The organism is Streptomyces sp. NPDC001678 (genome assembly GCF_042892945.1).
Lineage (GTDB): Bacteria > Actinomycetota > Actinomycetes > Streptomycetales > Streptomycetaceae > Streptomyces.
Genome location: NZ_JBIAUP010000010.1, coordinates 1 through 57,671, shown reverse-complemented (window position 1 = coordinate 57,671; position 57,671 = coordinate 1). Strand labels below are relative to the sequence as shown.

Below are 57,671 nucleotides of genomic sequence, written 5' to 3'. Positions count from 1 at the left end.
CGGGACGAGAACGGTCACCTTCTGCCGATCCTGCGCAGGGACAACAAGAACAGCCCCTGGTTCAGCGAATACCCACCGGCCGAGCCTCCGGACTACCTGCTCGCGAAGCCCATCGAGGGCGATCCGGCGACCGTGCACAACCCCGATCACGCCCGTGAGCTCGAGGAAGCGGCCGAGCGGCGACAGAAGTCGCTCGACGAGCTCACCAAGGCGGAAAATGCGTGGAAGGAAGCCGACGAGGCCTACAAGGCGAACAAGACGGATGAGCTGAAGGCGGAGCTCGACCAGGCGGCCGCGGATAAATCCGCGGCCCATGCCGAGAAGACCGATGCCACCGAAGACTTCGGTGAAAAGGCTGCCGAATATCACGCCATCCCGGATCACTACCAGGGTGCCAAGCGACTTGACGGAGGAGAGCGCGGAAACAACCGGTTCGACCAGATATGGCAGACCGAGGACGGTCGTTATGTCGTGGTCGAGGCCAAGTCGTCGCCGGATACCAAGCTCGGTGATCGATGGTCTTCCGGTCCGAAGAAGATCCGGGTAATGCAGGGAACCCGGGAGTATTTCCAGACCATTCTCGACCAGATGGAACGGCGGGGCGAGGACGAGCTGGCCGAGGCCCTGGAAAAAGCTCGCAAATCCGGAAATCTCGACTATGTATTGGTCAAGGGAAATCCCAATGGCAGTGAGTACGCCGGGTATATAATGAACCGCTTCGATATCTCGCCGAAGCCGGCGACATGACGAACCACTCCGATATCGGTCAGAGGAGCTGCACCAGATGACTGTCACCGTGCCTCGCCACGAGTTTCCGGCGGAAGAGGCGGCGCGTCGCGCGGAGCGGCTCGACAAGAGTGCCCAGCGCAAGATCGAGTCCCTGGAACAGTCGCCGGAGGACTTCGACAGGGCGTTCACCACGTCGCTCAACGCGGCCTTGACGCACTGCGGGGCCGACCCGCGCGCGGCCAAGCTCCCCACGTGGGAGGCGTTCGTCTCGGCGATGCAGGTGAGCTCCGCCCTGTTCGCCGCGGCGACCTCGAACGAGGAGACGATCGAGCGCCGCATCGGTCACGAGCCGCGGACGATTCGGGCCACCGGCCCCACGTCGGCCACCGACGCCGGAACCTGGATCGCGGCCTTCTTCCTTGCCGTCATCTGCCGTGAGCAGGACCGGATGACGGAGCTGGCCAAGGTGCCGATCTCCCTGATGCGTGCCTCCGGAGCCGAGTACGACGAGTACATCTACGCCTGGGTGGACACGCTCCAGACCTGGTGGCTCCAGGGTGGTGACATCGGTCCGAAGCTGCTTGCCGCGATGAACGGCACCGATCCGGAGGTCGCGCGGATCGCGGACCGCGAGGCGATGCTGAGGCTCATTTACCCTCCCATCAACCTCTTCTATCGCTATGTCCTGCGGGATCACGACTCCTTCAATGCCGAGCTCGCCAATGCGGTGAAGTGGCACAAGGACTACTGGACCAAGGATGAGGGCCGGGCCATCGACTGCGCGGGCTGGGTGGCATTCGAGCCGCTGGCCATCGCGTGCATGGCGTACGACGCGGGTTTCCCGATCGAGGTCGAGTCCGAATACCTGCCGAAGCACCTGCTGGTGCGCTCGAGAGTCGGAGAGCTGGATACATGAGACCAGGGCGTGCGTCGAGCGCGCCCGGTCCGTATGCGGTACTCGGTGAGCAGGGAAGCCAACGAGGGAGAGGCACGGTACGTGGGGGAGCGGCATCGGGAGGCTGTCACCGAATCTCGCCACGATTTTCCGGCCGGCGAGGCGGAGCGACGTGTCGAAGGGCTCGATGAATTCGTCGGCAGCATGATCGACTCCATCGAGATGTCGTCGAGCTCTTTCAATCTGGCTCTGGACACGTCGTTGACCGCCGCTTACACGCGATGCGCCGTGGACCCCAAGGCCGAGATGTTTCCGACGTGGGACGCCTTTGTCTCGGCCATGCAGGTCGGGTCCGCCCTGTTCGTCGCGGCCACGACGACGGAACAGACGGTGGAATGCCTCATCGCGCACAAGAAACGGACGGTCCAGGCCGTCGGCCCGACGTATTTCACCGACGCCGGCAACTGGATCACCGCCTTCTGGCTCGCTGTGATCTGCCGCGAACAGGACCGGATGACGGAGCTGGCCAAGGTGCCGCCTTCCCTGCTGAGGGAATCCGGTGAGTACGACGAGTACATCTATGCCTGGATCGACACGTTGCAGACGTGGTGGCTCCAGAGCGGTGACATCGGCGAGAAGCTGGTCGCCGCGATGGAGGGCACCGATCCGGCCGTCGTGCGGATCGCGGATCAGGAACTGATGCTCAAGGTCCTCTACCCACCGATCAATCTCTTCTACCGGTATGCCATCCGGGACCAGGAAGCCTTCAACGCCGAACTGCTCCAGGCGCTGCGCTGGCACAAGGAGTACTGGACCGCGAACCAGGACCGGACCGTCAGCGCCGAGGGTCTGGTGGCGCTCGGCCCGCTGGCCGTCGCGTGCCTCGCGTACGACGCGGGCTTCCCCATCCAGGTGGAGTCCGAGTACCTGCCCGAGGGCCTTCTCGACCGCGGCTGGCTCGGCGAGTTCGACACATGAGAGCCGGGGCGCGCGCCGAGCACGCCCCGGTCCGTACGCGGTACCCGGTGAGCCGGGAAGGGTGATGAGTTTCTCTGTTCAGGCAGGATGCCCGGCCGTCCGGAAGTGCGCGTCCGCTGCCGACATGGCGGACGCGGTTGGCGAGCTCTACCGCTCCGAGGCAGAGGATGCGATTCTGGTCTGGAATCTGGTGCCGGTCCGGCTGCCCTACGGGTACGACCTCGCCGCGATGGTCGACGACCTGGTGCCGCTGCTCGAGGAGGTCCAGCGGCCGGAATTCTCCGGCACCGAGGTCTTCTGGGGATCCGACACGTTCGCAGTGGAGTGGATCGTCTCGCGCGACGGCGATTCACTGAGGATTCAGGCGCGCTGGCACAGCACGCTCGGGAACTATGAATCCCTGCTGACCGAGCGAGGGGACGCCACCGTTACGACGGCAACGTTCGTCGACGAGTGGTCGAAGGTGCTGCGACGGATCGTGACCGACATCGAAGCGGAATCCGTGGAATTGGAGGACGATGACGTCTTCGTCCGCGCCAAGGCGCTGCTCGGAGACCGAGTCCCTCCCCTCGTGGAGTGCGCCCGGGTTTTCCCGGGCGCACATACGAAGGATGCTGATCGTGACCCGCTTCAGTGAACTGCTCGGCACGGATTTCGATGGCGCGCCGGCATCGGATATCGATGATGTGATCTTCGGGGCTTTCGACGAACCCGGACACCGAGAGCGTGTGCCCGGGCTCATCGAGCTGATGAACGACCCCGCTGAGCCGGAGATCGAGCGATTCCTCGCATGCGTGGCGCTGACGACCTGGGGCGAGGCGGCCGGGTACGAGGCCGTACGTCGGGCTGCCGCGGCCCCCGGGGACACGCCTTGGTACGACTTCTCGGTCGACCGCAAGTTCTCGGTGGACAGCACGTTCGCGCAGCTCGCGGACGCGGTGGCCGACCGGGACCTGGCGCAGGAGAAGGGAACCGAGGGGCTGCGCTTGGAAGCGGCGCGTGCTCTGGTGCGGATCGCCGACAGCGAGTACTTCGAGGACAAGCTGGGCGAGTTGTTCGACGACGCCACGCTGCGGGCGCTGCTGGTCGACATCAGGGACGTCATCGGCCGGGGCGTACGCTCCCTGGCCGCAGGGGAGAAGGCTCGGTTCGACCTCCCCACGCAGCTGGTGGACCTGGCCAGTGCGGTGTCGGCCCTCGATGGGCCCCTGGGCGTGGAACTGGCCATGAGTGTGCTCGATGTCAGTTCCTCCCCCCGCACACTGAACCACGCCCTCCCCGTAGTCCACCGCGCCAAGGGTCCGGAGGCCCGGCAGTTCGGCGAATATCTGATGTCGGTCGGCGACGAGGGCGTACGGCCTTTCCTTGTCCAACTGAGGCAACAGCGCACACACGTGCAATCGAAGGACAGAACGCCCATGACGCCCGGGCGCGTTGCGTGCCTATGGCAACGTTGATAGACATGTTCGCCAGCGCATGCCGGGCGGCGGAATGGGCGGCACGTATCGGGGGAGAGGCGTAGTTCGTGCTGGAGCCGGGGGAGATACCGACGTTCACCGGGAATCTCGGTGAACTGGAGAAGGACGCCGCGGGCCTGAAGAAGGACGCGTCGGCGATCCGGAGCACGGGTGGCGACATCCACTCCAAATTCCAGGGTTTGTCCGCTTTTTATCATGCTCCTGAGGCCGAGGCGCTTTTTGCGACGACGGTTCCGGTGCGGGACAAGGCGAAGGGTTTTGGCGACAAGCTGGAGAAGGTGTCGTCGGCTCTGACGGAGTACGCGGCCGAGGTGCGTCCGCTTGCGGACAAGCTGGATGCGTTGAAGCGTGAGGCCGAGAGCTTCGTGTCGTCCGTGAAGGGTGACAAGGACTGGGCTTACGACAAGAAGAAGACGGATCACCAGAAGCGCATCCGTAGTGACATCGACGAGACGGTCGGTGCGTTCTACGAGGCCGAGCGCCGGGCGGCGAACAAGATCACCGCGTTGGTGAATGGTACGACGTTTGTCGCGGACGACGGTTCGCACAAGGACAACATGTATGGCTTCAAGGCTGATGACTTGAAGCATGCGAAGGTGCCGTGGGGTGAGCCGGAGGAGCAGCGGCATCATGCGTATGAGATCGGCTATTGGGTCAAGTCGTTCGTGTGGGACGGCCTGATCGTCGACGGCGTGTGGGGGACCATTAAGGGTCTGGGTACTCTGGTCGGTTTTGGTGGTTGGGACGCGTTCAAGAACGCGTGGAAGGGCCTCGGCATGTTGGCCGTGGGCGTGGCTGTGTACAGCAGTCCGATCGGTCGGGCGATTCCGGATTCGATGCTGCCGAAGTTCGTGCAGGATTCGAAGAAGGTGGCTCGTGAGGCGGGCAAGGCCATGCTGGCCTGGGACGAGTGGAAGAAGAACCCGGGGCGTGCCGCCGGTGCCGTCACCTTCAATGTCCTGACCTCCATCACGGGCGCGGGTAACGTCGCCAAGGCGGGCACGGTCGGCAAGGTCGTGAATGTCGCGGGCAAGGTCGGCAAGGTCATCGACCCGATGACCTACATCGGCAAGGGTGTGGGCAAGGGCCTCGGTGCCCTCAATATCTCGGTGCCGAAGGTCAGCGATCTGATGGCCGGGCTGAAGAACAGCCTCGGCGGCAACAAGATCGCCCCCGCCGACTTCGCTCTCCCGCACGACTTGTCCGTGAAGGTCCCGGAAGGGCCCGGCGTCGTACCCGCCACGTTCCACGACGGGTCCGTCAAGCTCACCGACGGAACGATCCTGCACGAGAACGGCACCATGGTGTCGCCCGCGGGCGCTCCCCATCAGAACCCCATCCCGGTGGAGGCATCGGCCGCCGACCGCGCAGCCCACCAGCGGCTGGCGGACTCCGCCACCACGTCGCCCGCCCACGCGCCGTCGGTGCACGCGGGGGAGCAGGCCCTCGTCCACGCGGGTGGTGGTTCGGCGGACAACGCGGCCGCTCACGCCGGCGGGCGCGTCGACGCCGACGCGAGCGTAGGCGCAGGCGCTCGTACAGGCGGTCACGGAGCCGCTGACGCGGGTGCTCACTCGGGTGCTCACACGGGCACTGACGCGGGTGCTCACGCCGTGGCGCGTGCCGACGCTCACGCGAGCGGTCACGCAGCCGCTGATGCGGGTGGTCGCGCAGGCGCCGGCGGCGCGGAGAACGCTGCCCACGGCGCGGAGAACGCTGCCCACACGGAGCCGCACCCCACGCACGACACCCCGCAGGCCAGCCCGGACCGTGGCGCCGACCACGGCACGGGGCCCGCGCACGACGCGCCGCACGACGGCCGTGACTCCGCACCCCACCACGGCGGAGACGCAACCCCCGCGCGCGACGGCGACCACACCGCTCACGGCACCGACCGCGGCGGACACGACGGCCCCGCCGACCACTCCCGCCAGGCCGACCACGACGCCCACGGCACGGGGCATCACGACGGCACGGAGCGGCACGACGGCTCGCACCACGACGGTACGGGGCACCACGACGGCACGGGGCATCACGACGGCACGGAGCAGCACGACGGCTCGCACCACGACGGCACGGAACACCACGACGGCACGGAACACCACGACGGCTCGCACCACGACCCGTCCGACCCGGCTCGGCCCGACGAGCTCGGTGGCTGGCGCAAGCGCCACGACCCCGGTCCGGTCTACACCCCGCGCGACGCCGTCCCTCCGCACCCCACCGCCACCGCGACCCACCTCGACATCCGCAACGAGCTCCGGAGCGGTCCGGCAGGGCTCAAGGAGCCGTACGCCGTCGACCAGGTCCTTCTGGAGGAGGCGGTTCCACGCGACGCGGCCGGGAATTTCGAGCGGTTCCCGGACCCCACCCAGCGCTGGGCGCAGCTTCAGAACGACGGCGGTCTGAAGATGCCGGGCCGGGGCAACAACTGCGCCGACTGCACCAGGTCGTTCCTCGAGACCTGGTACGGCAACCCCCAGGTCTCGGCACCGCGCGCCTGGGACCAGCTGCCCGACGGCACGCTGGACCGCATGGGGGCCGAGCGAGGGTCGACCAAGAACATCGAGCGCTGGGCGGGCGCGTCGTACCACTACGACGGCCAGGGCCCGGCCTACAACGCCCTGGCTCAGCGACTTCTCTCGGCGGGGCACGGCTCCTCGGCGGCCATCGCGGTCGCCTGGCCGTCCGCGCCGGGCACCACGGGGGTCGGGCACGCCTTCAACGCGGTGAACCACAACGGCCGGATCTTCTTCGTGGACACCCAGGCGGGCGTCGTGAGCCCGTACCCCATCCACACGAACGCGACGGGTGTCTGGTCCATCGTCCTGGACGCCCAGCGCAGGCCGGTGCCCCCGATGCCCAAGCACGCTCCGGCAGTGCCCACCACGCCCGTCGTGCCCGTCACCCCCACTGTGAAGTAGGAATGGACCATGTCCTCCAACGTCCCTGAGTCCGCACCCGAACCCGCGCGCCGCGTGCCGTCGAGCCCCGAGGAGGCCGTGGCCGTCGCCCGTGCCTACTCCCCGCCGACCTGGCCCGACGGCACCCCCATGGGCCTGGCGGTCCATGAGTTCGACGCCGGCTACCTCGTCTACGCCACGGGCGCGCCGGAGCCCGACCCGACGCGGCCGCCCGAGCACCTGGGCGGTTCGCACATCATCATCGCCAAGGACGACGGTGAGGTCAGTTTCGTCCCCAACTTCCCGTTCGAGGACGCGATCCGGCTGTACCGCGAGCGCTACCGTCCCGGCACAGGTCGGTAACCGACGCCGCCAGGGACGGATGGTGTCACTGGGGCCTGAGATACTCGAGCCCCACCCCTTGACGGACCGAGAACCGGAACGAGAAAGCGTCGGGAATCATCAGTGACCATCTCTTCGTCAGCCGTCACCGACACCCTGCGCGCCCGGATACGCGGGTGTCTGCTGGGTGGCGCGATCGGTGACGCCCTCGGCAATCCGGTCGAGTCCCGCTCCCTCGCGGCGATCCGCGCCGCCCACGGCCCCGCCGGCGTCACCGGGCCCGTCCCGGACGGCGAGGCGGTGACCGGCCGGGTCACCGACGACACGCAGATGACGCTCTTCACGGCGGAGGGCCTCATCCGCGCCCATGCCCGGGCCCGTTCCAAGGGCATCGGCGGCGCGGAGACCGCCGTCGTCCGGCACGCCTACCTCCGCTGGCTGGACACCCAGAACCACCCGGCGCCGCCGCCTCCGTCCGGCCCCGACGACCTGGTCCGCTCCGGCAGCCTGCGGCTGCAGCCCTGGCTGTACGCGCGCCGGGCGCCCGGCAACGCCTGTCTCTCCGGCCTCGGCCGGAAGTACGTGCCCGATCCGTACGCGGCGCCGACCGGCCGGCCGGGGCCGGTCAACTCCGGCTCCAAGGGCTGCGGAACCGTGACGCGCTCGGCGCCCTTCGGGCTGACCGGGGCGCCGGCCGAGGACGCCTTCCGGCTCGCCGCCCAGTGCGCGCAGATCACCCACGGCCACCCCACCGGCTACTACGCCGCCGGTGCCTTCGCCGCGATCGTCCGTCACCTCCTCGACGGGGACTCGCTCGAGGGAGCCGTGCCGCGCGTCCTGGGGCTCCTCGCCCGGCACCCCGGGCACCAGGAGACGACCGCCGCCCTGCGCCGGGCCCTGGACCTCGCCGCCGACGGCGCGCCGGGCCCCGAGAAGCTGGAGACCCTGGGCGGCGGCCGGGTCGCCGAGGAGGCCCTGGCCATCGCCGTCTACGCGGCTCTGGCCCGGCCCCGCTCGATCGAGGACGCCCTGTTGCTCTCCGTCAATCACTCCGGGGACAGCGACTCCACCGGCGCCGTGTGCGGGAATCTGCTCGGCGCACAGCACGGGGATTCCGCGCTGCCGGCGTCGTGGCTGGCCCTGACCGAGGGCCGCGCGGTCGTCGCGGAGCTCGCCGACGATCTCGCGTACGCCTTCCACGGCCCGGCCCCCGCGTATGACGAGCCGCTCTTCCCTTATGAGCGATATCCGCACCACTGAACCTCGGCGGCCCATTCGGGCGCCGCACCATAGGATTTTGCAGAAGCCGGGCGCCCGGCAAATCGGGGAATGATGGCGAAGGATTACGACAGTCAACTGCTGGAGTCGGTGTCGGTACGGCGCCGGCGGATGCGCGATGCCCTGCTCTACGGAGCCCAGCGGGCCCGCCGCACGGCGGACGAGAAGCTCGGGAAGGTATTCGCGGGCATCGCCGTGGCCGCGGTGCTGTGCGCGGGGTGCGTGGGGTGGTCGTTCATTCAGCACACCCTCGCCAAGCAGAAGGAACAGCAGAAGCAGCAACAGCAGCGGTACGCACCGGCGGTGACCCCTTCACCCTCGCCGAGTACGTCGGCGTCCGCGGCCGACGATGCCCCTGCTCCTTCTCCCTCGCATTCGAAAACGCCCAATAAGCCGAAAGGAACGCACAAAGTGACGGAGCCTGCCCAGTGATAGGCCCAGTGATAGGTTCTGCCGCGTGGTGAACGTGGGGGCGAAACAGCGTACGGAATTGAGCAGGGTCACCCTCGTCGGCGACCGTCGGCGGGTGGATCTCGTGCTGCCCGCCGACGAGCCGATCGGGCGGCTTCTCCCGGATGTCCTGCGGCTGCTGGACGACAAGGTCGGGGAGCGCCCTGCCGCGCGGCATCTGATGACTGCTGAAGGAACGGTTCTTCCGCAGGACGGCACCCTCGCCGACGCCGGCGTCCCCGACGGCGCGCTCCTGCGGCTGGTGCGGGTCAACGACGCGCCCTCCGCGCCCGTCGTGCACGACGTCACCGACGAGGTGGCCGAGGACCTGGACGTACGGCGCTGGCGCTGGCGGCCCGAGGCGCGGCAGTGGACGGCGAGCCTGGCCACCGTCGTGCTGGCCGTGACCGCCGGTGTGCTCGCGCGCGGCAGCCTCGGCCCGGCCTCCGTGGCCGTGGCCATCGCCGGGGCGGCCGCTCTCGTGGCGGCCGTCGGCGCCGTCGCCGCCCGCATGGGCGCCCGGCATCTGGGCACCCCGCTGATGTTGTCCGGCGGCGCACTGGGCACGCTCGCCGCGTGGACCGCCGCCGACGCGCACGCCTGGCCGGGGCCCGGCCGGCTCGCCGCCGTGGCGGCCGCACTCGCGGTCGCCCTCGCGCTGCTCGGGCTGTTCTCGCCGCTCGGCAAGGGCGGGCTGATCGGCGCGGGCGCGGTCGTCGCGACCACCGGCGTGTGGGAGGCCGTCGCGCTCGTCCAGCACGACCCGGCACGCGTCGGATCCGTCATGGCCGTCGTCTCCGTCGTCGTCCTGGGCCTGCTGCCCCGGCTCGCCCTCATGGCGGCCGGCCTCACCGGACTGGACGACAAGCGCTCCGGCGGAGCCTCCGTCAGCCGCCACGAGGTCGAGACCGCGCTGGCCGCCACCCACCGGGGCCTGGCCCTGGCCACCGTGGCCGTCGCCGTGTCCGCGGCCGCCGGCGGACTGCTGGCCGTCACCACGGCCACCCCGTGGACCGTGGCGCTCGCCGCCGTGCTCGCCGTCGTCCTGCTCTCCCGCTCACGGGCCTTCCCGCTGGTGGCCGAGGTCGTGGTGCTGCTCGCCGCCGCCCTCGTCCTGCTGGTGCGCCTCGCGGTGCTGTGGATCGACCACGGCCACGGCACGCCGTACGGACCGCTGGCCGCGCTGTGCCTGGCCGCCGCCGTCCCGCTGGCCGTGCTCGCGATCCGGCCGCCCGAGCATGTCCACGTCCGGCTGCGCCGCGCCGTGGACCTGATCGAGACCATCGGCGTGGTCGCCCTGTTCCCGCTCGCGGTCGGCGTGTTCGGCGTCTACGTACGCCTGCTCCACCAGTTCTAGTCGCAGGAGAGACGGATGTCCCAGGACGACTGGCAGGGCGACGTGCTGCGCAACCTGCGGAACCTGACGAACGAGCTCAACGAGCTCGCCGAGGGCCGGGAGGCGGCAGCCAACGGCACGAAGGCCGCCGCCGCGGAGCCCGGGGAACCCGAGGACGCCCGCCCGCGGGCCGCGGGCGCGGGGCCCGCGGCGCCCGCGCCCCGCCCCCTGCCCACGCCCGTCACCATGGAGCTTCCCCTCCCCGAGGAGCTGATCAAGGGCAAGCCGTTGAGCGGGGACTCCGCCGCCAAGCGGACCTCCCGCTCGCTGCGCCGCCTCGTCGGCTCCTCCGCCACGCGCGAGGTGGAGGAGGCGACCAGGGTCGCCCAGGCGCTGCAGCAGCCGCTGACCACCGGGCGGCAGATCGTCGTCACCGGTATCCGGGGCGGCGCGGGCAAGACCACCGTCGCCGCGCTGCTGGGCCGCACCTACGCGCACTACCGCCAGGACCCGGTGCTGACGCTGGAGGCCGACCCGGCCCTCGGTACCCTCCCGGCCCGGCTCGGAGCCACCAAGGTGCGCTGGACCACCAGCGATCTCGCCCAGATCATCGACCCCTCGATGCAGCTCAACGACGTCGTCGGCTATCTGGTCCAGCTGCCCGACCGGGGCTGGCTGCTGCCCGGCAGCCAGGGCCGCGTGGGCGCCGGACTGGAACTGTCCGAGTACCGCGCGGTAATGGTCGCGCTGCGCCGCTACTTCGGCATCACCGTCGTCGACTGCGACTCGCTGCCGAGCGAGCTCTCCCGCACCGCCCTCTCGGCCGCCCAGGCGCGGGTGCTCGTCACGCCGGCCACGGTCGAGGGCGTCACCAGCACCCGCGCGGTCCTGGACTGGATGGTGTCGCTGGGGAGACCCAGGATGCTGGAGGGAACCGTGGTGGTCGTCTCCGCGTCGTCCCCCCATATGACGCTGGATCTGACAGCGGCGAAAGAACACCTGGGGGCCGAGGGCGTACGGGTACTGATGCTGCCCTACGACCGCCACCTGGCCACCGGCGGCGCCATCCGCAACGACCTGCTCGGCCAGGTCACCCGCGAGGCCGTCACCGAACTCGCGGCCGAAGCCCTCACCCGGGCCATGGGCAGACGCGGCCCACGATGACGCAGGCCCCTGCCCAGACCCGGCGCCCCCTTTGACCACGAGCAGGCGAAGCCCCCGATGACCACGCGAATAGTCCACCGCCCCGCCCGCACCACCCGGCCGCTGCCGACTCCCGAGGCGCGCACGATCGAGCCGCCGCCCAACCTGCCCGAGGGCAAGACCGGCGGCGCCCTCCACACCCTCATGCCCATCGCGGGCGTGATGAGCTCCGTCGTGATGATGACGGTCGTGCGCAACAGCCAGTTCGCCGGACTCGGGGCGATCGTGCTGGTCGTCACCGTGATCGGCTCGGTGGGCATGCTGCTGTCGCAGCGCGGCAAGGCCCAGCGCACCCGTCGGCAGCAGCGCGAGCGCTACCTCGAGTACCTCGAGGAGCTCCGTGAGGAGCTCGGCGCCGAGGAGCGCGAGCGCCGCGAGACCGCCCGGGTCCTGGACCCGCCGCCCGAGGCGCTCTACGACATCGTGCGCGACCCGGCCCGGCTGTGGGAGCGCCGCCGGCTCGACGCCGACTTCCTGCGCGTACGCGTGGGCACCGGCCGGATGCCCGTACGGCCCCTGAAGGTCGGCCAGCAGGGCGGCAGCGTCCTCACCCCGCCCGACCGCTTTATGCTCAACGAGGCCGGAGCGCTGAAGAATCGCTTCTCCACAGCGGCCGACCTGCCCCTCACCGTCCCCCTCGACCGCGTCGGCAACGTCAGCGTCGTCGGCGACCGCGAAGGCGTCCTGCGCGTCGTCCGCGCCCTGCTCACCCAGGCCGCCGTCACCCACGCCCCCGACGACGTCGCCTTCGCGCTCGCCTGCCCCGGCGACCGCATGGACGACTGGGGCTGGTTCAAGTGGCTGCCCCACACCCTCGACCCCGAGGAGCACGACGGCCCCGTCGCGGCCCGCCGCATCGCCCCCGGACTCGGGCAGCTCGCCCGGCTGATGGGCGCCGACCTGCGAACCCGCGCCTCCTACGCCGCCGAGGTGCGGCGCGGCCTGTCCGGCCGGGACGCCCTGGAGATGGCGGGCCGGCTCCTCGTCGTCAGCGACGAGTACGGCGAGGACGCGTGCGAACTGCCGCGCCCCGACGAGGCCGTGCCCCTCCACGACATGGGCGTCACCGTGCTCCACCTGGTCGCCGAGCGCGTCCAGGAACCCGGCCAGGTGTCCTTGCGCATCACCGTCGACGGCGACCAGGTCCACATCGAGGACCTGCGCGCGGCCGAACCGGTCACCGCCCAGGGCACCGCCGACAAGGCCACCGCCGCCGGCGCCGAAGGACTGGCCCGGCTGCTCGCCCCCCTGCGGCTGTCCGCCGAGTCCCTCGTCGACGCCCCCCTGTCCGGCCCCGTCGACTTCGCCGAGATGCTGGGCGTCGACGACCCGGCGAACCTGGACGTCAAGTCCCTGTGGCAGCCGCGTGGCGAACGCGCCTTCCTGCGCGTACCCATCGGCATCAGCGACAGCCGCGAACCCGTCCTGCTCGACCTCAAGGAGTCCTCCGAGCTCGGCATGGGCCCGCACGGCCTGTGCGTCGGCGCCACCGGCTCCGGCAAGAGCGAACTCCTGCGCACCCTCGTCCTCGCGCTGGTGGCCGGCCACCCGCCGGAGGACCTGGCCATGGTCCTCGTCGACTACAAGGGCGGCGCCACCTTCGCGCCCTTCGCCGACCTGCCGCACGTCGCCGGCGTCATCACCAACCTGGAGAACCAGGCCGGCCTCGTCGAGCGCGTCCACTCCTCCCTCGCCGGCGAGGTCCAGCGCCGCCAGCAGGTCCTCAAGGACGCGGGCAACGTCGCCGACATCGGCCACTACGCCGCCCTGCGCGAGACCCGCCCCGACCTCGACCCGCTGCCCCACCTGTTCGTCGTCATCGACGAGTTCGGCGAACTCCTCACCGCCAAGCCCGACTTCATCGACCTCTTCCTGTCCATCGGCCGCATCGGCCGCTCCATCGGCGTGCACCTGCTGCTCTCCAGCCAGCGCATCGAGGGCGGCAAGCTCAAGGGCCTGGACACCTACCTCTCCTACCGGCTCGGCCTGCGCACCTTCTCCGCCGACGAGTCCCGCACCGTCCTCGACACCACCGACGCCTTCCACCTGCCGCCCATCCCCGGCTTCGGCTATCTGAAGGTCGACACCAGCGCCTACGAGCGGTTCAAGGCCAGCTTCGTCTCCGGCCCCTACCGCGGCCCCGTGACACACGACACCGAGGACGACGGCCCCACCGTCCTCCCCTACCCGGACTTCAACACCCTCGGCGAGCCCGAGGACGCCCCGGGCGACGGCGAACAGCCCGCCATGCGCCACCGCAACCCCGGCCCCACCACCATGTCCGTCGTCGTCGACCAGCTCCGCGACGCCGCCGCCCCCACCCGCGCCATCTGGCTGCCGCCACTGCCCCGGGCCATCGCCCTGGACACCTCGGCCGGCCCCCTCGAGGCCGGCGCGCGCGGCATGCAGCTGGCCGTCCGCCCCGGACCGCTGCGCGTGCCGCTCGGCCTCCTCGACGACCCGGCCAAGCAGTGGCAGGGCCAGTGGATCCTCGACCTCACCGTCGCCGGCGGCCACGCCGCCGTCATCGGCGGCCCCCAGTCCGGCAAGACGACTCTGCTGCGCACCCTCGCCCTGTCCCTGGCGCTGACCCACACCCCGCGCGAGGTCGGCATCTACGGGCTCGACCTGGTCGGCGGCGGCCTCGCCGCCCTCTCCGGGCTGCCCCACGTCGGCGGCATCGCCGGCCGCGCCGACCGCGAGCGCGCCAGCCGCACGGTGGAGGAAGTACGCGGCATGCTCGCCGCCCGCGAGGAGCTCTTCCGCGAGCACGGCATCGACTCCGTCGAGCGGCTGCGCGAACTGCGCGCCGAGGGACGGCTGCCCGAGCTGTCCTCCACCGAGATCGTGCTGCTCGTCGACGGCTTCGGCGCCCTGCGCGACGACTTCGAGCAGATCGAGGACGCGGTCACCGACCTCCTCAAGCGCGGCGGCGGCTACGGCATCCACATCGTCGCCGCCATGCACCGCTGGAACGACGTCCGCATCGCCACCCAGTCGATGTTCGGCACCCGCGTCGAACTCCGCCTGAACGACCCCGGCGACTCCAGCATCGACCGCAAGCTCGCCGAGACCCTGGGCGCCGACGAGAAGGGCCGCGTCCTGACCGACGGCAAGCTCTTCGCCCAGACCGCGCTGCCCCGCATCGACTCCCTCGCCAGTACCTCCGAGCTGGGCCCGGCCGTCGAACAGGCCGCCATGGTCATCCGCTCGTCCTGGTCCGGCGACGGCGCCCAGCGGGTACGCGTCCTGCCCGCCCGCATCCCGGCGGCCTCGCTGCCGTCCGTCGCCGCCGAACCCAACCGGGTGCCGATCGCCCTCGACCAGACGGCGCTCGCGCCCGTCCTGCTCGACCTGTTCAAGCGCGACCAGCACCTGATGATCCTCGGCGACAGCGAGTGCGGAAAGACCAATCTGCTGCGCCTGGTCACCCAGGGGCTCATGGAGCGCTACTCGGACGAGGAGATCGTCTTCGCCGTCATGGACCCGCGCCGGGGCCTGCGCAAGCTGGTGCCCGAGGAGTACCGCGGCGGCTACGCCCACAACTCCAGGCTCTGCGGCGCCCTGGCCACCGGCATCGCCGCCGAGCTCGAGAAGCGCATGCCCGACGACCTCGCCGCCCAGGACGCGCTGGCGTCCGGCACCTGGTACTCGGGACCGCGCATCGTCATCCTCATCGACGACTACGACATCCTCACCACCGCCGGCCAGCAACCGCTCGCGCCCTTCCTGCCGTTCATCCCCTCCGCCCAGGACATCGGCCTCCACTTCGTCGTCACCCGCCGCGTGGCGGGCGCCTCGCGGGCGCTGTACGAGCCGTTCCTGATGACCCTGCGCGAGAGCGGCACCACAGCGGTCGTCATGACCGGCGACCGGCAGGAGGGCCAGCTCTTCCCCGGTGTCTACGCCGGGGCGCAGCCGCCCGGCCGGGGCACCCTCGTCCGCCGCGGCGAGCCCGTCCGGCTCATCCAGACGGCGATGGCGGAGCAGGCCGACGAGAACGACGAGAACGCGGCCACCACAGCCGGCAACGCCGGTACCACGGGGAACACGGGGGACAACGGAAACATGGGGAACCACGCATGACCAAGGACGTGATCGCGCTCACCGAGCGCATGCCGGACTCCTGGAGCGTCCTGGCGGGCCTGCTCGCGGGCGGCCCGGACCTGAGGGTCCAGACCACCGCCGACGGGGCCGTGGTCCAGCTCTGCGACGAGCAGGGACGGCCGCTGGTCTCGATCGAGGCGCCGATGCTGCTGCAGGTGCCCGGAGAGCAGGCCAGGCTGCTCGGCACGGCCCCCGCCGACGTCCCCGACGGCCCCGTCTGGTGGATCGAGGCCCGCGCCTCCTCGGCCGTGCCCGAGGCCGAGAAGCTCGCCGGCGTCGTCGCGGCCCGCCTCGCCACCCTGCTGGGCGGCCGGGTCTGGCCGCCCGGCGCCCCCGGCACCGAGGACCCCGGCACGCCCGTCGACACCTCTGGTGTCACGGCCGTCCCCGCGCCCGCCGCGGCCCAGCCCGCCGTGGACGTCCTCACCGAACAAGTCGCCGTCGTCCTGCAGGACCGTCCCGTCGTCGCCATGACGGCCTGGCTGTCGGAGGCCCTGCGAGCGGCCGTCGAGAGCGACCGCGGCCTGCAGATCGTCACCCCAGGCCACTGCCGCCTCTCTCTCGCCACCCGCACCCTGATCACCGCCCAGCCCTCCCGCTGGGTGGTCCAGGACGAGCGCGACGGCTACTACGACGGGCTCTCCGGCGCGGTGCTCCGCTGGCAGGACGGCCTCTTCGCCCCGGCCCGCGACTCGGCCGGCGAGACGCCCGTGGCCGCCGCCTTCACCGAGGTCGAGCGCGACGGCGAGCGCCAGCTCCTCCTCTCCTTCCGTACCCGCCACCAGCCCGACGCCCACCTTGTCCTCGGTGGTGCTCTGGAGACGGCCTGGCAGAAGCTCACCGGCGCCCTCCCGGTCGGCTGGGGCACCGCCGAGCCCGCGAACCTCCCCTGGTCGCGACGGCGGCTGACCGACCTCGCCTACGAGCGCGCCCCCAAGCCCACCTGGACCGTGGTCGTCGGCGGCGAGGGCCGCCCCGCGCAGGCCACGCTCCGGGTGCTGCGCACGCGCAAGGGCGTCGAGGAGGACATCACCCTCGCCGTCGGCTACGGCCCCGACGAGCGGCCGTCCCTGGACGAGCTGCGCGAGCTCGCCAACGAGCTGGTGGCCCGGCACGGCCTGGAGAGCATGCTGATCCAGCTCCGTGAGGCCCGCCGTGACCTCAGCACCCCGCCCCGCCTGGAGCGCCCGCCGGTGCCGTACGCGTTCGTGCTGGGCGCGGAGGAGGTACGGGAGCTGGGCCGCGGCCACGCGGGCCGCCCGCCTCTCCCGGGCCGCCCGGCCCAGCTGGGCTCCAACGCCCGCCCGGGCTTCTTCTACGTCCTGGGCGACGGCGAGTCGGGGGAGGGCTGGGAGGCGCTGGAGACCTTGACGCGGCACCTGAAGAAGGTCACGGTCTGACATCCGGCAGGAACCCGTAGAGCGTGCCTTCACCCAAAGGGTGAAGGCACGCTCTACGGAAAAGCACCCGTCCTCGTACCGCGTTCATCGGACTTTTGCTCCGAACGCATGATTCCGGTTATGGCTCCATCCCGAGAACCCCTGGTAACGCCCCGATGAAACGTCACGCCATCGCAACCGGAGGCGAGTTGGTGGCACGATGGTCGGGTGGGGGGTGTGCGGGACGGCTTTGGCTCCCGGGCCCGGCGAGGTGCTTCCGACCGAAGGTGTGATCAGTTGTGGCCATTTCACTGTCCGCGGTGCTGCTCTTGGCGATCATCCTGGTGGTGATGATCCGCAGTAAGAACATCAAGGCGGGGCCGGCGATCGTGGCGATCCTCTTCGGCTTCTTCCTCGCCTCCACGGGCATGGCGCCTTCGATCAATCGTTTCCTCAGCTCGCTCGCCCAGACCATAAACGGCATCAAGTTCTGAGCCCGTTCTGAGCTCGAGCGAAACAAAAACGCCTCCGGCGGGGCCGGAGGCGTCATGGCGTACTGCTTGAGTACTGCCTGTGGAGCGGGCGACGGGAATCGAACCCGCGTAGCCAGTTTGGAAGACTGGGGCTCTACCATTGAGCTACGCCCGCACGCGCCGTACGCACCCTGATGGCGGTGCGGCACGGTGTGCATCGTAGCGGGTCGGGGCGGTCCGCCGCACGCCGCCCCCGGATGCGCCCCTCACGCGCCCCCCTCGTGCGCCTCGTCCCCGTCCTGTCCAGCGGGAAAGCGGCGGCCGGCGCCTCTGTGGGCATGTACCCTACGTGTCGCACCGACGGGGTGTGGCGCAGCTTGGTAGCGCGTCCGCTTTGGGAGCGGAAGGTCGTCGGTTCGAATCCGGCCACCCCGACCAGCAAGATCACATTGTGGGGCCCCTCATGCGTGCGGTTACTATGCAAGCTGCGCGTCTGTGTGTCTCTGTACCGGGCGCGGTCCGCTGATCAGCAACATCCGCCGATCAGCAGAATCCCAGAAGTCAGCCCCAAGGAGACCGAACCGTGAAGAGCGCCGTGGAGACCCTGAACCCGACTCGGGTTCGGCTCACTGTCGAGGTGCCCTTCGAGGAGCTCAAGGCCAGCCTCGACGCGGCGTACAAGAAGATCAACCAGCAGGTCACGGTGAAGGGCTTCCGCCAGGGCAAGATCCCGGCCCGTGTCATCGACCAGCGCTTCGGCCGTGGCGCCGTGCTGGAGGAGGCCGTCAACGACGCGCTTCCGAAGTTCTACACGGAGGCCGTCAACGAGGCCGAGCTGAACCCGCTGGGTCAGCCCGAGGTCGACATCACCGAGCTGAAGGACGGCGAGCTGCTCTCCTTCACCGCCGAGGTCGACATCCGCCCGGCGCTGGAGATCCCGGACTACTCCGGCATCGAGGTCACCGTCGACGCCGTCGAGGTCACCGACGAGGACATCGAGAAGTCCGTCGAGCAGCTGCGTGAGCGCTTCGCCACCACCTCCCCGGTCGAGCGCGCCGCCGCCGAGGGCGACATCGTCACCGTCGACCTGGAGGCCAAGGTCGACGGCGAGGTGCTGGAGGACGGCGTCGCCTCCGACGTCGACTACACCATCGGCTCCGGCCAGCTGCTGGACGGCATCGACGACGCCGTGAAGGGCCTGGAGGCCGGTGGCTCCGCCACCTTCACCTCCGAGCTCAAGGGCGGCTCCGCCGAGGGCAAGGAGGCCGAGATCTCGGTCACCGTCAAGTCCGTCAAGGCCCGTGAACTGCCCGAGCTGGACGACGAGTTCGCCCAGATGGCGAGCGAGTTCGACACCCTGGACGAGCTCAAGGCCGACAGCCGCAAGCGCCTCGAGCGCATGAAGAAGTTCGACCAGGCCACCCAGGCCCAGGAGAAGGTCCTGGACGAGCTGCTCAAGCTCGTCGAGGTCCCGATGCCCGAGAAGCTGCTCGCGGACGAGGTCAACACCCGCAAGCACAACCTCGAGCACCACCAGCTCGGCCAGATCGGCATGAACCTCGAGAAGTACCTCGAGATGCAGGGCAAGACGGCCGAGGAGTTCGACGCCGAGCTCAAGGAGCAGTCCGAGAAGGGCATCAAGACCCAGTTCGTGCTCGACGAGATCGTCAACAAGGAGAAGGTCTCGGTCGGTCAGGACGAGCTCACCGAGCACCTGATGCGCCGCGCCCAGTCCTCCGGCATGGCCCCCGACCAGTTCGCGCAGGCCGTCGTCGAGCAGGGCCAGGTCCCGATGCTCGTCGGTGAGGTCGCCCGCGGCAAGGCCCTCGCGACGGTCGTCGAGGCCGCCACGGTCAAGGACTCCAACGGCGAGGTCGTGAACCTCGACGACGAGGACGAGACCGAGGCCGCCGTCGAGACGGTCGAGGCCGCCGAGGGCACCGAGGCCTGAGCCTCGCCCCTCCCCGGCCGGGTTTCCCGGCCTTCCCCCTGACGGACCCGTACGGCCCCCGTATGGAGTCGGCGGGGGGAGCTCGCAGGAGCGCTTGACGACGGGCCCGGACGTGCCGGTCCCCGCCATTCGGCGGGGCCGCGCGACCGGGCCCGTCGTGCACCCTCCGGCGGCCTGTGCGCGGCCTGTGCGCGCGGGGGGAACCTGCGCTCAGAGCGAACAGTTCCTGATGCGGGATGGCGCCTGCCGACCAGCGCGTTAGGGTCCGTAGATACGAGGGCAGGGGAGACATGGCAGCGCGCCGGCGCGTACCGGCCACGCCACCCCGGTCCCCAGAGAAGACGCGGAGACGGCCCGTTGCCGTCAGAGACGAGCAGGTGGATACGTGACGAATCTGATGCCTTCCGCCGCCGGTGAGATCGCCATCGGTGGTGGCCTCGGCGACCAGGTCTACAACCGGCTGCTCGGGGAGCGGATCATCTTCCTGGGCCAGCAGGTCGACGACGACATCGCCAACAAGATCACCGCGCAGATGCTCCTCCTGGCCGCGGACCCGACCAAGGACATCTACCTCTACATCAACAGCCCCGGTGGCTCGGTGACGGCGGGCATGGCGGTCTACGACACCATGCAGTACATCCCGAACGACGTGGTCACCATCGGCATGGGCCTCGCGGCCTCCATGGGCCAGTTCCTGCTGACCGGCGGCACCCCGGGCAAGCGCTTCGCGCTGCCCAACACCGACATCCTGATGCACCAGGGCTCCGCGGGCCTCGGCGGCACCGCCTCGGACATCAAGATCCAGGCCGAGCAGCTGCTGCGCACCAAGAAGCGCATGGCCGAGATCACCGCCCAGCACACTGGCCAGACGGTCGAGGCGATCATCCGCGACGGCGACCGCGACCGCTGGTTCACCGCGGCGGAGGCCAAGGAGTACGGGATCATCGACGAGATCATCACGCACGCCTCCGGCGTTCCGGGCGGCGGCGGCACCGGGGCCTGACCGCTCCGGCAGGACCGTACGCCAGCCGTAACCCAGCCCACAGACCGCCACCAGGAGTGACACCCGCATGAACATCTCGTCCGCCAGCGGCCTCTACACCGGCCCCCAGGCCGAGGCCCGTTACGTCGTTCCGCGCTTCGTCGAGCGCACCTCGCAGGGCGTGCGCGAGTACGACCCGTACGCGAAGCTCTTCGAGGAGCGCGTGATCTTCCTCGGCGTCCAGATCGACGACGCCTCGGCCAACGACGTCATGGCGCAGCTGCTGTGCCTGGAGTCGATGGACCCCGACCGCGACATCTCGATCTACATCAACAGCCCGGGTGGCTCGTTCACGGCCCTCACGGCCATCTACGACACGATGCAGTTCGTGAAGCCGGACATCCAGACGGTCTGCATGGGCCAGGCCGCGTCCGCCGCCGCGATTCTCCTCGCCGCCGGCACCCCCGGCAAGCGCATGGCGCTGCCCAACGCCCGCGTGCTGATCCACCAGCCGTCCAGCCAGACGGGCCGTGAGCAGCTCTCCGACCTGGAGATCGCCGCCAAGGAGATCATGCGCATGCGCACCCAGCTGGAGGAGATGCTGGCCAAGCACTCCACCCAGCCCATCGAGAAGATCCGCGACGACATCGAGCGCGACAAGATCCTCACCGCTGAGGACGCGCTCGCGTACGGTCTGATCGACCAGATCGTCTCGACGCGCAAGTCGTCCGTGACCGTCTGACCACAACACTCGGTCCGACCGGTCCCGGCCACCACCGCGCCGACGACGACGGGCTCTCCCTTGGCCGAGTAGGGCCAAGGGGGGCCCGCGCGGGGGGCCCGGCAAGGTACCGTCGATAGGCAAGCACTCGGGTTCGCAGAGCAAGGCGGATCCCAGGCGAAGGGGAAGCACCTCGTGGCACGCATCGGTGACGGCGGCGATCTGCTCAAGTGCTCGTTCTGCGGCAAGAGCCAGAAGCAGGTGAAGAAGCTCATCGCGGGTCCTGGTGTGTACATCTGCGACGAGTGCATCGACCTCTGCAACGAGATCATCGAGGAAGAGCTCGCGGAGACCAGCGAGGTGCGCTGGGAGGAGCTTCCCAAGCCCCGTGAGATCTACGAGTTCCTCGAGGGCTATGTCGTCGGCCAGGAGGCCGCGAAGAAGGCCCTCTCCGTCGCCGTCTACAACCACTACAAGCGGGTGCAGGCCGGCGAGACCGGTGCGCACAACCGCGACGACGGCATCGAACTGGCCAAGTCCAACATCCTGCTGCTCGGCCCGACGGGCTCCGGCAAGACGCTGCTCGCCCAGACCCTGGCCCGCATGCTCAACGTCCCCTTCGCCATCGCCGACGCCACGGCCCTGACGGAGGCCGGCTATGTCGGCGAGGACGTCGAGAACATCCTGCTGAAGCTGATCCAGGCCGCCGACTACGACGTCAAGAAGGCCGAGACCGGCATCATCTACATCGACGAGATCGACAAGGTCGCCCGAAAGAGCGAAAATCCGTCGATCACACGGGATGTCTCGGGCGAGGGCGTCCAGCAGGCCCTCCTCAAGATCCTTGAGGGCACGACGGCCTCGGTCCCGCCCCAGGGCGGCCGCAAGCACCCGCACCAGGAATTCATCCAGATCGACACGACGAACGTCCTGTTCATCGTGGGCGGCGCCTTCTCCGGCCTGGAGAAGATCATCGAGTCCCGCGCGGGTGCCAAGGGCATCGGCTTCGGCGCCACGATCCGCTCCAAGCGCGAGATCGAGGCCAGCGACCAGTTCCAGGAGGTCATGCCCGAGGACCTGGTGAAGTTCGGCATGATCCCGGAGTTCATCGGCCGTCTCCCGGTCATCACCTCCGTCCACAACCTCGACCGCGAGGCCCTCCTCAAGATCCTCGTCGAGCCGCGCAACGCGCTGGTGAAGCAGTACCAGCGCCTCTTCGAACTCGACGGCGTCGAGCTCGACTTCGACCGCCCGGCCCTGGAGGCCATCGCCGACCAGGCGATCCTGCGGGGGACGGGGGCGCGCGGTCTGCGCGCCATCATGGAAGAGGTCCTGATGTCGGTGATGTACGAGGTCCCGTCGCGCAAGGACGTCGCACGGGTCGTCATCACGGCGGACGTCGTCCAGTCGAACGTGAACCCGACGCTGGTGCCGCGCACGCGCGGCAACGAGCCGGGGGAGCGGCACGAGAAGAGCGCGTAGGTTTTCGCGGTGTACGCACTGAGGGGACGCCCGGCCGGCTGGCGGGGCGCCCCCTCAGTACTGCGTGGGCCGTCAGCTCTCGTCGACGAAGAGTTCGTCCACCTCGGAGACGATGAAGGCGCGGTCCACCCAACGCGCCAAGGCATGCAGATCGGCGCAGCTCGCGATGCGCTCCTGGGTCACAGGCGGCACAGCGATTCCGCGCTTCTCCAGCACACGTAGCACCTGCTGCGCCCGTTCTTCCGCCCGTCCCTCGGCCTTGCCCTCCAGGAATGTCTCCTCGATGAGGGTGCCCCGGCCGGGAAAGTAGCTACGTGGCATCAGTTTCCTCCAGTCGTCTCTCGCCGGGGCGTTCCCCAGGCCGATCTCCAACAGCTCCGAGTAGTACGCGATGGACTCCGGGTCGGCCATTGCCAGGGCACGTGCCAGCGCTTCCAGTATGGCTGGGGCTTCTTGCTCGCGCCCGTGAGTGATGGCGGAGAACGTCGCCAGGGCCAAATTTTGGGCAGCCCGGTCCGGGTCGGTGATCACTGGGACGTTCCCGGGGCTGAGGACCAGCGGGTGCACCGACAGCGCGGTCCAGCCCTCAGGGCCGAGCCGGAAAGGCCCTGACGCCCAATTGGCCGTTGCTTTGTCCTGGCAGACCACGAGCAGGAGCGCCGGACACGTGTACTTCGCCTTCAGGTACGACAGGTAGTACGCCCAGCTGACCGCCTTGTCCGGGTCGCGGCGGCCTTGGGCTTCGATGGCGAGGATGAAGCCCCCGCTGCCGTCCGGTGGCTCGATGCGCAGCACGCTGTCCACTCGCCGCTCCAGCGGTCGGATCTCCGTGACGTCCGCTGTGAGCACCTCGACGGATGACTTCTCCGGCAGCGGAACGCCCAGGATCCGGAACACGGGGTCGAGCAGCTCCGGACGGTCCTGGAATATCCGGTGAGCCGCCTCGTGGTGTGAAGTAACCATGGCCCGAAGCTAGGACCGGGAACGTCTGTGCTTCCGACTATTGGCGAACGATCACTCGTTCGGGCGGTCTTATGTGGTGATTTCCGCTGGCACAACGGCAACGGCCGCCGGGTGGACGGGCGTGGTGTACGCCGGACCGCGCGGCGTGGCCTGAAGGAGAGCACAGCGGACGTGGTCCGTTTGTGAGGAGCTCAGCTCACGTCGGTGAAGATTTCCTCCGCAGTGGAGATGACGAGGGCGCGGTCCAGCCAGAACCCCAAGGTATCCAAAGAGGCGCAGGTCAGGATGCGCTCGCAGACCTCAGGCGACACAGGGACTCCCCTGACTTTCAGCACTCGCAGCACTCCCTGCGCACGCGCTTTCCTGCGCCCCTCAGCCTTGCCCGCCAGGAATGTCTCCTCGATCAGGGTGCCACGGCCGGGGAAGTGGCTGCGCGGACTCATCAGATCCCTCCAGATGCCTCTTACCGGGATGCCTCCAGGTCAGGTTTCCAACAGTTCCAGGTTTCGGGCTCTCCTACGCCCTGTTTCCTGTTCTCTCAACTGCCGCATCTTGACCCTCCGGCCACGGTCTCGGGAGCATCGGGGAGCAGGCCGCCGTGGGATGCAGAGCAGGGGAGGCAGCATGGCACTGACACGCCTTGTCGGCGAGTGCGAGAAGGGGACATGCCCGCAGGTGTTCGCCATCGACGGTACCGACGACGCGATAGTCCAAGGCTTCAGGGTGGAGGACCAGGCGCTGCTCGACGCCATGCGGCTGCCTGAAAACGAATCGGCTGTGCGTATCCCCATGTCGCTGCTCCGGAGGCTGGCCCGTGAACATCTCGCCTGACGAGTTCGAACAGCTCTTCGCCAACTTCCGGCGGGAGGCGTTCCGGCTGGAGACCTTGGACGACTACAGCGGTTCATCCGACCCGGAGAGCCAGCGGGCCTTCCAGGCTGGTGAGGCACAGCCTGCGGACTACAACCAGGAATGGGCCGACGAAGTACGTGCCAACGTCGACGTCGGCAAGCGCATGTATCGCGTGCACATCCTGTCCCGCCCCCTCACGGGATACCTCAGGTTCGAGTTGGGATGGGGCTACCGGAAGAACGCCCGGTCGGGGGAGGAGTTCTTCATCCTCGATATCACCGGACGGCCCAACCCGCTGGCGGGTGTCCCGGACTTCTGGATGTTCGACGAGTCGTCCGTGGTTTCCATGAGCTATGGGGATCATGGAAAGTTCCTCGGGGCCGTGCTGCACCCCGAAGCCTCCGAGTGGATTGAGCGCCGCGACATCGCCCTGGCTCATGCCGTGCCGTTCCATGAGTGGTGGGAGCGGTACGGGGCGGAGTGAATCCCACGGATCTGGGTAAAGCGCTGCGGGAACTGCGAGAGGCCGCCGGGAAGCAGGCCAAAGCGGTCGCCCGTGGCGCTGCCATGTCTCCGAGCAAGCTGAGCAAGATCGAGAACGGTGTCCTGGCGCCCAGTGTGATCGATGTCGAGCGTGTCCTGGTCGCCCTGGAGGTCTCTGATGAGGTCAAGGGCCGGCTGGCGGAAGTCGCTCGTCAAGTGGCCACGGAAGCCACGGCGTGGCGCATCTATCACCGCTCCGGGCTCCACAAGCATCAGGACGCCCTGGGGGCGGTGGAGGCTCGGACAAGCCTCACGCGTACGTTCCAGCCGTCGTGCGTTCCGGGTCTTCTCCAGACGCCGGAGTATGTGCGTGGTGTCCTTCGGAACCGAGAACTCACCGATGACGCTCTGGAGAAGATGATCGGAGCCCGGCTGAGGCGTCAGGAAGTCCTGTACGACCGAGAGCGAGCGTTCCGTTTCCTGGTCACGGAATCGGTGCTGAGGTGGAGGCTGATCCCGGCTCCGATGATGGCGGCGCAGCTCGACAAGCTCGTCACCATGTCGAGGATGCCCAACGTCACGGTCGGTGTAGTGCCGCTGGCTGCGGCGATGCCCGGTCTTCCCACGTGCTCGTTCGTGGTCTTCGATGCCCGCTTGGTCATCGTTGAAATTCCGCACGCAGAAATCACCACCAGCGAGCTGAGGGACATCGAGCTGTACGTATCCAAGTTCGAGAGCTTCGAGCGAGTTGCTGTGTACGGCGAAGACATGCACTCTCTTGCTGCCGCTATCCGCGACGACTTCTTGAGCGAACGGGAAACGCGCTAGAACCGCCTCGGCCATCGCTTCACCATGAGCAGGCGAGAAGGCAGTTCTTTCCGACTCTCAGGAAGGCTCACCATGAGCGACCTTTACGGCCTGCCCTTGAACGGAACCCGGTTCGCCAGGGCATGCGGTGGCAACACGCACCCGGACGGCGAATCCTGTGTCACTCTCGCGCGGATTGGCGATGACGCCTGGGCCATGGGCGACAGCAAGCGTCCGCATGCCGAGCCGCTGAGGTTCACCACGGCCGAGCTGGCTGCGGCCGGCATCGACCCGGCCCGGTTCGGCCTCTCGGCCTGACTCTGCACGCTGCGGCTCCCGCCCTCGGGACTTGTGGAGACGGGAGCCGCTCCCTCTGCGTGGAACAGGAATGCGCCTTGCACTTCCACGGCTATCTATGGGTCGGCGACAAAGCGGTCTTCGACAAGGAGAGCGTCCGTCGACCGCCTCCATCGGTGGAACCTGTGGCGACCAGCCCGCCCGACGTGGTGGAGAGGTATCGCGAAGCTGTGGCGGAGTGGCGCGTGACCGAGGTCCCGCCTCTTGAGACGGCCTATTGGCTGGTGAAGTCGGCCGGGCTGATCCGGGGGACCTGGGAGCACCCGAAGGAGGCGGCGGGGTGGTTGGGGGAGCGGTTGGGGGAGTACGCCCAGCGTTTCGCCTCGGACAGCGACAGGGAAACGCCCCGGCTTGCACAGAAGGTCTGCAACGCTGCCAACACACTGGGCTGGGGCGGGGACGTGGCTGTCGGGTTCTACCTGGGGCGTCCGCTGTTCCTCAGCCTTGCTGTGGTGCCGTGCTCCCCGAACCGGGGGGCTCCTGGGCGTGGGTGCCCGGCTGGGTAGGTGCGGAGCGGCCCCACTGAGAGAGGGGTGCCTGGCCGTCTGGCCAGGCACCCTTCTGGTGTCTCAGAGTGTCGTGTTGCCAGGATGAGCTCTGGCAGCTTTGGAACGCTTTACTTCGCCCAGCACGCGAAGTTGGCATGCTGCGGCTTAACGCCGAAGTTCACCAACATGCTCTCGCAGTGGCCAGCCCAGTTGTTGGTCCATTCGCCACCGGCATAAGCGCATGCGGCCTTAACGTTCGGTCCGACTTTGTACCCGTAGGTCTTCAGGTAAGACTCGCATTGAGCCGGGGAGGCACTCGCCGGAGTGGTCGTGGCGAGCTGAAGCGTTCCAGCAGCCAGGATTAGGCCAGCGGTTGTTGCTGCCCGTCGGGTCCACTTGCCCATACTCGGTTCTCGCTCCTGCTCGACTTCTTGGGTTCTGTTGCGTGATCAGGGCCGTCAGGTCCTTGATCATCTTGAAGTCCAAGATATCGTTCCCGTGTTCGAATCTCTACTCCTGATTCGGCCAGCGCGTAGAGGCTGAGTCTCAAGGTCCCGGGTGTCCGAGCGGGTCAGAGCGTCGCATGAGGACTGGTGTGGCGCGTGAGAGGTTGTCGCGCTGGTTGCGTGGGCTGGCGGGATCTTCCTATCTGGGTAAGCGTTCCGGGTGTGACCGAAAGGAGCGCTTGGGCGGCCTGCCCGTCGCGTGCGCGGAGGGTGGGGGTTGGCGCAACGGCAACGGCCGCCGCGATGCCGGGTGGCATGCGCAGCGGCCGTCGGGCGAGTGGGCCTGCTGGAGGGTTACTTCTCCTTGCGGACCTGGTTGCGGATCTTCGCGGTCGCGTCGGAGAGTTCCTGGATGGACATGACGCTGCCGGACGACGCGCTGGTGGCGCCGTAGGGGTTGTTGCTCTTCGTGGTCTGGTGCGTGACGGAGCCCACCGCGCTGGTGTCGCCCCAGACGCAGCTGTTGCTCTCGATCTCGGTCGAGAACTGGCCCATGGACGTGGTGATCTTCTGTGTCCGGCACTTCATCACCGCGCCGTCGAAGCCGCTCGGCGAGAAGTCCGTCCACGGGCCGTTGTCGACCTTCATGGAGCTGAGGAGCTTCTTCTGCTGCTCGTCGATCTGGGGGAGCAGAACGTCGATGGTCTTCTTCGGGTCGCTGATGGTGCCGTAGGTGCCGTTGACGGAGAGGCCCTGCTTCTCGGCGTTGGTGTACCGCTCGCTCACGGACGTGCCATTCTCGATGCCCGCCGCCTTGGCTTTCTCGTTGTCGGCAAGACTCTGCGGCTGGTTCTGCTGCGCGCCCGTCGGCAGAGGCGCCTTGATGAACCGTCCGTCCAGCAGCGACGCCGGCATCTCCATCGTGTACGGCTTCACATCGCCGTCACCGCCACCGCCGCCGTTCATGAAGAGCACGCCGCCCACGATCGCGCCCACGACGACCAGTACGCCCACCGTGATGCCGATCGCCTTGCCCGCGCCGCCGCCGCTCGGCTGGGCCGGGGGCGGGTAGCCGCCCGGCATGCCCGGCTGCTGGCCCCAGCCCTGGGGCTGGGGGGCCGGGGGCTGGCCCCAGCCGGCCTGCTGGGGCGGGGCGCCGTAGGGCGTGCCCGGCGGCGGGGGCGGGGGCGGCGGGGCGCCGTAGGGAGCCGGGGGCTGCTGGGGGTAGCCGTAGCCGGGCTGGCCGGGGGCGCCGCCCTGGCCGTACGGGTTGGGCGGCGGCTGCTGGCCGTACGGGCCCGGCTGGGGGTAGCTCATCAGTTCCTCTTCGACGCAGTTCTCTCACGCGACACGCGACAGCTCCGCGCCATCTTTCCCGATGGCTTATTCCGGCTTTACCTCGGGCCCGCAACGGTTTCGGAACAAGTCCCGTTTGTGCTACTGCGAGACGGCCGTGCGGGTGTCGTGGCGGAGGCCGGCGGTGAGTTCGGCCGCCCGGTCGAGGGGGATGTCACGCCCGTAACGGGCGAACGACGCGTCGGCCAGGGAGGCCGTACCGACCGTGTCGTGGTCGGCCCACGCGCACAACGTTCTGATGTGCGTCGGCTTGTCGTCGGTGCCCGCGAGGGTGAAGCGCGTGCCCTGGCACTTCAGCACCGTGTCCCGGTCGAGGCCGTCGGGCGTGAGCCTCTGCGGGCGGCCCGACCAGGTGAATGTGCTGAGGCGTTTGTCCTTCTTCGCCGCCGTCGCCGTGCTCAGGAACAGCATGTCGACCGAGCGTTCGGGGTCCTCGACGCGGCCCCAGATGCCGGTGAAGCTCATGTTCTTGCGGAGGTCGGTGGTGTACGCAGCGCTCACCCGCTGTCCGTTCGTCACCCCGAGGAGGAACATCGCCCGGCTTGCCTGGTCCCCGGCAATGTCTTTGTCGTCCTCGTCCCCGGGTGCCTTCTTGTAGCGGCCGTCCAGGATCGTGTCCGGTGTCGTCAGGCGGTAGTGCCGCGATGGGCTTGGCGACGTTGTGGCAGGCGGAATCGCCTTCGCGGGGCTTGCGGAGTTGTGGTCGGCGCTGTCGCAGCCTGCCAGGGCCGTCAGTGTCAGCAGGGCCGTCCCCGCCAGCGCCGTGGCCCGCACGCGACAGCGCGTCACTTCGTCAGCTCCACCCGCGTGTCCTTGCGCACCTTCGACGTCAGCTCCGCCGCGTCCTCCAGCGGGACCTTCCGGCCCGCCAGCACCGCCGCCGTGTCCAGGCTGAACACCGCCTCCGTCGTGCTGTGGTCGGCCCATACGCACATCTGCATCGTGATCGGCTTGCCGCCTGGGGCGGTGGTGCCCACCAGGTGGGTGTGCTGGCACTTCATCACCGCGCCGTCGTCCAGCCCGGAGGGGGAGACGCGCTCGGCGGTGCCCTCGAGCTCCATGCGGCCCTCGCCGTCGCCGTCGTCCTTCTTGAGCGCGGTGCCCAGCGACGCGAACATGCCGTCCACGACGCGCTCCGGGCTCTTGATGCGGCCCCAGGCGCCGGTGAAACGGACCTTCTTCTGCGTCGGGCCCGGGCTCCCCGTCTCGTACGCGCCCGAGATGGTCTCCGGGTCGGCGACGCCCATGTGGCGGAGGTCGGCCTTCTCGTCCGCGCCCAGCACCGGCAGGTCCGCGGCGGTCTCCTTCCGGTACTCGCCGGCCAGGATCGTGTCGGGGGTGACGAGCTTGTGGCGCGGGCCGGCGTTCGCTGCGGGGGTGCGGTCCTTCGTGTCCCCGTCGCCCTTACGGCCTCCCGACAGCAGCACGAAGCCACCCACGACGATCGCGCCGACCAGGATGACCGCGCCCAGCGCGATGCCGATGGCCTTGCCTTTGTTGTTGCCGTTGTGCGGCGGGAGGGGCGGGGGGTACGGCATCGGCATGCCGGGCTGTTGGCCGTACGGCTGTCCGGGCTGGCCATACGGTCCAGGCTGTCCGTACGGGGCGCTCTGCGGGTAGCCGTATGCGCCGTACGGGCCCGGTGCCTGAGCTGCGGGCTGCTGCGGATAGCCGTAGCCGGGCTGTCCGTAGCCGGGCTGGCCGTACGGGTTGGGCTGCGGCGGCTGGCCGTACGGGCCCGGCTGGGGGTGGCTCATCGGTGGCTCTCGGCTCTCTCGCGGGCGGGGGGCCTGGGTCAGGTGCACGTCATCTTTGTCGATCGCTTATTCGAGCCTTACGGCGGGGCGGCCGACGGGAGTCCCCCCGGGGCGGAAACGGGTTCGTGAGCTGTCGGCCCCTCCCCGTAGAATTCGGTCCGTGACCGAGAACACTCAGCAGAGCCCCGACCGCGGGCCGAACGACAGTGCCCCCGAACTGCCGACCCAGTACGCGCCGGCCGAGGTAGAGGGGCCGCTGTACGAGCGCTGGGTAGAGCGGGGCTACTTCACGGCCGACGCCAAGAGCGAGAAGCCGCCGTACACCATCGTCATCCCCCCGCCGAACGTCACCGGCTCGCTCCACCTGGGCCACGCCTTCCAGCACACCCTCATGGACGCCCTCACGCGCCGCAAGCGCATGCAGGGCTTCGAGTCGCTGTGGCTGCCCGGCATGGACCACGCCGGCATCGCCACGCAGAACAAGGTCGAGCAGCAGCTCGCCGAGGAGGGCCTGTCCCGTCACGACCTCGGCCGCGAGGCGTTCGTCGAGCGCGTGTGGCAGTGGAAGGAGGAGTACGGCGGCAAGATCCTCGGCCAGATGCGCCGCCTCGGCGACGGCGTCGACTGGAACCGTGAGCGCTTCACCATGGACGAGGGCCTGTCCCGCGCCGTCCAGACGATCTTCAAGCGGCTCTACGACGACGAGCTGATCTACCGCGCCGAGCGCATCATCAACTGGTGCCCGCGCTGCCTCACGGCCATCTCCGACATCGAGGTGGAGTACCAGGACGACGACGGCGAGCTCGTCTCCATCAAGTACGGCGAGGGCGATGACACCCTGGTCGTCGCCACGACCCGCGCCGAGACGATGCTGGGTGACACGGCCGTCGCCGTCCACCCGGACGACGAGCGCTACGCCCACCTCATCGGCAAGCAGATCAAGCTGCCGCTGACGGACCGCACGATCCCGGTCGTCGCCGACACCCACGTCGACCCCGAGTTCGGCACCGGCGCCGTCAAGGTGACCCCGGCCCACGACCCCAACGACTTCGCGATCGGCCAGCGCCACGGCCTGCCGTCGCTGACGGTCATGGACGAGCGCGGCAACATCACCGTCCACGGCCCCTTCCTCGGCCTGGACCGCTTCGAGGCCCGTTCCGCCATCGTCGGCGCCCTGCGCGAGCAGGGCCGGATCGTCGCGGAGAAGCGTCCGTACGTCCACGCCGTCGGCCACTGCTCGCGCTGCAAGACGACGGTCGAGCCGCGTCTGTCGATGCAGTGGTGGGTCAAGGTCGGCCCGCTGGCGCAGGCCGCCGGTGACGCCGTCCGCGACGGCCGGGTGAAGATCCACCCGGAGGACATGTCGAAGCGCTACTTCGACTGGGTCGACAACATGCACGACTGGTGCATCTCGCGCCAGCTGTGGTGGGGTCACCGCATCCCCGTCTGGTACGGCCCCGACGGCGAGATCGTCTGCGTCGGCCCGGACGAGCAGCCGCCGACGGGCGAGGGCTGGCGCCAGGACACCGACGTCCTCGACACCTGGTTCTCCTCCGGCCTGTGGCCGTTCTCCACGCTCGGCTGGCCGGAGAAGACCCCGGACCTGGAGAAGTTCTACGCCACCGACGTCCTGCTCACCGGCCACGACATCATCTTCTTCTGGGTCGCCCGGATGATGATGTTCGGCCTGTACGCGATGGACGGCGTCGCTCCCTTCCACACCATCGCCCTCACCGGCCTGGTGCGCGACGAGCGCGGCAAGAAGATGTCGAAGTCCTTCGGCAACGTCGTCGACCCGCTGGACTGGATGGACGCCTACGGCTCCGACGCCGTCCGCTTCACCCTGGCCAAGGGCGCGAACCCGGGCACCGACGTCCCGATCGGCGAGGACTGGGTCCAGGCGTCCCGCAACTTCGCCAACAAGATCTGGAACGCCACCCGTTTCGCCCTGATGAACGGCGCCACGGTCGAGGGCGAGCTGCCGCCCGCCGAGGAGCTGTCGGCCACCGACCGCTGGATCCTCTCCCGGCTCAACGCCACGATCGCCGAAGTCGACGCGTTCTACGACGACTTCCAGTTCGCCAAGCTCGCCGACACCCTCTACCACTTCGCGTGGGACGAGGTCTTCGACTGGTACGTCGAGCTGTCCAAGACCACCTTCATGGGCGGCGGCGAGGCGGCCAAGGCCTCCGCGCGCGTCCTCGGCGAGGTCCTGGACAAGACGCTGAAGCTGCTCCACCCGGTCATGCCGTTCGTGACCGAGACGCTGTGGACCACGCTCACGGGCAAGGAGTCCGTCGTCGTCGCCGACTGGCCGAAGGACAGTGGCTTCCGCGACGCCGTCGCCGAGTCCGAGATCGAGAACCTCCAGCAGGTGATCACCGAGGTCCGCCGCTTCCGCGCCGACCAGGGCCTCCAGCCCGGCCAGCGCGTCCCGGCGAAGCTCGACCTGTCGGGCACGACGCTCGCCGCCCACGAGGGCGCGATCCGTCAGCTGCTGCGCCTCCAGCCGGCCGAGGACGGCTTCCACGCCACCGCGACCCTCCCGGTCGCCGGCGCCACGGTCGCCCTCGACCTGTCCGGCACGATCGACGTCGAGGCCGAGCGCAAGCGTCTGGCCAAGGCGCTGGCCGCGGCCGAGAAGGACAAGGCCCAGTGCACGGCCAAGCTCGGCAACGAGGCGTTCCTCGCCAAGGCCGCCGAGGCGGCCGTGGAGAAGATCCGCACGCGCCTGGTGAAGGCCGAGGCCGACATCGAGCGGATCAGCGCCCAGCTCGCGGCGCTCCCGGCGGCCTGAGGCCCCAAGCCCCACGCCGGGCGCAGCGCGGCCGGGTCATCCCCACATCAGTGGGGGTGACCCGGCCGCGGCCGTATTTACGGAGGCGAAGGTCAGCGCTCGGTGATCGGCCGTGCCTCCCACGGCCTCGTCCGCCCCGGGTCCCACATGGGCCCCCACGGCCCCTCCAGAGGCTCCTCCTCCACCCGGTCGAGGAGCCTGTGCTGATTGCGGTCCCGGCGGTCCCGTACGGGGGCGAAGAGCACATACGCCGTGGACACCACCACGAAGCCCAGCCGGATCAGGCCCTTGGCCGACTCGTCGGGCACCACGAACACGCTGCCGTAGAGCACGAGCAGCGCGATCCAGCTCCACCACGGCACCAGCCGCCGCTGGCCGCAGACGTCCCACAGCAGGGTGCCGAGCAGCACGGAGGCCGTGTAGTAGGTGTAGACGCTGGGGTCGAGGACGATCCGGGCGTTGGCGCCCAGCAGGATGACGGCCGCCCAGCGGCCGCGCCAGACGGCGATCGCCCCCAGGGCGAGGCCGAGCGCGGCCTGGGCGGGGCGGGCCCAGTTCGGGGTCTCGGGTGTGTTGCCGCCCAGCCAGCGCAGCGCGGAGGCCGGGCTGTTGGGGATGGTGAACTTCGCGGCGGCGAAGGAGTGCGGGTCGACGAGGAAGAACGGCAGCCAGGCGACGGCCACCAGGCCCACGCACCACAGTCCCGCGCGCAGCCACCGCTCCTTGGGCAGCGCCAGCAGCAGCGGCAGGAAGGCCAGTGCCGTCGGCTTGGAGTCCAGGGCCAGGGCCATGCAGATACCGGTCGCGGCCGCGTTGCAGTGCGTCAGGTAGTACACCGCGAGCGCGGTGAAGAAGAGCGCGAGGACGTCGTCCAGATGCGCGAAACGGACCGAGACCTCGATCCACATGGGGATGAAGGCCAGGCCCGCGATGAGGACCCGCTGCCGCAGCCGCTGGTGGTTGGTGCCGGTGCCCAGGAGATGCCGGGCGGCGCTGCGGCCGGCCAGGACCAGGATCACCAGGCCCAGCAGGGACATCAGGGCCTCGGCCAGCACCTGGCCGACCATGGCCGGGAAGGGGTTGAAGAGGCCGGCCACCAGGAAGCTGACGGGGCCCATCTGGAGCTCGGGGTGGCGCGCGTAGAGGTTGAGGCCGCCGTCGCCGGAGGTGCCGCCGTCGTAGATCAGCTCGCCGCCGGTGCGCAGATAGTGCCAGGAGAAGCCGCCGCTGGGCTCCACGACGATGAACCAGAGCACTGCCCACCCTGTGAGCAGCAGCAAGTGTGATCTGTTGCTGAGTTGTGGTGTGCGCACAACGCTCCGTTCCGCCACCCGGAACCGTTCCGGGCATAAATATCACCGGCGGTCAGATGGTGGAACGGAGCGGAAGGTTGCTTCGTCGGTCAATTCTGTGACCGAACTCATGGTTTCGCGCGGGATCCCCTACGCGGCGCAGGCCTCGTACGCGGCTCAGGCCTCGATGGCCACCGGGCCGGAGGTGGTGCTCTCGGCGTTGCGGCGGGTCTTCGCCCAGCCGTTGCGGCCGCGCAGCATCCGGACGAAACCGCGGGCGGACGCCGGGAAGAGATGGTAGGCGTACAGCCACAGTGCCAGGCCCCACAGCAGGGCGGTCAGCAGCGAACGGTCGCCGGCGCGGTCCCGGCGGTAGACCGGGCCCCACAGGACGAACGGCGTCACGGACACCACGGCCAGGGCGATCACCAGCGGCCACAGGGCCAGCATGCCGCCGAACGCCTCGCCCACGCCGTCCTCGGCGGCGGTGATGCCCAGCAGGGTGAACATGACCGCGCACAGCGCGAGGGTGACCAGGTGGGCGACGGGCTGGAGGAAGGTGTAGAGCGTCTCCAGGACGCCCTTGCCGCCGTAGTGGCGGGAGGAGACGATGCGCGGCGCGTAGCGGACGCACTGGAGGTTGCCCTGGGCCCAGCGGGTGCGCTGGGTGAGGAACCGGCGGCCGTGCGGGAGGCCCTCCTGGGAGACCCAGGTGTCGGCTATGTGGGATATCCGGTCACCGTTGAGGATCATGTGCAGGCCCAGCTCGTAGTCCTCCAGCAGCGCGCCGCGCTGCCAGGGGCGGCGCTCGGCGGCGGCGATGCGGTCCAGGGAGGCGAGGCGGGTGAACTGGCCGTTGCCGCCCAGGCCGACGGAGCCGGTGCGGCCGCGCAGCAGCTGCATGCCGGCGTTGGAGACGGAGAACTCCATGTCCTGCATGCGCACCAGCAGCCGGGCGAAGGCGTTGGCGAACCGGCCGCGGTCGGGCAGCGGGCGGGGGTCCTCGGTGTTGCGCATCCGGACGCTGACCTGGACGCCGCCGGTCTCGGGGTCGCCGAAGCCCTGGGGGCCGCTGACGCGGGCGAGGGCGTGCGGGTCGAGCTGGCCGTCGGCGTCGATGACGCACACGACGACGCGCTCGCGGTCGGTGTCCTTCGACAGGAACTGGTTCAGCTCGTCGTACGCGGCGTTGAGCGCCGCGCCCTTGCCCTGACGGGCGTTGGGGCGCCGCCGGCTGACGAGGTGGACGCGGCGGTCCTCGTCGGCGAGGGCGGCGACGATGGCGCCCGTGCGGTCCTCGCTGTCGTCGTCGATGACCCAGACGTGCGCGCCCGGGTGGTCGGCGCGCAGCCGCGCGACGGTGGTGCCGACGACGGCCTCCTCGTCACGGCAGGGGACGAAGAAGTGCCAGTCGATGGCGTCGGGGTTGCCGTTCTCGACGGCGGGGCGGCGGGTGTACGCGTGGCGGGCGCCGGCCCAGTAGAGCAGGAAGCAGACGAGGAGGAAGAAGGGGAAGGCGAGGAGGAAGGGGCTGGAGAACATGCGCTCGTTCCGGTGCGGGGTGGGTGCGGGTTGCTGTGGGCTGCGCTGCGCGCGGCTGGCCCCTGACCCGCTCCTTCGCCGTTTCTTGGGGGCTGCGCCCCCAACCCCCCGACCGCGCTTCGCGCGGGGACGTGGGGTGGAGCCCCCGGTAGGGGGTGCGAGGGGGCGGAGCCCCGCTCGGAAACGGAGAAGGGGCGGGGTGGGGCCTTACGCGGCGGCGGCCAGCTCAGCCGGCGCGCCGATCGCGGCCAGCAGCGCCACGATGCGGTCCGACGCCAGCCCGTCCCCGAACGGGCTCGGCAGGGCGGCCAGCCGGGCGAGGCCCTCCGGGCCCTCCGCGAGGCGGCGGCGCGCCGCCTCGCCGATGGCGCGGCCCGGCTCGACGAGGTCCGCGAAGTCCGCCATGGCCTCCGGGCGCTCAGTGGAGCGGCGGACGACGACCAGCGGGCGGCCGAGGACCGTGCACTCCTCCTGGATGCCGCCGGAGTCGGAGACCAGCAGGGCGGAGTGCCGGGCGAGGGCCAGGAACTCGGAGTAGCCCAGCGGTGCCGTCACCGTCAGCGGAGCCAGCAGGTCCATGAGGCCGGCGGCCTCGATACGGGCGCGGGTGCGCGGGTGCAGCGGCAGGACGACCGGGCGGCCCGGCGTCGCGAGGGCGGCCAGCTCGGTCAGGATCGCCCGCAGCGCCTCGGCCGAGTCGGTGTTCTCGGGCCGGTGGACGGTCGCCAGGACGTAGCCGTCGGCGGTCAGCCCGTGGCGGTCCAGCAGCGCCGCGCGCTCGGTCGCGCCGGGGAGCTGGTTGTGGACGGCCTCGACGACGGTGTTGCCGGTGAGGGCGATCCGGGAGTCGGCGACGCCCTCGGCGAGGAGGTTGGCGCGGTTGTCCTCGGTGGCGGCGCAGAGCACGTCGGCGATGCTGTCGATGAGGACGCGGTTGTGCTCCTCGGGCATGTTGCGGTCGTGGCTGCGCAGACCGGCCTCGACGTGCAGCAGCGGGATGTCGCGGGCGTTGGCGGCCAGCGCGCCGGCGAGGGCGGCGTTGGTGTCGCCCTGGACGACGACGGCCAGCGGCGGCTCGGCGGTGAACAGCGCGTCGAGCTGGGCGAGGGCGGCGGATATCTGCACGGCGCGCGGCTGCCCGCCGACACCGGTGAGGAAGGTCGGCTCGGGCAGGCCCAGCTCGGTCAGGAAGCGGCCGGACAGCTCCTCGTCGTAGTGCTGACCGGTGTGCACCAGGTGAGCGGCAGGTCCCAGGAGGCGCACGAGGTCGGTGAGCTTGACCAGCTCGGGGCGCGTACCGAGAACGATCGCGCAGCTGCGGGGCGGCAGGGACATGCGGGGCTCCTGGGGCTGTCGGGGGCGGTGACAGTTCCAGAGAGTGGGTTGTCTTGGTTGCCGGGTTGGATGGGGTTTGGTTGCGGGACGGTAGCGAACGGATTTCGGGACTTTGGTCCCGGAGCGGGCTGAAATCGGCCCTTCACGCCCGGTAGCGGTAGCCCAGCCCCCGGACCGCCTCCAGGGGGTCCGCCGCCTCGTCGCCCGCCGCCTGGCGGAGCTTGCGCCGCAGCCGCAGCACCGCGAACTTCACGCGCTCCCGGCCGGTGCCCTCCGGGTCGTCCCACACGCGGTCGAGGAGCTGATCGGTGGTGATCACCCGGCCCCGGTTGCGGACGAGGACCTGAAGCAGGCGGTACTCGATGTCGCTGAGCCGGGTCTCGTGGCCCTGCCACACCGCCGAGCGGCGCTCGGGCACCAGGCGCAGCCCGTCGTCGCCGAAGGAGTCGCCGGCCCAGCGGGTGGGCGCGCTGCGGCGCAGCAGCGCCTCGACGCGGGCGAGGAGCTCGTCGTTGCCGAAGGGCTTGGGGAGGTAGTCGTCCGCGCCGGCGCGCAGGCCGCGCACGCGGTCGCTCTCGGCGCCCCGCGCGGTGAGCAGGAGCACGGGCAGGTCGCTCATGTCCCGGATGCGCTCCAGCACCTCCCAGCCGTCGAGGCCGGGCAGGCCGATGTCGAGGATCATCAGCGCGGGGCGCTCGGCGAACAGCAGCCGCAGCGCCTCCCGGCCGTCGTCGGCGGCCACGACCTCGTAGCCGTTGCGGGTGAGCAGGACGCGCAGGGCGAGGGCGAGGTCGGGGTCGTCCTCGACGACCAGGACGTGGGTGGTCATGACGTGACCTCCGCGTCGCCCGAAGCGGCGCCCGGAGCGGCGTCCGGAGCGCCCGCCGACGGGCTGTCCGGGGCGTCCGCCGACGGGTCGTCCGGAGCGCCCGCCGGCGGGCCCGCGATCGGCAGCCGGATGCGGAAGACCGCGCCCTCCCCCTCGCGCCCGCCGACGGCGATCGTGCCGCCGTGCCGTTCGACGACCGTGCGGCCGATGGCGAGGCCGAGACCGGTGCCCGGGTAGCCGCCGGAGCGGGCGTTGGGGGCCCGGACGAAGCCGGTGAAGATCTCGTGGCGGTACTTCTCGGGGATGCCGATGCCGGTGTCGGCGACCTCGATGTCCCAGTGGACGCCCCGGGGGGCGGCCGTGATGGAGACCCGGCCCCCGGCCGGGGTGAACTTCGCGGCGTTCTCCAGCAGATTGCCGATCACGTGCCGGAGCCGGTGGCGGTCGCCGCGCAGGGCGGGGCCGTCCTCGCAGTCCAGCACGGCGAAGACGCCCGCCGCCTCCAGTTCTCCCATGTGGTCCAGCAGGGCCTCCGCGAGCATGCCGGGCACGTCCACGGGGGCGAACTCCAGCTCCGGCCCGACGGCCCGCATCCGGGTCGTCAGCAGCAGGTCGGAGATCACCCGCTGCATCCGCCCGGCGTTGCGCCGGATGGCGTCGAGGAACGAGGCCTGCTCGCTGGTGAGGGTGCCGAAGGCGGGGTCGGCCAGGAGCTCGCCGAAGCTGCTGATGGAGGTGAGCGGGGTGCGCAGCTCGTGGGAGGCGGCGGCGGTGAAGGCGTTGCGCTGGCGGGCCAGCTCGGTCAGCGCGGCGTTGTCGCGCTTCAGGTCGTGCTCGCGCCGTTTGACGTCGGTGATGTCCGTAAACGTCCACAGGGCGCCCAGATAGGCGCTGTTCCTGCGCAGCGGCTCGACCTGGCGGCGGATGGTCCGTCCGTCGGTCAGCGGGATCTCGGCGACGCGGTGGACGTGGCGGCGGGCCAGGATCTCGTCCGGGGCGTGGGGCATGGAGACGTCGGTGGTGTCGGTGGTGGAGAACGCCCGGACGAGCTGGACGACCGTCCGCATGGGGGCGCCGGGGGAGAGGTCGGCCCTTCCGTCGAGGTCGAACATGGCGACGAACCTGCGGTTGACGGCGAGCACCTCGTCGGCCTGGCTCTGCAGGAGCGCGCCGGACGGCAGGGCCTCCAGGACCGCCTGGAGGCGGTCCCGGTCCTCCGAGGACATCATGACTCTCACCTCCGGAACCTCGCTTAAGGGATCTTCCGGAAGAACCGTATGACAAAGCGGATGCGCCCGCTTCCATCGCGGACCGGCGCCGGTGGCGACGCCCCGGCCCTCCGCGCGCCCCCGGTCCGTAGACTGGGCCGCGTGAGCGAGCGCCCCCTGAATGACGAGAACGGCGATCTCGAATCCGGCGAAACCGGTGCGTCCGGTCCCGCCGACCGGTTCGAGGAGATCGTCGATGCCGAGACCGACCGAGACCCCGACCTCGCCGTGATCGAGGCGGGCAGCCGCACCCTGCGCACCCAGTCGGGCCCGCCGCAGGGCGACGGCGTGCCGGCGCGCCCGGAGGACCCGGAGGTGGACCGGGCCCTGCGCGAGGTGGAGGCGGAGCTCGCGGGCCGCTGGGGCGAGACCAAGCTGGACCCGTCGCTGGTCCGCGTGGAGGCCCTGATGGACATCCTGGGGCAGCCGCAGCGCGCCTACCCCGCGATCCACATCACCGGCACCAACGGCAAGACCAGCACCGCCCGCATGATCGAGGCCCTGCTGGGCGCCTTCGACCTGCGCACCGGCCGCTACACCAGCCCGCACGTCCAGTCCGTCACCGAGCGGATCAGCCTGGACGGCGCCCCCATCGCCGCCGAGCGCTTCATCGAGACGTACCGGGACATCAAGCCGTACGTCGAGATGGTCGACGAACGCGAGGAACACCGGATGTCCTTCTTCGAGGTCATCACGGGCATGGCCTTCGCCGCCTTCGCGGACGCCCCCGTCGACGTGGCCGTCGTCGAGGTCGGCATGGGCGGCACCTGGGACGCCACGAACGTCGTCGACGGCACCGTCGCCGTGGTCACCCCGATCGCGCTCGACCACACCGACCGGCTCGGCTCCACGCCCGGCGACATCGCCACGGAGAAGGCCGGCATCGTGAAGTCCGGCGCCACCGTGGTGCTGGCCCAGCAGCCGGTGGACGCTGCGCAGGTGCTGCTCAAGCACTCCGTCGAGGTCGATGCCACGGTCGCCCGCGAGGGCATGGAGTTCGGCGTGGTCGCCCGGGAGGTCGCCGTCGGCGGCCAGCTGCTGACCCTGCGCGGCCTGGGCGGCGAGTACGAGGACGTCTTCCTCCCGCTGTACGGCGCCCACCAGGCGCACAACGCCGCCGTCGCCCTGGCCGCCGTCGAGGCGTTCTTCGGGATCGGCTCGCAGCACGCCCGTCCGCTCGACATCGACGTGGTCCGGCGCGCCTTCGCCTCGGTCACCTCGCCGGGCCGGCTGGAGGTCGTGCGCCGCAGCCCCACGGTGGTGCTGGACGCCGCGCACAACCCCGCGGGCGCCCGTGTCACCGCCGACGGCATCACCGAGGCGTTCGGCTTCAGCCGGCTGATCGGCGTCGTCGGCACCAGCGCCGACAAGGACGTCCGCGGGCTGCTGGAGGCCTTCGAGCCGATCTTCGCGGAGGTCGTCGTCACCCGTAACTCCACCCCGCGCGCGATGGACGTCGACGAGCTCGCCGGCCTGGCCGTCGAGGTCTTCGGCGCCGAGCGGGTGCAGGTCGAGCCGCGCCTGGACGACGCCCTGGAGGCCGCGATCACCCTCGCCGAGGAGGAGAGCGAGTACTCCGGCGCGGGCGTCCTGGTGACCGGTTCGGTGATCACCGTCGGCGAGGCCCGGCTGCTGCTGGGGAGGCGCTGACATGCGGACGCTGTGCGCCAGCACCCTGATCGGCGAGTTCTTCGTCATCGGTTTCGCCGGCCTGGTCGCCATGCAGACCTCCGACCTGTCCACGGGCACGGTCTGGGCCGTCAGCGGCACCGCCATGGTGCTGAGCGTGCTGCTGTGCGGCATGATCACCCGGCCCGGCGGCGTCCAGCTGGGCTGGGCGCTCCAGCTGGGCCTGATCGCGAGCGGCCTGGTCGTCCCGATGATGTTCATCCTGGGCGTGGTCTTCGCCGGTCTGTGGTGGGCCTCGGTCCACTACGGCCGCAAGGTCGACGAGGCGAAGGCCCGCTTCGCCCGGCTGACGGCGGAGGCGGAGGCGGCGGAGGGCACCGCCTGAGCGCCGGGCGAGGGCGCCGCCCGGGCGCCGGGCCGAGCCAGGGCCCGCCCCGGCCCCTCCGGGCCGAGTACCGGCGGGCCCGGGCGGGCCTGTAGCCTTCGCCCCACGCATCCGATCGCCTGCCCGCTAGGAGCCCGCAGTATGAGCCAGCGCACCCTCGTCCTCCTCAAGCCCGACGCGGTCCGCCGCGGCCTGGTCGGCGAGATCATCGGCCGTATCGAGCGGAAGGCCGGCTGGACGATCGGCGCGCTGGAGCTGCGCACCCTGGACCGCGCCACCCTGGAGCAGCACTACGCCGAGCACGTGGGCCGTGAGTTCTACGAGCCGCTGATGGGCTTCATGTCCTCCGGCCCGGTCGTGGCGCTGGTCGTCGAGGGCGAGCGCGTCGTCGAGGGCGTCCGCGCGCTGGCCGGCCCGACCGACCCGATCTCGGCCGCTCCCGGCTCCATCCGTGGTGACTTCGGCACCATCACGCGCGAGAACCTCATCCACGCCTCGGACTCCACCGAGTCCGCGGAGCGGGAAATCAAGATTTTCTTTCCCGGTCTCGCCTGATACCGGACCTGATACCGGATCAACCGGATCAGCCGAACAGGCATTCTGATCAGGGCGGTCGATTAATCCCTTCGGCCGCCCTTGGCATATGCGCGCCGATCGGGGGAACCTCTCACTCCGACACGACGTCACCATTACTGGGGCCAGCTCGTGTTCCGCCGACAATGGCGGAGGAACCCTCGCGCCACGTTCGAGTGGGCGAGACTACGATGAAGCTTCCGCGCCCGCAGCGCACCACCTGCCGACCTCGAGTAAGCATTCGCCCAAACTGGGAAGGCCAGACGTATCCTCATGGGGAACAACATGTCGTTCATCGGCCGTGACATGGCTGTCGACCTCGGGACCGCCAACACGCTGGTGTACGTCAGAGGCCGCGGGATCGTCCTCAACGAGCCGTCAGTCGTCGCGATCAATACCAACACCGGTGGGATCCTCGCGGTGGGCGCCGAAGCCAAGAAGATGATCGGCCGAACTCCGGGGAACATCGTCGCGGTGCGTCCGCTCAAGGACGGCGTCATCGCCGACTTCGAGATCACCGAGCGGATGCTCCGCTACTTCATCCTCAAAATCCACAAGCGCCGCTGGATGGCCCGCCCGCGGGTCGTGGTCTGTGTGCCCTCCGGAATCACCGGCGTCGAGCGCCGCGCCGTCATCGAGGCCTCCACCCAGGCCGGCGCCCGTCAGGTGCACATCATCGAGGAGCCCATGGCCGCGGCCATCGGTTCCGGCCTGCCCGTCCACGAGGCCACCGGCAACATGGTCGTCGACATCGGCGGCGGCACCACCGAGGTGGCTGTGATCTCGCTGGGCGGCATCGTCACCGCGCAGTCCATCCGCGTCGCCGGCGACGAGCTGGACAACGCGATCATCCAGCACATCAAGAAGGAGTACAGCCTCCTCCTCGGTGAGCGCACCGCCGAACAGATCAAGATCACCATCGGTTCGGCGTACGACCTGGAGCAGGACGAGCACACCGAGATCCGCGGCCGTGACCTGGTCAGCGGTCTGCCCAAGACCGTGGTCATCTCGGCCGCCGAGGTCCGCAAGGCCATCGAGGAGCCCGTCAACTCCATCGTCGACGCCGTCAAGACCACCCTCGACAAGTGCCCGCCCGAGCTGTCGGGTGACGTCATGGACCGCGGCATCGTTCTCACCGGCGGAGGGGCACTGCTGCGTGGCCTGGACGAGCGGCTGCGCCGCGAGACCGGGATGCCCATCCACATCGCCGAGGATCCGCTGGACTCCGTCGCCCTGGGCTCCGGCAAGTGCGTCGAGGAGTTCGAGGCGCTCCAGCAGGTCCTGGACGCCCAGCCCCGCCGGTGAACAAGCCGTGGCGATATCCCGTCCCCGGTGCACCGGCAGCGCCCAAACAACCTGATATACAGGCAGAACGCTCCCGATGACCGTCCGGGCCCGCAGCCGGGCGGTCCGACGAGAAGGGCACGCCGCCGCACGTGAGGGACACACGAGAGAGCCGGCTGCTGCTGGTCCTGCTGATCGCGATCGCCTTCGCGCTGATCACGGTCGACATCCGCGGCGGTGAGCAGTCCCCGCTCGACGGAGTGCGCCACGCGGCGGCCTCGGCCTTCGGACCGGTGGAGAAGGGCGTCGCCGCCGCGGTCGACCCGGTCGGCGAGGCCGTCGCCGCCGTCCGCGACTCCGGGGACCGCAGCAGCCGTATCGCCGAGCTGGAGCGCGAGAACACCGCTCTCAAGCAGCGCCTGGGCAGCGACGACCGCAACCGCGGCCGGCTCCGCGAGCTGGACGCCATGCTCAAGACCGCCGGCCGCGGCCAGTACGGCATCAAGGGCGCCCAGGTCATCGCCATAGGAGCCGCGCAGGGCTTCTCCTGGACGGTCACCATCGACATCGGCGCCAACGACGGCGTCCGCCGCGACATGACCGTGCTCAACGGCGACGGGCTCGTCGGCCGCGTCACCACCGTCGGCCCGGGCACGGCCACCGTCCTGCTCGCCAGCGACCCCAAGTTCACCGTCGGCACCCGCATGGAGAAGACCGGCGAGATCGGCTTCGCCAACGGCCAGGGCGACAGCTCCCTGCGCGTCGAACTCCTCAACGGCAAGGCCACCGTCCGCAAGGGCGACCGCCTCGTCACCTTCGGCTCCAGCCGGGACAAGCCCTTCGTCGCCGGCGTGCCCGTCGGCGAGGTCACCCATGTCGAGCCCGCGGGCGGCGGCCTCACCCGCACCCTCCTGGTCCGCCCCTTCGTCGGCTTCAGCAAGCTCGACCTGGTGGGCGTCGTCGTCCAGGCGCCCCACGACGACCCGCGCGACGCCGTGCTGCCGCCCAAGCCCGAGGCCCCCAAGCCCGCCCCCACCGTGACCGTCACCGTCACCCCCAGCCCGAGTGCCAAGCCCCAGGACTGAAGACCGATGCGCCTGAACCGGATCCTGCTCTCGACCGCGCTCGTGGTGGTGGCCCTCGTCGTCCAGGTGAGCGTCCTGGCCCGGCTCCACCTCCCCGGCGCGGTGCCCGACCTGATGCTCCTCGTCGTCGTCGGCCTCGCCCTGGTCTACGGCCACACCACCGGCTGTCTCGTCGGCTTCGGCGCGGGCCTCCTCGCCGACCTCGCGCCCCCCGCCGACCACGCCACCGGGCGCTACGCCCTGGTGCTCTGCCTCATCGGCTACCTGGTCGGCCTCGCCCGGCCGGAGAGCGGCAGGGTCCGCTCGGCCACCGTCCCCATGCTCGCCGTCGTCGGCGCGGCCGTCCTGTCCACGCTGCTCTACGCGGGCGTGGGCTCCCTCGTCGGGGACACCGCCGCCCGCCACGTGGGCCTGAGCGGCCTGGTGGCCACCGCGGCCTGCTACGACCTGCTGCTCGCGCCCTTCGTCGTCCCGCTCGTCATGGCCATGGCCCGCCGTACCGTCTCCGACCCGCTCGCCGGCGACGGCACGGCCGTCGCGGGCGGCGGCGACGGGGCGTACGGGCGGACGACCAAGGGCAGCTTCCGCGTCGGCCGGATGAGCCGCAGGAACCGGCTGGGCGGCCGCGGCCGGGGCGGCCGCCTCGGCGTCCAGCACGGCGGCCTGCTGCCGAGGGCCGGGCGCCGGCAGCCGAAGCTCAAGGGGGTCAAGCGCCTGTGAACGCGCTTTCCGAGGGACGGACGTCCCGGGTCACGATCCGGCTGATCGTCATTCAGATCCTGGTGTTCTCGCTGCTGCTCACCCTCGCCGGACGCCTGTGGTACCTCCAGATCCGCAACGGCGACCAGTACACCGCCGAGGCCGCCAGCAACCACATCCAGCAGGTCGTCGCCCCCGCCACCCGGGGCTCCATCCTCGACGCCCGGGGCGTGCCGCTCGCCGACAACGAGACCCGGCTCGTCGTCTCCGCGAACCGCACCGACCTGATGAAGATGAAGGACCGGGGCAAGGCCGTCCTCACCCGCCTCGCGGGCGTCCTGAACCTCAAGCCCGAGGACGTCTCCGCCAAGGTCCGGCTGTGCGACGCCAAGACCCCCAAGCCCTGCTGGGCCGGCTCGCCCTACCAGCCCATCCCCATCACCGACGAGGCCACCACCCAGCAGGCGCTCCAGATCCGCGAGCGCCAGGAGGACTTCCCCGGCGTCACCGCCGAGCCCACGGCCGTACGCCGCTACGCGGGCCCCGGCGGCTCCAACACCGCCCAGGTCCTCGGCTACCTCTCGCCCGTCACCGACGCCGAGATCACCAAGGCCAAGGACTCCCGCACCCCGCTGCTCCGCTCCGACCAGGTCGGCCGCTCCGGGCTGGAGCGGCAGTACGACTCCGAGCTGCGCGGCAGGGCGGGCGTCACCCGCTACGAGGTCGACAACCTCGGCCGCGTCATCGGCAAGGCCAAGAGCGACAAGGCCGTCCCCGGCGCCAACATCGTCACCAGCATCGACGCCCGTGTGCAGGCCATAGCGGAACGGGAGCTGGACCAGGCGATGAAGGACGCCCGCAAGGAGCTCGACCGCAACACCGGCGTCAACTACAAGGCCGACGCGGGCGCCGTCGTCGTACTGGAGTCGAAGACCGGCCGGGTGGTGGCCATGGCCTCCAACCCCACCTACGACCCCAACGCCTGGGTCGGCGGCATCTCCGGCAAGGACTACAAGGCCCTCACCGGCGAGGACTCCAACTACCCGCTGCTCAACCGGGCCATCCAGGGCCAGGCGGCCCCCGGCTCCATCTTCAAGGTCATCAGCACCACCGCCGCCGTCAAGGCCGGCTACGGCTTCACCGACCACTACAACTGCTCCAGCGCCTACAGCATCGGCAACCAGGTCTTCAAGAACTACGAGTCCAAGGGCTACGGCGCCATCGACCTCGGCCAGGCGCTGGAGGTCTCCTGCGACACCGTCTTCTACGACCTGGCCTACCGGCAGTGGCAGAAGGACGGCGGCAACAAGCCCCAGCACCCGGCGGACTGGTTCTACAAGACCGCCCACCAGTTCGGGCTCGGCAAGGAGACCGGCATCGACCTGCCCAACGAGGTCCGTGGCCGGGTCCCCGACCGCGAGTGGAAGAAGCGCTACTGGGAGGCCAACAAGGACGTCTGGTGCAAGCAGGGCGACAAGGACGACAGCTACGCCGGAAAGATCGCCAAGGAGAACTGCGAGTCCGGGATGCGGATGCGCGCCGGTGACTCCGTCAACTACTCCATCGGCCAGGGCGACACCCTCGTCACCCCCATCCAGATGGCCACCATCTACGCGGCCATAAGCAATGGCGGCACCCTCTGGAACCCCACCGTCGGCAAGGCGGTCATCAGCCCCGACGGCAAGCGCGTCCAGGAGATCAAGCCGGCCTCCCACGGCCGGCTGCCCGTCGACCGCACCCTGCGCGACCAGATCGACGGCGCCCTCGCCGGCGTCGCCACCAAGGGCACCGCCGCCTGGCGCTTCCAGGGCTGGCCGCAGGACCGGATCCCCATGCACGCCAAGACCGGCACCGCCGAGGTCTACGGCAAGCAGACCACGTCCTGGTTCGCCACCTACACCTCCGACTACACGGTCGTCATGACGATCGCCCAGGGCGGCACCGGCTCCGGCGCCTCCGGCCCGGCCGTGCGCAACATCTACAACGCGCTCTACGGCGTCGACGAGAAGGGCAAGGTCGACGACTCCAAGGCGCTGCTGCCGCACCCGGAGAGCGGACTCCCCAAGATCGAGAAGGACGGCACCATCGAGGCACAGCCCATCCCCACGGCCCCGCCGTCGCCCTCGTCGTCCAGCTCCGACGGCGCCTCGCCCCCGCCCTCGGCGTCCCCCGCGGACACCGGACTCCCGTCCCCTCCGCCGGAGACCCCGTCCGAGCCCGCGACCCGGCGGGAGGAGCAGAACCGATGAGCACCGCCCAGGGCTACCGGGTCCGCCGCTTCACCCCCGAACGCGGCGCCTGGTCCCGTCTCACCGCCCGCGACTCCGTGCTGCGCCGCCTCGACTGGGTGATACTGCTCGCCGCCCTCGCCCTGTCCGCCATCGGCACCCTGCTCGTCTACTCGGCCACCCGCAACCGCACCGAGCTCAACCAGGGCGACCCGTACTACTTCCTGCTGCGCAACCTGCTCAACACCGGCATCGGCCTGGCCATCGCCATCGCCACGGTCTGGGTCGGCAACCGGGCGCTGCGCGGCGCCGTCCCGATCCTCTACGGCATCTCCTGCCTCTTCACCCTGGCCGTGCTCACCCCGCTGGGCGCGACGATCAACGGCGCGCGCTCCTGGATCCAGCTCGGCGGCGGCTTCTCCATCCAGCCCTCCGAGTTCACGAAGATCACCATCGCGCTGGGGATGGCGATGCTGCTGGCTGGCAAGGTCGACGCGGGGGACCGCCGCCATCCCGACCACCGGACCGTGATGCAGGCCCTCGGCCTGGCCGCGCTGCCGATCGTGATCATCCTGCTGATGCCCGACCTCGGCTCGGTCATGGTGCTCGTGGTGATCGTGCTCGCCGTGCTCCTCGCCTCCGGGGCCTCCAACCGCTGGATCGCGGGCCTGCTGGGCACCGGCGTCCTCGGCTGCGTCCTCATCTGGCAGCTCGGGGTGCTCGACGAGTACCAGATCAACCGCTTCGCGGCCTTCGCCAACCCCGCCCTCGACCCCTCCGGCGTCGGCTACAACACCAACCAGGCGCGGATCGCCATCGGCTCCGGCGGGCTGTCCGGTTCCGGTCTCTTCCACGGCTCGCAGACCACGGGCCAGTTCGTGCCCGAGCAGCAGACCGACTTCATCTTCACCGTGGCCGGCGAGGAACTCGGCTTCGTGGGCGCGGGGACGATCGTCTTCCTGCTCGGTGTGGTCCTCTGGCGGGCCTGCCGGATCGCCCGGGAGTCCACCGAGCTCTACGGCACCATCGTGGCCGCCGGGATCATCGCCTGGTTCGCCTTCCAGAGCTTCGAGAACATCGGCATGACCCTGGGCATCATGCCCGTCACCGGACTGCCGCTGCCGTTCGTCTCCTACGGAGGGTCGTCGATGTTCGCCGCCTGGATAGCGGTGGGACTGCTCCAGTCGATCAAGGCGCAGCGGCCGGTTTCCGCGTAACCGGCCGTACGAGCAGCCGGTACGAGCAGCCGGTACGAGCGGCCGGTTTCCGCGCGGCCGGGCGGCAGGGGACTGCCGCCCGCGCCGTTCGCGCACTAGATTCGGCGTCATGGCGGACACCGTGAGAGAGATCGAGCGGAAGTACGAAGCCGGGAAGGATACGGGCGCGGCCCGGCTCCCGGACCTGAGCGGGGCCGCGCCGGTCTCGACCGTCACCGACGAGGGCGTGCGCGAGCTCGACGCCGTCTACTACGACACCGCCGACCGCCGGCTCGCCGCGGCCGGCATCACCCTGCGGCGGCGCACGGGCGGCCCGGACGAGGGCTGGCACCTCAAGCTCCCGGTCGCCGAACCGGCCACTCCGGGGGCGCGGGACGAGACCCGCGCGCCCCTGACTGTCTCAGCGATACCGCGCGCCCTCACGTCCCTGGTCCGCTCCCGCACCCGGGACGTCCCGCTGGCCCCCCTGATGCGGATCGTCTCGCGCCGGGAGGTCCGCCATCTGCTCGCCGAGGACGGCACGCTCCTGGCCGAGGCGAGCACCGACACGGTCACCGCCACCCGCCTCACCGACGGGAACCTGACCGACGGGAACCTCACCGACGGGACCACGGACGCCAAGGCCTCCGCCCACTGGACCGAGATCGAGATCGAGCTCGCCGAGGGCGCCGACCCCGCCCTGCTGGACACCCTCGACCCCCTGCTGCGCAAGGCCGGCCTGAGACCGTCCAAGGCGCCCAGCAAACTCGCCCGCGCGCTGCGCGAGACCGGCCTGGGCGAGCCCCCGCGCCGCACCGCCGCCGGCCCGGCAGCCAAGGCCCCCGCGGGCGACCACGTCCTGGCCTTCCTCCGCGCACAGGCCGAGGCCGTCGTCGCCCTCGACCCCGGCGCCCGGCTCGGCACCGAGGACGCGGTCCACCAGATGAGGGTCGCCACCCGCCGCCTGCGCTCCTCCTTCCGCAGCTACGGCAAGGTCCTCGACCGCCGGGCCACCGACCCGCTCGGCCAGGAGCTGAAGTGGCTCGCCGCCGAACTGGGCGTCGACCGCGACCGCGAGGTCCTCGCCGAACGACTGCGCGAACGCCTCGACGAACTCCCGCGCGCCCTCGTCCGAGGCCCCGTCCGCGCCCGGCTGCGCACCTGGTCCACAGCCGGCCGCAGAGGCTCCCGGAGACGGCTGACCGCCGTGCTCGACAGCGCCCGCTACCTGACCCTCCTCGACCGCCTCGACGCCCTCCTCGCCGACCCGCCCCTGCGCGAGGCCGCCGCCGGACCACCGGGCGCCGTGCTGGCCAAGGCGATGCTCCGCGACTACGGCCGGCTGGCCGGCCGCGTCGAGCACGCCCTCGCCACCGCCCCCGGCCACGACCGCGACACCGCGCTCCACGACGCCCGCAAGGCCGCCAAACGCGCCCGCTACGCCGCCGAGGCGGCGACCCCGGCGCTGGGCAAGGAGGCCAAGCGGTTCGCCCAGCAGATGAAGTCCGTCCAGACCCTGCTGGGCGACCACCAGGACAGCGTCATGGCCCGCGGCACCCTGCGCGCGATCGCCGCCGAGGCGGAGGGAGCGGGCGAGCCCACCTTCACCTTCGGGGTGCTCTACGGGCGCGAGGAGCGCCGCGCCGAGCAGGACGAGCGGGAGCTGCCGGGGCTGTGGGAGCGGGTGGCGGAGCGGATCTCGGCTGTCTCCCTACGCTGACCTGCGGTGATCGCGGCGGGCGGGGCTCCTCGCGCGGCACGTTACGCTAGAGAGTCGCACTGTGCCCGCTCACGAAGGTTCGCCCAGATGACTGCCGAATCGGTCTTCCCGCAGCTCGAGGCCCTGCTCCCGCATGTGCAGAAGCCCATCCAGTACGTGGGTGGCGAGCTGAACTCCACCGTCAAGCCGTGGGAGGAGTGCGACGTCCGCTGGTGCCTCATGTACCCGGACGCCTATGAGGTCGGGCTGCCCAACCAGGGCGTCATGATCCTCTACGAGGTCCTCAACGAGCGTGAGGGCGTCCTCGCCGAGCGCACCTACAGCGTGTGGCCGGACCTCGAAGCCCTGATGCGCGAGCACAAGGTGCCGCAGTTCACCGTGGACAGCCACCGGCCGGTCAAGGCGTTCGACGTCTTCGGCCTCAGCTTCTCCACCGAGCTCGGCTACACCAACATGCTCACCGCCCTGGACCTCGCCGGGATCCCGCTGGAGTCCAAGGACCGCACGATCGACGACCCGATCGTCCTCGCCGGCGGCCACGCGGCCTTCAACCCCGAGCCCGTCGCGGACTTCATCGACTGCGCCGTGATCGGCGACGGCGAGCAGGCCGTGCTGGAGATGACCGAGATCATCCGCGCCTGGAAGGCCGAGGGCCGCCCCGGCGGCCGCGACGAGGTGCTGCTGCGCCTCGCGAAGACCGGCGGCGTGTACGTCCCGCGCTTCTACGACGTCGAATACCTGCCCGACGGCCGTATCGCCCGTGTCGTGCCCAACCAGTCGGGCGTGCCGTGGCGGGTGTCCAAGCACACCGTCATGGACCTCGACGAGTGGCCGTACCCCAAGCAGCCGCTGGTGCCGCTGGCCGAGACCGTCCACGAGCGGATGTCGGTGGAGATCTTCCGCGGCTGCACCCGCGGCTGCCGCTTCTGCCAGGCCGGCATGATCACGCGCCCCGTGCGCGAGCGCAGCATCACCGGCATCGGCGAGATGGTCGAGAAGGGCCTCAAGGCGACCGGCTTCGAGGAGGTCGGCCTGCTGTCGCTGTCCTCCGCCGACCACACCGAGATCGGCGAGGTCGCCAAGGGCCTGGCCGACCGGTACGAAGAGGACAAGATCGGCCTCTCCCTGCCCTCGACCCGCGTCGACGCGTTCAACGTCGACCTGGCGAACGAGCTGACCCGCAACGGCCGCCGTTCCGGTCTGACGTTCGCCCCCGAGGGCGGCTCCGAGCGCATGCGCAAGGTCATCAACAAGATGGTCTCGGAGGAGGACCTCATCCGGACCGTCGCCACCGCCTACGGCAACGGCTGGCGCCAGGTGAAGCTGTACTTCATGTGCGGCCTCCCCACCGAGACCGACGAGGACGTGCTCCAGATCGCCGACATGGCGACGAACGTGATCGCCAAGGGCCGCGAGGTGTCGAAGTCCAACGACATCCGCTGCACCGTCTCCATCGGCGGTTTCGTGCCCAAGCCCCACACCCCCTTCCAGTGGGCGCCGCAGCTCTCCGCCGAGGAGACCGACGCCCGCCTGGAGAAGCTGCGCGACAAGATCCGCGGCGACAAGAAGTACGGCCGCTCCATCGGCTTCCGCTACCACGACGGCAAGCCCGGCATCGTCGAGGGCCTGCTCTCCCGCGGTGACCGCCGCCTCGGCGCCCTCATCCGCGCCGTCTACGAGGACGGCGGCCGCTTCGACGGCTGGCGCGAGCACTTCAGCTACGACCGCTGGATGAAGTGCGCCGAGGCGACGCTGCCCGAGCAGGGCGTCGACGTCGACTGGTACACCACCCGCGAGCGCACCTACGAGGAGGTCCTGCCCTGGGACCACCTGGACTCCGGTCTCGACAAGGACTGGCTCTGGGAGGACTGGCAGGACGCGCTCGACGAGACCGAGGTCGAGGACTGCCGCTGGACCCCGTGCTTCGACTGCGGCGTCTGCCCGCAGATGGACACCCACATCCAGATCGGCCCGACGGGCAAGAAGCTGCTGCCGCTCTCCGTGGTCAAGTGAGCCGGAGCCGGTGAGGGCGTGCGGGGCCGCAAGGCCCGTACGCCCCCGTACGGCCGGGCCCGCGCGCGTACGCTGGGCAGCAGCACGACCGCACTCAATGAAGGACTAGAACACTGGGCAAGCGACAGCCCGAAGGACCGCCGCCCGCACCCGCAGTGCAGCGCATCCGACTGCGCTACACCAAGCGCGGCCGCCTTCGGTTCACCAGCCACCGCGATTTCCAGCGCGCCTTCGAGCGGGCGCTGCGGCGCGCCGAGGTGCCCATGGCGTACTCGGCGGGCTTCACCCCGCACCCCAAGGTCTCCTACGCCAACGCCGCCCCCACCGGAACGGGCAGCGAGGCCGAGTACCTGGAGATCCAGCTCGCCGAGGTCCGCGACCCCGCGCACCTGCGGGCACTCCTCGACGAGTCGCTGCCGGCCGGGCTCGACATCGTCGACGCGGTGGAGGCCCACACCTCCTCCTTCGCCGACCGGCTCCAGGCCTCCGTGTGGGAGCTGCGCCTCGACGGCGTCGAGCCCGCGGACGCCCGGCGCGCGGTGGAGGCCTTCCTGGCCGCGGAGACCGTCGACGTCCAGCGCCGCACCAAAAACGGGTTGCGGACCTTCGACGCACGTGGCGCCGTGTCCCGACTCGAGGCCCTCGACGCTCCGGCCGATAGGCCGGGCGACGGTGCCTGTGCGATACTGCGGCTGGTTGTTCGGCACGTGACACCTGCCGTACGACCCGACGACGTCCTGTCCGGTCTCCGCGCTGTGGCCGACCTGGCGCCGCCGGTCCCCGCAGCGGTGACCAGGCTGGCGCAGGGGCTGCTCGATGAGGAGTCCGGCACGGTGACCGACCCGCTCGCGCCCGACCGCGACGCCGCCCAGGCCGCCCCATCCACGGCCGCCGGTACCGGCGCCGCGCAGCAGGTGCCGGAAGGTTCCGCGTAAGGACGGCCGTCGCCGCGCCGCCGCGCCACCAGGGAGCCACCCGGTCCGGCAGGCGCACTGACCAGGAGACTTTCGCCGGTGCCGGGACACTCGGAACCGGCGAGCGAGACTACAGCTCCCGTGCGGCGATCGCGCCCCGGGCCGCGGTACCGCGCTCATCACGCGGTGTCGTGGCCGGACCGGCGCGGCGCCCGGGAGCGTGACGGGAGAACCGCCCGCATGCTCGAATCCAATGAGCCCACGGAGCCGGGGGGCGCGCAGAGCGTTCCCGGCAACAACAATGACAATTCGCCCAGCGACACGCTGCCGCCGCGCCGCCGTCGCCGAGTGGCGTCCCGCCCCGCGGGGTCGCCTGTGACCTCCGGCGCGTCCGAGGCTCCGGCCCCGGCCGCCGAGGCCGCCGCCCCGGAGACCCCGGCGCGCCCGCGCCGCCGCGTCACCCGCAAGACCGCCGCCGCCACGGCCGCCGCCGAGCCCACCACGGCCGAGCCGGCCGAGGCCGCGTCCGAGGCCGCCCCGGCCGAGGAGACGCCCGCCCGCACCCGCCGCCGCGCGACGCGCAAGGCGACGGCCCCGGCCGGCGCGCCCGAGGGCGCCGCCGCCGAGGAGGCGCCCGCCGCTGCGGCCGAGGTCGAGGCCGAGGTCGAGGTCGGGGAGGCGCCTGCCGCCGCCCCCGCCCGTACCCGCCGTCGCGCCACCCGTAAGGCGACCGCCCCGGCCGGTGCGCCGCAGGCCGCCGAGCCGGCCGCCGCCGAGCCGGCCGTCGAGGCCGCGCCCGCCGAGGCTGCCGCGGCTCCGGCCGAGGAGGCCCCTGCCGCCGCCCCCGCCCGTACCCGCCGCCGTGCCACGCGCAAGGCGACGGCCCCGGCCGGTGCGCCGCAGGTCGCCGAGGAGGCGCCCGTCGCCGCCGCTGCCGAGGCCGAGGAGGCTCCGGCCGCCGAGCCCGCTCGTACGCGTCGTCGCGCCACCCGTAAGGCGTCCGCTCCGGCGGGTGCGCCGCAGGCTGCCGAGGTCGTCGAGGCCGAGCCGGTCGTTCCCGCTGCTGTGGAGGCCGTGATCGAGGCCGAGGCCGAGGTCGAGGAGGCGCCTGCCGCCGCCCCCGCTCGTACCCGTCGTCGTGCCACGCGCCGCGCGTCCGCCCCGGCCGGTGCGCCGCAGGCCGCTGAGGTCGTCGAGGCCGAGCCGGTCGTTCCCGCTGCTGTGGAAGCCGTGATCGAGGCCGAGGCCGAGGTCGAGGAGGCGCCTGCCGCCGCCCCCGCCCGTGCCCGTCGTCGTGCCACGCGCCGCGCGTCCGCCCCGGCCGGTGCGCCGCAGGCTGCCGAGGTCGTCGAGGCCGAGGCCGTCGTGCCCGCCGCCGTGGAGGCCGTGACCGAGGCCGAGGCGCCCGAGGCCGTCGCCGAGGCGCGCCCCGCCCGTTCGCGCCGTCGCGCCACCCGTAAGGCGACCGCCCCGGCGGGTGCCCCGCAGGCCGCCGAGGTCGTCGTCGAGGCCGAGGAGGAGGCGGAGGAGGCCCTGGAGGCCGCCGCCGAGCCCGTCGCCGAGGAGGCCCCGGCCCGTCCCGCCCGTACGCGTCGCCGTGCCACGCGAGCGGCCGGCAGCGCCGGTGCCGAGGAGGCCCCGGCCGCCGAGCAGGCCCCCGCCGGTGGCGGCCGTACGCGCCGTCGTGTCGCGGTCGAGGCCGCGCCGGTCGAGGAGGCCCCCGAGGGCGGCCGTCGCCGCCGCGCCGTCCGTCCGCCGACGGCCGTCTTCCAGGCGCCGGTCTTCGCCGAGCCGATGTTCCAGACGCCGGAGACCGCTGCCGCCGCCGCTGCGGCCGAGGCCGCCGTCGAGCCCGTGGCCGAGGAGGCCGCCGAGCCCGTCGTCGAGGAGCGCGGCCGTCGTCGCCGTCGCCGTCGCGGCGAGCCCGCCGAGCCGGTGGTCCCGGCCGCCCCGGTCGCCGAGGCGGTCGAGGAGGAGCCCGAGGCCCTGGAGGAGCAGGCCGAGGAGGCCGTCGCCGAGGACGAGGAGCTGGGCGAGCGCCCGTCGCGCCGTCGTCGTCGCGGTGGCCGCCGTCGCCGCCGTGGCGAGGCCGCCGAGATCGAGGGCGCCGAGGAGGAGGCTCCGGCCGAGGAGGGCGCCGAGCCCGCCGAGGAGGAGGCCGAGACCGAGGAGGCCGAGGAGTTCTCGTCCGCCGGCAGCCGTCGTCGCCGCCGTCGCCGTCGCCGCAGCGGTGAGGCCCTGGAGGCCGAGCCGGGCGCCGACGAGCCGGAGCGCACGGTCGTCAAGGTCCGTGAGCCGCGCGAGCGTGCCTCCCGCACCGAGGGCGGCACGGGCTTCGACGAGGTCCAGTCCATCAAGGGTTCGACCCGTATGGAGGCGAAGAAGCAGCGCCGCCGCGAGGGTCGTGAGCAGGGCCGCCGCCGGGTGCCGATCATCACCGAGGCCGAGTTCCTGGCCCGCCGCGAGGCCGTCGAGCGGGTGATGGTCGTGCGCCAGCACGGCGACCGCACCCAGATCGGTGTGCTCGAGGACAACATCCTCGTCGAGCACTTCGTCAACAAGGAGCAGGCCACCAGCTACGTCGGCAACGTCTACCTGGGCAAGGTCCAGAACGTGCTGCCGTCGATGGAGGCCGCGTTCGTCGACATCGGCAAGGGCCGCAACGCCGTCCTGTACGCGGGCGAGGTCAACTTCGAGGCGCTCGGCATGGGCAACGGCCCGCGCCGCATCGAGACCGCGCTGAAGTCCGGCCAGTCCGTGCTCGTCCAGGTCACCAAGGACCCGATCGGTCACAAGGGCGCCCGGCTGACCAGCCAGGTCTCCCTGCCCGGCCGCTACCTGGTCTATGTGCCCGAGGGCTCGATGACCGGCATCAGCCGCAAGCTGCCCGACACCGAGCGCGCGCGTCTGAAGCAGATCCTCAAGAAGATCGTCCCCGAGGACGCGGGCGTCATCGTGCGCACCGCCGCCGAGGGCGCGAGCGAGGACGAGCTGCGCCGTGACGTGGAGCGTCTCCAGGCGCAGTGGGAGGACATCAAGAAGAAGTCCAAGCAGATCTCGACGAGCGCGCCGAGCCTGCTGTACGGCGAGCCGGACATGACCGTCCGTGTCGTCCGCGACATCTTCAACGAGGACTTCTCCAAGGTCATCGTGAGCGGTGACGAGGCGTGGCAGACCATCCACGGCTATGTCTCGCACGTCGCTCCCGACCTGACGGACCGGCTCCAGAAGTGGACGTCCGAGGTCGACGTCTTCGCCACGTACCGGATCGACGAGCAGCTCTCGAAGGCGCTGGACCGCAAGGTCTGGCTGCCCAGTGGTGGCTCGCTGGTGATCGACCGGACCGAGGCGATGGTCGTCATCGACGTCAACACCGGCAAGTTCACCGGTCAGGGCGGCAACCTCGAGGAGACGGTCACCAGGAACAACCTGGAGGCGGCCGAGGAGATCGTGCGCCAGCTGCGGCTGCGCGACCTCGGCGGCATCATCGTGATCGACTTCATCGACATGGTGCTGGAGTCCAACCGGGACCTGGTGCTGCGGCGCCTGCTGGAGTGCCTGGGCCGGGACCGTACGAAGCACCAGGTCGCCGAGGTGACGTCGCTGGGCCTGGTCCAGATGACCCGTAAGCGGGTGGGCCAGGGCCTGCTGGAGTCCTTCTCCGAGTCCTGCGTCCACTGCAACGGTCGCGGTGTGATCGTCCACATGGAGCAGCCCACCTCCGTGGGCGGCGGTGGCGGTGCCGTCGGCGGCAAGCGCGGCAAGAAGAAGGGCAAGGCCGCGGCCGAGCCGGTCGTCGAGGCCGCTCCGGCCGTCGCCGAGGCTCCCGCCGAGGCGCCCGAGCTGGAGCCGGTGACGGTGGCCGAGGCGGATCTGGTGCCCACGGTCGGCGGTGACGACGAGTGGTTCAGCAGCCCGGCCGAGGCCGAGGAGGCCGCCCGCCGCGGTGGCCGTACGCGCCGCCGGGCGACCCGCAAGGCGTCCGCGCCGAAGCCGGAGGCCCCGGCCGAGGCGGAGGTCGTGGTGGTCAAGGCCGCCCCGGCCGAGCCCGCCGCGCGGCCCGAGCCCGAGGCGGCCCCCGCGCCGGTCGTCGAGCCCGAGCCCGAGGCCGCTCCCGAGGCCGCCGCGCCGGTGGCCGAGGAGGCCGCCCCGGCCCGTCCGCGCCGTCGTGCCACCCGTAAGGCGTCCGCTCCGGCGGGTTCGCCCGCCGGGGCCGAGGACACCGCTGTGGTCGTCGTCGCCGCGCCGGAGCCCGAGGCCCTGCCGGCCGAGGAGCCCGTGGTGGTGGCCGAGGCCGACGTCGAGGTGATGGCCGACGCGGAGCCCGAGGCCGCCCCCGCCAAGAAGACGGCCCGTAAGACGGCCGCCAAGAAGGCGCCGGCGAAGAAGGCGACCACGGCCAAGAAGGCGGCGGCCAAGAAGACCACCACCGCCAAGAAGGCGACGGCGAAGAAGGCGGCCACCAAGACGGCCGCCAAGAAGGCGCCCGCCAAGCGGACGACGAAGAAGGCCGTGGCGGCCGAGCCCGCCGCGGAGGACTGAAGTCACCACCCCGCCGGGGGGGGGGCCCGGCGGGGCCGCCCCCGCGGGGGGGGGGGGGCGGGCCCCCGGGGGGGGGGGCCGCCCCCGGGCCCGGGGGCGGGGGGGGTAACGGTTTGGGGTGTAACCCCCGGGCCAAACCCGGCC

The 57,671-nt window shown here is 70.8% G+C and carries 46 protein-coding genes and 2 tRNA genes (1 of these 48 running past the window's edge); 37 read left to right on the top strand and 11 right to left on the bottom strand.

Features of this window, described 5'->3' with window-relative positions:
- The 14 genes from ACFYZR_RS21265 to ACFYZR_RS21200 form a co-directional block, all read left to right on the top strand.
- Positions 1–747, top strand: partial view of a hypothetical protein gene (locus tag ACFYZR_RS21265; RefSeq protein ID WP_391912489.1) — the 3' end only. It extends 2,358 nt beyond the left edge of the window; the window shows 747 of its 3,105 coding nt (coding positions 2,359–3,105); the start codon falls outside the window, past its left edge; it ends in the stop codon at positions 745–747.
- A 37-nt stretch (positions 748–784) separates the two neighbouring features.
- Positions 785–1,645: an immunity 49 family protein gene (locus ACFYZR_RS21260; protein WP_391912487.1), complete on the top strand. Its 861-nt coding sequence runs from the start codon at positions 785–787 to the stop codon at positions 1,643–1,645.
- Positions 1,646–1,690: 45 nt separating this feature from the next.
- On the top strand, positions 1,691–2,602 hold the full coding sequence (locus ACFYZR_RS21255; protein ID WP_391912485.1) for an immunity 49 family protein: 912 nt from the start codon (positions 1,691–1,693) through the stop codon (positions 2,600–2,602).
- A gap of 124 nt (positions 2,603–2,726) precedes the next feature.
- Positions 2,727–3,239 (top strand): hypothetical protein, encoded by a 513-nt coding sequence (locus tag ACFYZR_RS21250; RefSeq protein ID WP_391912483.1) that lies wholly within the window; start codon positions 2,727–2,729, stop codon positions 3,237–3,239.
- Positions 3,214–4,059, top strand: a complete 846-nt coding sequence (locus ACFYZR_RS21245; protein WP_391912481.1) for a hypothetical protein — start codon at positions 3,214–3,216, stop codon at positions 4,057–4,059. The genes ACFYZR_RS21250 and ACFYZR_RS21245 overlap by 26 nt, the downstream gene beginning before the upstream one ends.
- Positions 4,060–4,127: 68 nt before the next feature.
- Positions 4,128–7,004, top strand: a complete 2,877-nt coding sequence (locus tag ACFYZR_RS21240; RefSeq protein WP_391912479.1) for a toxin glutamine deamidase domain-containing protein — start codon at positions 4,128–4,130, stop codon at positions 7,002–7,004.
- A gap of 9 nt (positions 7,005–7,013) precedes the next feature.
- A complete protein-coding gene (locus tag ACFYZR_RS21235; protein WP_391912477.1) occupies positions 7,014–7,346 on the top strand; it encodes a hypothetical protein in 333 nt (110 codons plus the stop codon).
- 102 nt (positions 7,347–7,448) lie between these two features.
- A complete protein-coding gene (locus tag ACFYZR_RS21230) occupies positions 7,449–8,585 on the top strand; it encodes an ADP-ribosylglycohydrolase family protein (protein WP_391912475.1) in 1,137 nt (378 codons plus the stop codon).
- Positions 8,586–8,654: 69 nt separating this feature from the next.
- Entirely contained in the window at positions 8,655–9,035 is a 381-nt protein-coding gene (locus ACFYZR_RS21225) for a hypothetical protein (protein WP_391912473.1), read from the top strand.
- A gap of 25 nt (positions 9,036–9,060) precedes the next feature.
- Entirely contained in the window at positions 9,061–10,410 is a 1,350-nt protein-coding gene (eccD, locus tag ACFYZR_RS21220; protein WP_391912471.1) for a type VII secretion integral membrane protein EccD, read from the top strand.
- A 15-nt stretch (positions 10,411–10,425) separates the two neighbouring features.
- A complete protein-coding gene (locus tag ACFYZR_RS21215; RefSeq protein WP_391912469.1) occupies positions 10,426–11,553 on the top strand; it encodes a CpaE family protein in 1,128 nt (375 codons plus the stop codon).
- Between the two features lie 57 nt (positions 11,554–11,610).
- A complete protein-coding gene (gene eccCa, locus ACFYZR_RS21210) occupies positions 11,611–15,678 on the top strand; it encodes a type VII secretion protein EccCa (RefSeq protein WP_391912467.1) in 4,068 nt (1,355 codons plus the stop codon).
- The gene (locus ACFYZR_RS21205) at positions 15,675–17,099 is read left to right on the top strand and encodes a DUF6177 family protein (protein ID WP_391912465.1); all 1,425 of its coding nucleotides are present in this window, start codon (positions 15,675–15,677) and stop codon (positions 17,097–17,099) included. The genes eccCa and ACFYZR_RS21205 overlap by 4 nt, the downstream gene beginning before the upstream one ends.
- Before the next feature lie 278 nt (positions 17,100–17,377).
- Complete coding sequence (locus ACFYZR_RS21200) at positions 17,378–17,572, top strand: hypothetical protein (protein WP_391912463.1); 195 nt, start codon at positions 17,378–17,380, stop codon at positions 17,570–17,572.
- Positions 17,573–17,652: 80 nt separating this feature from the next.
- Here ACFYZR_RS21200 and ACFYZR_RS21195 read toward each other — a convergent pair.
- Positions 17,653–17,726 (bottom strand) — tRNA-Gly (locus tag ACFYZR_RS21195).
- Positions 17,727–17,912: 186 nt separating this feature from the next.
- On the opposite strand from ACFYZR_RS21195, the gene ACFYZR_RS21190 reads away from it, so the two are divergent.
- From ACFYZR_RS21190 to clpX, 5 genes are all read left to right on the top strand, one after another.
- A tRNA-Pro gene (locus tag ACFYZR_RS21190) sits at positions 17,913–17,989 on the top strand.
- A 145-nt stretch (positions 17,990–18,134) separates the two neighbouring features.
- Positions 18,135–19,502: a trigger factor gene (tig, locus tag ACFYZR_RS21185; RefSeq protein ID WP_391912461.1), complete on the top strand. Its 1,368-nt coding sequence runs from the start codon at positions 18,135–18,137 to the stop codon at positions 19,500–19,502.
- A gap of 397 nt (positions 19,503–19,899) precedes the next feature.
- On the top strand, positions 19,900–20,505 hold the full coding sequence (locus tag ACFYZR_RS21180; RefSeq protein WP_391912902.1) for an ATP-dependent Clp protease proteolytic subunit: 606 nt from the start codon (positions 19,900–19,902) through the stop codon (positions 20,503–20,505).
- A 67-nt stretch (positions 20,506–20,572) separates the two neighbouring features.
- Positions 20,573–21,226 (top strand): ATP-dependent Clp protease proteolytic subunit, encoded by a 654-nt coding sequence (locus ACFYZR_RS21175; protein ID WP_311616263.1) that lies wholly within the window; start codon positions 20,573–20,575, stop codon positions 21,224–21,226.
- A gap of 174 nt (positions 21,227–21,400) precedes the next feature.
- Entirely contained in the window at positions 21,401–22,687 is a 1,287-nt protein-coding gene (gene clpX / locus ACFYZR_RS21170) for an ATP-dependent Clp protease ATP-binding subunit ClpX (RefSeq protein ID WP_229347829.1), read from the top strand.
- A gap of 72 nt (positions 22,688–22,759) precedes the next feature.
- On the opposite strand, the gene ACFYZR_RS21165 is transcribed toward clpX, so the two are convergent.
- Together ACFYZR_RS21165 and ACFYZR_RS21160 are read right to left on the bottom strand one after the other, a co-directional pair.
- Positions 22,760–23,650, bottom strand: a complete 891-nt coding sequence (locus ACFYZR_RS21165; RefSeq protein WP_391912458.1) for a hypothetical protein — start codon at positions 23,648–23,650, stop codon at positions 22,760–22,762.
- A 191-nt stretch (positions 23,651–23,841) separates the two neighbouring features.
- Positions 23,842–24,093 carry a hypothetical protein gene (locus ACFYZR_RS21160; RefSeq protein WP_391912456.1) on the bottom strand — a complete coding sequence of 84 codons (252 nt, stop codon included), beginning with the start codon at positions 24,091–24,093 and terminating at the stop codon, positions 23,842–23,844.
- 181 nt (positions 24,094–24,274) lie between these two features.
- Here ACFYZR_RS21160 and ACFYZR_RS21155 point away from each other — a divergent pair, with 181 nt between their 5' ends.
- The 5 genes from ACFYZR_RS21155 (at position 24,275) to ACFYZR_RS21135 (ending at position 26,655) form a co-directional block, all read left to right on the top strand.
- The gene (locus ACFYZR_RS21155) at positions 24,275–24,481 is read left to right on the top strand and encodes a hypothetical protein (protein WP_391912453.1); all 207 of its coding nucleotides are present in this window, start codon (positions 24,275–24,277) and stop codon (positions 24,479–24,481) included.
- Positions 24,465–24,986, top strand: coding sequence for a DUF6879 family protein (locus tag ACFYZR_RS21150; protein ID WP_391912451.1), 522 nt, complete (start codon positions 24,465–24,467; stop codon positions 24,984–24,986). Before ACFYZR_RS21155 ends, ACFYZR_RS21150 begins: the two co-directional genes overlap by 17 nt.
- Positions 24,983–25,813 (top strand): helix-turn-helix domain-containing protein, encoded by an 831-nt coding sequence (locus tag ACFYZR_RS21145; RefSeq protein WP_391912449.1) that lies wholly within the window; start codon positions 24,983–24,985, stop codon positions 25,811–25,813. The genes ACFYZR_RS21150 and ACFYZR_RS21145 overlap by 4 nt, the downstream gene beginning before the upstream one ends.
- Positions 25,814–25,885: 72 nt before the next feature.
- Positions 25,886–26,110 carry a DUF397 domain-containing protein gene (locus ACFYZR_RS21140; RefSeq protein WP_391912447.1) on the top strand — a complete coding sequence of 75 codons (225 nt, stop codon included), beginning with the start codon at positions 25,886–25,888 and terminating at the stop codon, positions 26,108–26,110.
- Between the two features lie 77 nt (positions 26,111–26,187).
- On the top strand, positions 26,188–26,655 hold the full coding sequence (locus ACFYZR_RS21135; protein WP_391912445.1) for a hypothetical protein: 468 nt from the start codon (positions 26,188–26,190) through the stop codon (positions 26,653–26,655).
- Positions 26,656–27,437: 782 nt separating this feature from the next.
- Here ACFYZR_RS21135 and ACFYZR_RS21130 read toward each other — a convergent pair.
- From ACFYZR_RS21130 to ACFYZR_RS21120, 3 genes are all read right to left on the bottom strand, one after another.
- Positions 27,438–28,400 carry a hypothetical protein gene (locus tag ACFYZR_RS21130; RefSeq protein WP_391912443.1) on the bottom strand — a complete coding sequence of 321 codons (963 nt, stop codon included), beginning with the start codon at positions 28,398–28,400 and terminating at the stop codon, positions 27,438–27,440.
- 120 nt (positions 28,401–28,520) lie between these two features.
- Positions 28,521–29,228: a hypothetical protein gene (locus tag ACFYZR_RS21125; protein ID WP_391912441.1), complete on the bottom strand. Its 708-nt coding sequence runs from the start codon at positions 29,226–29,228 to the stop codon at positions 28,521–28,523.
- The gene (locus ACFYZR_RS21120; protein WP_391912439.1) at positions 29,225–30,196 is read right to left on the bottom strand and encodes a hypothetical protein; all 972 of its coding nucleotides are present in this window, start codon (positions 30,194–30,196) and stop codon (positions 29,225–29,227) included. Before ACFYZR_RS21120 ends, ACFYZR_RS21125 begins: the two co-directional genes overlap by 4 nt.
- A gap of 160 nt (positions 30,197–30,356) precedes the next feature.
- On the opposite strand from ACFYZR_RS21120, the gene ACFYZR_RS21115 reads away from it, so the two are divergent.
- On the top strand, positions 30,357–32,993 hold the full coding sequence (locus tag ACFYZR_RS21115; protein WP_391912437.1) for a valine--tRNA ligase: 2,637 nt from the start codon (positions 30,357–30,359) through the stop codon (positions 32,991–32,993).
- 92 nt (positions 32,994–33,085) lie between these two features.
- Here the strand turns inward: ACFYZR_RS21115 and ACFYZR_RS21110 are convergent, their stop codons facing one another.
- From ACFYZR_RS21110 to ACFYZR_RS21090, 5 genes are all read right to left on the bottom strand, one after another.
- Positions 33,086–34,249, bottom strand: a complete 1,164-nt coding sequence (locus tag ACFYZR_RS21110) for a hypothetical protein (protein WP_391912427.1) — start codon at positions 34,247–34,249, stop codon at positions 33,086–33,088.
- A 213-nt stretch (positions 34,250–34,462) separates the two neighbouring features.
- Positions 34,463–35,827 carry a glycosyltransferase gene (locus tag ACFYZR_RS21105; protein WP_391912425.1) on the bottom strand — a complete coding sequence of 455 codons (1,365 nt, stop codon included), beginning with the start codon at positions 35,825–35,827 and terminating at the stop codon, positions 34,463–34,465.
- 207 nt (positions 35,828–36,034) lie between these two features.
- A complete protein-coding gene (gene wecB, locus ACFYZR_RS21100; protein WP_391912423.1) occupies positions 36,035–37,162 on the bottom strand; it encodes a non-hydrolyzing UDP-N-acetylglucosamine 2-epimerase in 1,128 nt (375 codons plus the stop codon).
- Positions 37,163–37,304: 142 nt separating this feature from the next.
- A complete protein-coding gene (locus ACFYZR_RS21095; RefSeq protein ID WP_391912421.1) occupies positions 37,305–37,991 on the bottom strand; it encodes a response regulator transcription factor in 687 nt (228 codons plus the stop codon).
- A complete protein-coding gene (locus tag ACFYZR_RS21090; RefSeq protein ID WP_391912418.1) occupies positions 37,988–39,220 on the bottom strand; it encodes a sensor histidine kinase in 1,233 nt (410 codons plus the stop codon). Before ACFYZR_RS21090 ends, ACFYZR_RS21095 begins: the two co-directional genes overlap by 4 nt.
- A 141-nt stretch (positions 39,221–39,361) precedes the next feature.
- Between ACFYZR_RS21090 and ACFYZR_RS21085 the strand changes: the two genes are divergently transcribed.
- The 12 genes from ACFYZR_RS21085 (at position 39,362) to ACFYZR_RS21030 (ending at position 57,527) form a co-directional block, all read left to right on the top strand.
- A complete protein-coding gene (locus ACFYZR_RS21085; RefSeq protein ID WP_391912416.1) occupies positions 39,362–40,909 on the top strand; it encodes a bifunctional folylpolyglutamate synthase/dihydrofolate synthase in 1,548 nt (515 codons plus the stop codon).
- Position 40,910: 1 nt separating this feature from the next.
- Positions 40,911–41,273, top strand: coding sequence for a DUF4233 domain-containing protein (locus ACFYZR_RS21080; protein ID WP_391912414.1), 363 nt, complete (start codon positions 40,911–40,913; stop codon positions 41,271–41,273).
- A gap of 141 nt (positions 41,274–41,414) precedes the next feature.
- On the top strand, positions 41,415–41,828 hold the full coding sequence (ndk, locus tag ACFYZR_RS21075; protein WP_391912412.1) for a nucleoside-diphosphate kinase: 414 nt from the start codon (positions 41,415–41,417) through the stop codon (positions 41,826–41,828).
- Between the two features lie 303 nt (positions 41,829–42,131).
- On the top strand, positions 42,132–43,151 hold the full coding sequence (locus ACFYZR_RS21070; RefSeq protein ID WP_004950903.1) for a rod shape-determining protein: 1,020 nt from the start codon (positions 42,132–42,134) through the stop codon (positions 43,149–43,151).
- 131 nt (positions 43,152–43,282) lie between these two features.
- Positions 43,283–44,215: a rod shape-determining protein MreC gene (gene mreC, locus ACFYZR_RS21065; protein WP_391912410.1), complete on the top strand. Its 933-nt coding sequence runs from the start codon at positions 43,283–43,285 to the stop codon at positions 44,213–44,215.
- A gap of 6 nt (positions 44,216–44,221) precedes the next feature.
- A complete protein-coding gene (gene mreD, locus ACFYZR_RS21060) occupies positions 44,222–44,935 on the top strand; it encodes a rod shape-determining protein MreD (RefSeq protein WP_391912408.1) in 714 nt (237 codons plus the stop codon).
- Entirely contained in the window at positions 44,932–47,163 is a 2,232-nt protein-coding gene (mrdA, locus tag ACFYZR_RS21055; RefSeq protein WP_391912406.1) for a penicillin-binding protein 2, read from the top strand. Before mreD ends, mrdA begins: the two co-directional genes overlap by 4 nt.
- Positions 47,160–48,359, top strand: a complete 1,200-nt coding sequence (gene rodA, locus ACFYZR_RS21050; protein WP_391912404.1) for a rod shape-determining protein RodA — start codon at positions 47,160–47,162, stop codon at positions 48,357–48,359. The genes mrdA and rodA overlap by 4 nt, the downstream gene beginning before the upstream one ends.
- 109 nt (positions 48,360–48,468) lie before the next feature.
- The gene (locus ACFYZR_RS21045; protein WP_391912402.1) at positions 48,469–50,058 is read left to right on the top strand and encodes a CHAD domain-containing protein; all 1,590 of its coding nucleotides are present in this window, start codon (positions 48,469–48,471) and stop codon (positions 50,056–50,058) included.
- Between the two features lie 87 nt (positions 50,059–50,145).
- A complete protein-coding gene (locus ACFYZR_RS21040) occupies positions 50,146–52,071 on the top strand; it encodes a TIGR03960 family B12-binding radical SAM protein (RefSeq protein WP_391912400.1) in 1,926 nt (641 codons plus the stop codon).
- A 155-nt stretch (positions 52,072–52,226) separates the two neighbouring features.
- Positions 52,227–53,006: a TIGR03936 family radical SAM-associated protein gene (locus ACFYZR_RS21035; RefSeq protein ID WP_391912398.1), complete on the top strand. Its 780-nt coding sequence runs from the start codon at positions 52,227–52,229 to the stop codon at positions 53,004–53,006.
- 219 nt (positions 53,007–53,225) lie between these two features.
- Complete coding sequence (locus tag ACFYZR_RS21030) at positions 53,226–57,527, top strand: ribonuclease E/G (RefSeq protein WP_391912396.1); 4,302 nt, start codon at positions 53,226–53,228, stop codon at positions 57,525–57,527.
- Positions 57,528–57,671 lie beyond the last annotated feature (144 nt).

What these genes read in the sequence shown, in the direction of transcription:
- ACFYZR_RS21260 (WP_391912487.1), top strand. Translation starts at nt 785, where the DNA reads ATGACTGTCACCGTGCCTCGCCACGAGTTTCCGGCGGAAGAGGCGGCG.
- ACFYZR_RS21250 (WP_391912483.1), top strand. Translation starts at nt 2,727, where the DNA reads ATGGCGGACGCGGTTGGCGAGCTCTACCGCTCCGAGGCAGAGGATGCG.
- ACFYZR_RS21245 (WP_391912481.1), top strand. Translation starts at nt 3,214, where the DNA reads ATGCTGATCGTGACCCGCTTCAGTGAACTGCTCGGCACGGATTTCGAT.
- ACFYZR_RS21235 (WP_391912477.1), top strand. Translation starts at nt 7,014, where the DNA reads ATGTCCTCCAACGTCCCTGAGTCCGCACCCGAACCCGCGCGCCGCGTG.
- ACFYZR_RS21225 (WP_391912473.1), top strand. Translation starts at nt 8,655, where the DNA reads ATGATGGCGAAGGATTACGACAGTCAACTGCTGGAGTCGGTGTCGGTA.
- ACFYZR_RS21215 (WP_391912469.1), top strand. Translation starts at nt 10,426, where the DNA reads ATGTCCCAGGACGACTGGCAGGGCGACGTGCTGCGCAACCTGCGGAAC.
- eccCa (WP_391912467.1), top strand. Translation starts at nt 11,611, where the DNA reads ATGACCACGCGAATAGTCCACCGCCCCGCCCGCACCACCCGGCCGCTG.
- ACFYZR_RS21205 (WP_391912465.1), top strand. Translation starts at nt 15,675, where the DNA reads ATGACCAAGGACGTGATCGCGCTCACCGAGCGCATGCCGGACTCCTGG.
- ACFYZR_RS21180 (WP_391912902.1), top strand. Translation starts at nt 19,900, where the DNA reads ATGCCTTCCGCCGCCGGTGAGATCGCCATCGGTGGTGGCCTCGGCGAC.
- ACFYZR_RS21175 (WP_311616263.1), top strand. Translation starts at nt 20,573, where the DNA reads ATGAACATCTCGTCCGCCAGCGGCCTCTACACCGGCCCCCAGGCCGAG.
- ACFYZR_RS21165 (WP_391912458.1), bottom strand. Translation starts at nt 23,650, where the DNA reads ATGGTTACTTCACACCACGAGGCGGCTCACCGGATATTCCAGGACCGT.
- ACFYZR_RS21160 (WP_391912456.1), bottom strand. Translation starts at nt 24,093, where the DNA reads ATGAGTCCGCGCAGCCACTTCCCCGGCCGTGGCACCCTGATCGAGGAG.
- ACFYZR_RS21155 (WP_391912453.1), top strand. Translation starts at nt 24,275, where the DNA reads ATGGCACTGACACGCCTTGTCGGCGAGTGCGAGAAGGGGACATGCCCG.
- ACFYZR_RS21140 (WP_391912447.1), top strand. Translation starts at nt 25,886, where the DNA reads ATGAGCGACCTTTACGGCCTGCCCTTGAACGGAACCCGGTTCGCCAGG.
- ACFYZR_RS21130 (WP_391912443.1), bottom strand. Translation starts at nt 28,400, where the DNA reads ATGAGCTACCCCCAGCCGGGCCCGTACGGCCAGCAGCCGCCGCCCAAC.
- ACFYZR_RS21120 (WP_391912439.1), bottom strand. Translation starts at nt 30,196, where the DNA reads ATGAGCCACCCCCAGCCGGGCCCGTACGGCCAGCCGCCGCAGCCCAAC.
- ACFYZR_RS21105 (WP_391912425.1), bottom strand. Translation starts at nt 35,827, where the DNA reads ATGTTCTCCAGCCCCTTCCTCCTCGCCTTCCCCTTCTTCCTCCTCGTC.
- wecB (WP_391912423.1), bottom strand. Translation starts at nt 37,162, where the DNA reads ATGTCCCTGCCGCCCCGCAGCTGCGCGATCGTTCTCGGTACGCGCCCC.
- ACFYZR_RS21095 (WP_391912421.1), bottom strand. Translation starts at nt 37,991, where the DNA reads ATGACCACCCACGTCCTGGTCGTCGAGGACGACCCCGACCTCGCCCTC.
- ACFYZR_RS21090 (WP_391912418.1), bottom strand. Translation starts at nt 39,220, where the DNA reads ATGATGTCCTCGGAGGACCGGGACCGCCTCCAGGCGGTCCTGGAGGCC.
- ACFYZR_RS21080 (WP_391912414.1), top strand. Translation starts at nt 40,911, where the DNA reads ATGCGGACGCTGTGCGCCAGCACCCTGATCGGCGAGTTCTTCGTCATC.
- ndk (WP_391912412.1), top strand. Translation starts at nt 41,415, where the DNA reads ATGAGCCAGCGCACCCTCGTCCTCCTCAAGCCCGACGCGGTCCGCCGC.
- ACFYZR_RS21070 (WP_004950903.1), top strand. Translation starts at nt 42,132, where the DNA reads ATGTCGTTCATCGGCCGTGACATGGCTGTCGACCTCGGGACCGCCAAC.
- mreD (WP_391912408.1), top strand. Translation starts at nt 44,222, where the DNA reads ATGCGCCTGAACCGGATCCTGCTCTCGACCGCGCTCGTGGTGGTGGCC.
- rodA (WP_391912404.1), top strand. Translation starts at nt 47,160, where the DNA reads ATGAGCACCGCCCAGGGCTACCGGGTCCGCCGCTTCACCCCCGAACGC.
- ACFYZR_RS21045 (WP_391912402.1), top strand. Translation starts at nt 48,469, where the DNA reads ATGGCGGACACCGTGAGAGAGATCGAGCGGAAGTACGAAGCCGGGAAG.
- ACFYZR_RS21040 (WP_391912400.1), top strand. Translation starts at nt 50,146, where the DNA reads ATGACTGCCGAATCGGTCTTCCCGCAGCTCGAGGCCCTGCTCCCGCAT.
- ACFYZR_RS21030 (WP_391912396.1), top strand. Translation starts at nt 53,226, where the DNA reads ATGCTCGAATCCAATGAGCCCACGGAGCCGGGGGGCGCGCAGAGCGTT.